This window comes from Psychrobacter sp. van23A, from assembly GCF_030845275.1.
Lineage (GTDB): Bacteria > Pseudomonadota > Gammaproteobacteria > Pseudomonadales > Moraxellaceae > Psychrobacter > Psychrobacter faecalis.
In genome coordinates this window covers 346,029-403,699 of record NZ_CP132595.1, presented here as the reverse complement: position 1 = coordinate 403,699, position 57,671 = coordinate 346,029, and the positions used below count along the sequence as shown (strand labels likewise).

Below are 57,671 nucleotides of genomic sequence, written 5' to 3'. Positions count from 1 at the left end.
TTGTCGTTAGAAGCAAAGAACGCATGATTTTCCCTTTGAATATAATAAGAGAACACTGCTATCTAGCAGTATTCTCTTGGTTTACGTGATTAAATTCAGATTTTGGCTACCATAGTTTGGTTTGCGGTAGGCTAGCGCATTGATTCACACTATTCATTACAGGTAACGCCATTAATGCCTTACCGATACACTCTTTATGTTAGTAATTCTAATGTAACATATCTATAAAATTTAACAGCGTGAAGTAAGTTAAAATCGGTATTTTTTACTGCTCGGGGTCTTAAAATATGAAAAACTTAACTGCTGCTACTCTACTTGCGCTTCCTATTCTAGTAGTAAGCCCTACAGTTATGGCCGCATCTTCAGATGCAGTGGCTAAAACTGTTGATGTTCAATTTAAAAAAGGTGCAAATTCAGCTAACTATTATGGGAAATTAAAGGGTGTTAAGTACGATTCCTATACATTTTATGCTAAAAAAAACCAAAAGCTTTCTGTTAAAACAACGGGAGGGAACGTAGATACTTATTTATTTAATAAGAATCTATCAGATTCTGTCGACGTAGGAGAGTATTCCTCTAAACTAGATAACCAAGGTTATTATATGCTTCCATATTCAGGTAAATATGAATTGCGTATTCTTCAGCCACGCTCTCAAGCTTCTAGAGGGAAAACACCTGCGTATTGGCTAGAAGTCTCTATTTTATAGTTATATAAGCTTAATATTATAATGCTGACCTACGCTATCACATACACAGACTGTAATACTCATGCTGAGTATTACAGTCTGTGTAGCGCACCGATCACAAATAAAATTTGTATGGTAAGTACACTGGGACTATTTCTTAGCCCACAGCCAAAGATTCAAGTCCTCACTAGGGAACCGAACCAGTGAAATTGGTTTGTCATAGGCATACTTACAATAGATTATAGTGCAATGGGAAGATAGAACTAAGACAATTAAAGAGCTGATTAAAGAACTCCAAAGTTTTGAGGATCAAAACTTGATTGTTATGATAACTAATGATGAAGGTGAAACATTTAACTCGGTAAAGTTGGTTAGCAAAGGGTTTGTAGCTAATAAAGATGATCCTGATAAATATGAGAAAGTTTATTGTGCTTTACACTTCTAAGCTTTAAGACCATCTAAGACAGTTAGTTGGTTCTTTAATCCCTAAACCCATGAAAATCGGTTGGGGGGTGATTTTTTTGCCGTGTGCAGAGAAAAGCAAGTCAAAGATTTTTTTACTAGCTGCTTTAGCGATAACCATTATTTAAGATAATCTCGTTAAAGCAGCTATGACCTAACCTTTAAATGTTAAAAGTTAAGGGTAAATTTGAAAAATTAAGGAGTTAAAATGACTTTACGACATTCTTCTTCACGCTTTTCGAAAATTTCATAACCTTTAGCAGCGTCAGACAAATTCATACGGTGAGTAATAATAGCTTCAGGTGATAAATCACCATTTTCAATATACTCTAATAATTGTGGTAAATACTTGTGTACATGGGTTTGGCCCATTTTGAAAGTAAGCCCTTTATCAAAAGCGTCACCAAATAAGAAACCATGAATGGGTCCTGCATACACACCAGGAACACTAACGACCCCGCCACGACGCACAGCTGCAATACATTGACGTAAAGCTGCGCCACTTGATCCTTCAATTTTCAAATTGGTCATTATTGTTTCTAGCATACTGCCTTTGGCTTCAAAGCCAATCGCATCAATAACGCTGTCAACGCCGCGATGCCCTTTGGTCTGTTCAATGATGAATTCAGCAGCATCTACCTTATCGAAATTAACCGGAATAGCCCCGTACGTATCTTTGGCATACTGCAAACGGTAGTCATTATGATCTACCACGAAGATCTGCTCAGCGCCTAACATTTTGGCACAAGCTGCTGATAATAACCCCACAGGACCCGCACCATAAATAGCTACGGTTGAACCTTTAGTAATATTGGCATTAGTCACGGCCTGCCAAGCAGTCGGTAAAATATCTGATAAAAATAAAACCTTCTCATCTGACAGTGAGCCAGGTACTTTGAACGGATTAAAATTACCTTTAGGAACCCGTACAAATTCTGCTTGTCCACCAGGAATCCCACCATATAAATGGCTAAAACCAAATAAAGCAGCCGGTGGCGGAATTATTTTTTTATTAAGAGCAGCGCCTGGGCCTGTATTTGTAGTCTCACAAGCAGACATTAGGTCATGCTGACAGAAAAAGCAGTTACCACATGCGATAACAAAAGGAATAACAACTCTATCGCCTTTTTTAACAGCAGTGACTTCAGAGCCTACTTCTTCAACCACACCCATAAACTCATGACCGAAGATATCGCCTTCCTCGGTTGCAGGCATTTTGCCACGATACAGGTGTAAATCTGAGCCACAAATTGCAGTCGCAGTCACACGTAAAATAACATCATCTTTTTCTTGCAGTTTAGGCTCTGGGACATTGTCCACTCGCACATCTTTAGCACCGTGGTAAGTTAAAGCACGCATAATTTCTCCCATTAAGTAAAGATTGCAAAATCGCGATAAACCAATAATCTGTGATAATACAAGATGAAAGTTATTAGAATCAGTGGTTTATGTTATCTAAGTTAAGTATTACTCAATTATATTAGCACCTTGAAAATCGAGATTTATAATCAACGTGTGTTAAAAAGGTTGCGTGTTGTAAGTAAAAAATTGTAGTGGTCAACTAATTTAGGACACTAATAAAATTCAAACCTACATCGCCATTCCTTATAACCCTGAGTCGAGAACGGATAATAATTATAAGCGTTGGGGCAACTTTTATGACCGCCAAGATCTGTTAGTAGGTGACGAATTATGGCAGCTTGTGTCAGGTGGTCAATTTTCACTCAATGATATGGTTGATATTTTTAGAGAGGTCAGTGCTGAGTCTAAAGAAGATATCGAGAAGGCTTTAAATACAGATCATTTTTGAATCAACAGCTTAGTTATATTAAATCAGTAAATGAATCCGTCACTCTGCTCGTCTACAATGAAAGCTTCATAATCTCATTAAAAAACTATTGTTTCTCTAGGAAATTTAGAACATATAAAAAATGCCCCCCCCTACTACTTGACGTAATAGGGGGGGTATCGAGCCTTTCCTAAAAAGTGTGTAACTATCATTTAGATTGTAGAAATGCTTACACGAAATTTAGGAAAGGCTCTATGATTCCTATACATTTTACGCTAAAAAAAACCAAAGGCTTTATGTCAAAACAGCGGGAGGGAATGTAGATTCTTATTTATTCCATAAGAATCTAGCAGACTCTGTTAACGTAGGAGAGTATGCACCTGAAGTGGACGATCAAGGTTACTATATACTTCCATATTCAGGTAAATATGAATTGCGTATTCTTCAGCCACGTTCTCAAGCTTCTAGAGGGAAAACACCTGCGTATTGGCTAGAAGTATCTATTTTATAGTTATATAAGCTTAATATTATAATGCTGACCTACGCTATCACATACACAGACTGTAATACTCATGCTGAGTATTACAGTCTGTGTAGCGCACCGATCACAAATAAAATTTGTATGGTAAGTACACTGGGACTATTTCTTAGCCCACAGCCAAAGATTCAAGTCCTCACTAGAGAACTATTACCAGTAAAGAAGCCTGATCTATTTCACTAGGATTTGAGCAAAGGGCTTTAAGTTGATATCTTTTACATATTTTCAGACTTGTTCTTGGTTGGTGGTACTGAGTAGGTTCCCACAACATGGGCAACTAATTCGTCAGATCCATCTGAGTATAAAGAAACCTCACCTACGACTAGACTTCTTCCAATTTTTAGCAGTTTGCACTCAGCAATAATGAGTGATTTTGCAGTTGGTTTACGTAAAAAGTTGATAGTTAGACTCGTGGTTACTGCTAATGGTACTATGCCAATTCTACCTAAGATAGCCACATAAAGAGCCACATCAGCAATTCCCATCATTACAGGTCCCGATACAGTACCTCCAGGTCTTAAATCATCTAAACTGATATCATGGGATAAAATTGACCCACTGCTATTTACTGCCTCAATCTTGTACTTTGCTTGAGGGAACTCAGACTTCATGAACTCAGCTATCTCTTCCTTGGTTGCTGACATAGGGCTTCCTTTAATCTAACTGTTATTGGCACCTCTATTCTATCCTAATTTTCCACCTTACTACGATAAAAAGTTATAGAGCCGTTTTAGTTCAGAGCACTAGTTTTAAAGTCCTTGACGGTTTGCTGAGAGGTATAGGCTAATGATAGGTTATCAGGTCCTTTCACTGGTTCAGTCCCACTGTAAGAATTGAAAAAAGACAATTAGTTTGAACCGCCCCGACTATATCGTAGAGTGATTTAGTTGAGTCAGGCGGCAATGCCTGACAGGATTAAATTATCATAGTACCGCTTTTCAAACTCAAAGGGTGACACATATCCAATCATGCTATGCAATCGTGTTTTATTAAACCAGTCCACCCACTCAAGGGTTGCCAGTTCAACATCGTTTACGCCAGTCCAGCTCTCCTTTAGATATTCAATTACCTCAGACTTATAGAGTCCATTGACCGTTTCAGCCAATGCATTGTCGTATGAGTCGCCTGTTGTACCGACAGAAGCAATCACACCGCAGTCTGTCATCTTATCGGTATAGCGAATAGATAAGTACTGAACCCCTCGATCGCTGTGATGAATGACATCTTTGGGATGGTTCCTATCTGTTATCGCTTGATTGAGCGCTGCCATCACCATATCCGTGTTCATCCGATTAGAGACTTTCCAGCCCACAATATCGCGGGCAAACACATCAATGATAAAAGCAGTATAGACCCAGCCACTCGTTGTCTTGATATAAGTAAAATCTGCAACCCACAGCTGATTAGGACGATGGGCATTAAAGTTGCGATTGACCAAGTCATCAGCACGCTTTTGATCGTCACGGCTGTTAGTGGTCATCTTACCCTTACCGCGCCAAACCCCCTGCAGACCATACTGCTTCATTAACCGCTCTATAGTGCAGCGAGCCACCTTTAACCCATCCGCTTTCATCTGCTGCCATACTTTACGAGCGCCATAGCGGCATTTGCTGTCCTGCCAGATGCGTTTAATCTCACTAATGTAAAAGTCGTCATGCTGACTGCGTAATGAGCGCTTCTCAGGGCAGTCCTCTAAGTCTTTAGCACGGTAGTAGGTTGATGGGGCAATCGGCAGAACTCTACAAATTGACTCGATCCCGTATTGATATTTATGCTCATCTATAAACCTAACCATTGTCTTAGTCAGCGGTCGAGCTCCGCCTGGGCGAAAAAAGCAGCCGCCTTCCTTATGATTTCATTGGCTTGCTTAAGCTCTCTATTTTCGCGTTCAAGATCTTTAATACGCTGTTCCTGACTTTGCGCTTGCACTGAGGCAGGAATAGTTTGATCGATGTGCTTTTTATGCCAGGATCGCAGGGTCTCAGGTGTGTAGCCAATCTTAGGGGCAATGGCTTGAATCGCTGACCAGGTAGAGGGGTAGTCGCCTGCCGCTTCAATGAGCATGCGAACGGCGCGTTCTTTAATCTCAGGAGTGTAGGTTTGTCTTTTCATTGTCGTATTCTCTCAGAATGTTAAGTCTCCGACAATACCGGGGCGGTTCGGTTCAAGTTGGCATTTGAGAATGATTAGTGTGTATATTGATTGATTAACTATAAAAACTAAGGGGGCAGGATTGGATAATAATAGATTTCTCATACGAGCAATTGGAACTGCTGGTTAAATTTTTATGTTGTCTGCGTTGGTTGCCGCTAGATTTTTTTAAACATGCTCTAGTTTGACTTCTATCCTAGAACACAAACTGTCGGTTATACGTCCAGTTTTTACGGGCTTTCTTATTATTTATTTTTCTCAATATCAACACCCGCGCCAACAATCAGTTTTTGTTCCGCCTAATTACTGTCTTTTTAGGGTCCGTCATTATAATGAAGGTGTGCTGATTTTTAGCAGACCATCAAAAATTTAAATCATCGAGCGACTCAATGCCAATGACTTTACCTGCTATCAATCCCCTAACAAATCCTTTTGTCAGCTGCTCGTTCTCTGCTTTGGTTATTTTCTTGCTGTCGGTATCAATCGTAACCGCGTCTAACCAGTCAGTGTTAACAGTAGGGTCTTGATGATAAATTACTTGTCTTGCTTGCTCTGATTTATACAAAGTTATTTTTCCTTTAAATCGTGATTATTGCGCTGTAAAGGCATTGAACTCTTAGTCGTTTCCCAAGTGTTTTAGTGGTCTGTAGACTTCTCTGATTGTATTTTAACATCATTTGCGTATTGCTATCTTGGTTTGAATATCAGGTTCTAAGTTGTCCGAAAATAACTAAAAACAAGTATCGTTATACGATAGAAAATACTATCACTATTAAGAATAGGTTGTTAAGAGCTGATCATAGTGTCATAAGCCAGTAACACGACGCGCTAAAGCTGCTCGTTCTAATTGCAGACTGTCTCGATTAGCTGTATTATATAGACTGTAATCTATATATTGGTCTTTATATGTGGACTGTCATCACAACAGAGCTGTTCAACCAATGGCTTGATCAGCAAGATGAATCAACGCAAGAAAAAGTACTGGCAGCTTTGATGGTTTTAGAACAACAAGGCCCAAGCTTAGGTCGCCCTTTAGTGGATACGGTGTATGATTCGAAATTTACCAACATGAAAGAGTTACGTGTTCAGCACAAAGGTAAGCCACTCAGAGCCTTTTTTGCCTTTGACCCAAAGCGGCAAGCTATTGTGCTTTGTATTGGTGATAAGGGTAATAGAAAGCGTTTTTATAAAGAAATGCTAGCCACTGCAGACCAACAGTATGAGTGTCACCTCAGAACTTTAGGAGATTGATGATATGACTAAGACATTACAAGAGATGTTAGCTGAGCGCTCTTTAGACAGCCGAGCGCGTATTAAACAACTGGCAGAGCAACTGCTTTTAGAAAACCAGCTGTCTCGTATCCGTGAAGAGTTAGAGATCTCTCAAAAAGAGCTGGCTCAAACCATGGGTATTAAGCAGCCTTCATTGTCTGCTATAGAAAATCGCGGCAATGATCTTAAAATATCGACCATGAAAAAATATGTTGAAGCTATGGGTGGCAAGCTTCGTATCGACGTTGAGCTGCCAACAGGGAAGCACATAGGTTTTAATGTGTAATAATGAATTCGAGTGATTCAAACGCTAATAAGCCACCCTCTTATGGTTGGCTTTTTTTTATTAAAAATATGCTAATAATAGTACGCTTGAAGTGGTTTTACTGCTTTAGCCCATTTTAAATGGTCTATCAATGGGTTTGAAGGGTGAGTTAGCCGGTTCCGCTCGGGTATACCCCAACTGAACCAGTAATTTAATTCCAGATTGAAAAGCTTTTCCTAAAAATTGTGCAACTGCTTATAATTCAATAACAGGAGAATAAGCAATGACTACTCAATCCGATATTAAAAAACTGGCTGAGCAAATGGCCAGCATCATGAGCAGCTTAAAAAATTTCAGAAAAAGGTGTGATATTTAAGTATTATTTACTACAGCTCCATAGCTATACTGGAAGTTATTTAACCTGCGCTGTTTCTAATAAACTGCCATCTTTATCGAATAAGCAGTCGACGATAATGAGCGGGGCCGCATCCAAGTTATCTTCAGCATAGTAATGTGTTATGACTTCAAAGTTACCATTATTTAATCGTCTGTAGTCTGTGTTTTTTCGTTTAATGTCCATAGATTTAAAACCTTTAAGCATGGGCTGTACTGCTTTCTGGCACTTCGTTAGCAATGCAATCTTTGATGTTTTTTGAGCTTGTTCGAGTTCAGTGTTTCTTTTTTTATCAGATGGGTTACTGCCATTTTGAATCCAAATATAAAATGCTGCAAATGTAATAATAGACAGTCCTGTCAGTGTCTCTTTTTTCATAATATGACTCATTTAGCGAAAATATAATAAGATATTTACCAAAATACAAGCATACCTCAGTTATTCTTAAGGAGTATGTTAAAACAATAATTAACCGTTGAAAGCAATGGGTAAATGTTACTCCCGTTCTGGTTAAAACAGCTTAGTATTATAAAATAGGGCTTAATGAAACATGGATACCTTAAATATCGTGTATCTCGTAGGAGCAGTATTAATTTTCGCCAGTATCATGGCAAGTACGTTATCGGCGCGTTTGGGTGTTCCACTTTTGCTATTGTTTTTAGTCGTCGGGATGCTCGCTGGTGAAGAAGGTATCTTGGGTATTGAATTTTCTCAATATGCGATAGCCAATTTTGTCGGACAAGCAGCCCTAGCCTGTATTTTGTTAGATGGTGGGTTGCGCACCTCTGTTAAATCATTCCGAGTTGGCTTAAAACCAGCCATCACACTGGCCACTTGGGGCGTACTTGCGACAGTCATGATACTGGGTGTATTCGTCACATGGCTGCTGGATGTCGATTGGCGCTTTGGCTTATTACTGGCAGCAATCGTGGGTTCAACCGATGCGGCAGCGGTATTTTCACTGTTGCGTAATGGCGGTGTTAAATTAAATGATCGTGTCCAAGCCACGCTTGAATTAGAGTCGGGCGCCAACGACCCTTTAGCGATTCTGTTAGTAACTGGGTTGATTGCTTTAAATGTTGATCCTGCCGGACAGACAGCGTTAGGCTTCTTAGGCCTACTATTACAACAGCTTAGTTTTGGTTTAGGAATGGGCTTGTTCTTTGGTTATTTCCTATCTCGATTATTACCCAAGATACATTTGGCAGAAGGTATGTATGCCATTTTAATAATGTCGGCGGGTTTAGCAGTGTTTTCTGCCACTAACTTACTGGGCGGTAGTGGGTTTCTCGCGGTCTTTATCGCTGGTATTATGATTGGCAACCATAAGGTACGCTCAACTGAGCATGTCATGCGCGTGATGGACAGCTTTGCGTGGTTGTCGCAAGCGGTGTTATTCGTGGTATTGGGCCTATTGGTCACGCCATCGAACGTTCTTGAAGTTTGGCCTTATTCAGTGGCCATTGCTGCCTTTATGATTTTAGTGGCTCGTCCTATTGCAGTCTATACCAGTGTTTTACCGTTTAAATTTAAAAATAGAGAGATCGGCTTTATCTCTTGGGTCGGCTTACGTGGTGCAGTGCCCATTACCCTTGCCATGTTGCCAGTGATTGCAGGGGTAGACAATGCCTTTATGCTGTTTGATATCGCTTTTGGGGTGGTGGTCTTATCGTTGGTGTTACAAGGGACGACCATTCCTTTTATGGCCAATCTGTTTAAGGTGCGTATTCCTAACAATAAGGGCCCAAAAGAAGAGCATGAAGTGTGGGTGTCAGATAGAGCAAGTATTACGTTGTATGAATTTGAGGTAAAGTTAGGGGCGTTTGCAATTGGTCGTCATCCGAGGGATATATCTACGCGTATCAGCCCTGAAGGAATCCATGTTTTTGCCTTGGTACGTGGTCAGCAAATCTTGGCAATTAATGAAAAGACTAAGCTCAAATTTGGCGATAGCGTATGGTATGCCATGAGTGGCGATTATGCCGATCAGATTGCGACTGTTTTTAATGACACTACGTTAGACCGTAGAGCCATCGATGATTTTTATGGCGATTGGATGCTATCGCCGAGTGTCAAACTTAAAGATGTGCCTTTCTTTACCGATAGTATGAAATTCGAATCTCTAGAAGATACCCTGAACACGAAAAATATGTGGGAACAAACGGTTGCTGAATATATTAAGGATAGCTTAAAGATGGCACCCGTAGCAGGCGATACGGTTGTGATTAATAAGGAGTGGTTATTAGTCATTAAAGAAGTTGATGACCAAGGAAGACTGAGAACGATTGGCCTAAAACAACTAGAGGGGTCAGCGGTGGCATAGTTTCTATCACTATTAGACAATTAATAGTCCTGCTAACATTGTCCATTCTAGGTAACTCATTAGCTCAAATTATAGTCTGTTTTACTGGTCTCGCTAGGGTATACCCAAAATAGCAAAATTTTATTTGTGAGAGGAATTCGCATTTTTCTAAGTAAGGCTAATACAGAAGCTAAACTACGTAGCATAATTCTATTTAATCAGTATCTTATGCTTAGGATTATTATTAAAATATAAGGTGTTTTTAATCGCCAAAGCATAAAAGATACAGTGACAATTCTACATAGAAGATTTTTCAAAAATACTTTATATTCTATTAAAAATCACATAGGAAAGTGGCTTACGATAGCCACTTTTTTTATGCCTCATACTTTTAGTAGATACACTTAGCGTTACGCAACCAGACAGGATGTGTCATGAGACATTTTTATTTAGACTTTATCTTTACCGCCATTGCATTAGCGATCGCGGCATGGTGGGGATATTCACATGGCGGGATGGGCGGTTTGATCGCAACCTTATCTATTACCGCTATTTTGGCCGTCATGGAAATCTCATTATCATTCGATAATGCGGTGGTTAATGCCTCAGTTCTGAAAGGCTGGGATGAATTTTGGAAAAAGATATTTTTAACCGTTGGTATTTTGATTGCTGTATTTGGGATGCGCTTGGTATTCCCTATTGTCATTGTCGCGGTAACTGCTGAGCTTGCTATGGTAGAGGTCATCAAACTGGCTTTGTATCAACCAGAAGAATACTCTGCCCGTTTAATGGCACACCATGCTGAAATCTCAGCCTTTGGTGGTATTTTCTTATTATTGGTGTTCTTAAACTTTATCTTTGACGATAAAGAAGTGCACTGGTTTAACTGGCTTGAAAGCCGTTTGGCAAAGCTTGGCAAAGTAGATGCCATGAGCGTCTTTGTGGCGCTTATCGTGTTGATGATTGCCGTATCATTTGCTGATCCTGAGCAATCCACTGCGGTCCTAATCGCTGGCGTTTGGGGTATCTTGGTATACCTTGGCGTACAAGTGGTCTCGGGTATGCTTGAAGGTGACCTCGAAGAAGATTTAGAAAACAAAGAAAATGGCTCGGGCGCAGCAGCGACCAGTGCGATTATGAAAGGCGGTATTATCGGCTTCTTATACCTAGAAGTCCTCGATGCCTCATTCAGTTTCGATGGCGTGATTGGCGCCTTTGCGATTACCAATGACGTTATCGTGATTATGCTTGGTCTGGCAATCGGTGCGATGTTCGTGCGTTCGATGACTATTTTCTTAGTCGATAAAGGCACGCTTGATGAGTTTGTCTATCTTGAACACGGCGCGCATTATGCCATCGGCGCTTTAGCCATTATCATGCTATTGTCGGTGAAATTCCATGTGCCAGAGCTTATTACGGGGCTGATCGGTATTGCCTTTATTGGTTGGGCGCTGCTTGCTTCACTGAAACATCGTAAGCAACAGGCAAAACTCACTGCTTAGAGTGTAAACAATGTAAAGCAAAAAATTATTATTTTAGAATATCGTTAATAACAGGTTATGCCAAATAATTGGTATAACCTTTTTTCTAACATGCATTGCTTTTTATTACCTAATAATAGACATCATATTCAAACATTTATATTGCCAACAACAAGAGACACAAATGCTGAACAAAGCTGAACAAAGATTAGAAAAAACCATATTTAATAGTCGTTGGCTGCTAGCCCCTTTCTATTTGGGATTGGTGCTCGGTATCATTTTATTATTTATTAAGTTTTTTCAAGAGCTGTGGCATATGATTACCCATGTGTTCAGTGCATCTGAAGCCGATGTCATCGTTGGTACGTTGGCGCTTATCGACATGTCATTAGTCGCAAGTTTATTGCTCATCATCATATTTAGTGGTTATGAGATTTTTGTCTCAAAAATTGATACCGGAGATCATGAGGACCGCCCTGAATGGATGGGGAAAATCAATTTCTCTGGGCTAAAACTCAAAGTGATTGGTGCCATCGTTGCCATTTCTGCGATTGATCTTCTTAAATCATTTATGGATATACCTAAAGAGATGAGCGAAGGTGATGCTGATAGATTGATGTGGAAAGTGATTATCCATATGACGTTTGTACTGTCAGGCCTGTTATTTGCTTTGATGGATAAGATTGTCGGTGACACCAAAAAACATTAGAAAGACTTTAATAAAAAACCTATCAATTAATTTATATAAATAGACGCAAAGGAGCACACATGGCAGGGGCCAGTTTATTAACCTTGCTTGATGACATCAGTGTGATATTAGATGATGTGTCACTTATGACCAAGGTTGCCGTTAAAAAAACGGCGGGTGTATTGGGCGATGATCTAGCCCTTAATGCAGAGCAAGTTTCAGGTGTTAAAGCAGACCGTGAGCTGCCAGTAGTTTGGGCCGTTACCAAAGGCTCATTCGTTAACAAGCTTATATTAGTGCCGTTAGCGTTGCTGATTAGTGCCATCTATCCGCCATTAGTCACGTTTTTATTGATGTGCGGAGGTGTCTATTTGGCTTATGAGGGTGCTGAAAAAATCATTCATAAGTTCTGGCCACATATCTTACCTCACGATGAAGAACAAATAGCCCGTCTACGTGCCAATGCTGATGAGACGATTGATTTGGTTGCTTTTGAAAAGGACAAAATCAAAGGTGCGGTGCGCACCGACTTTATTCTATCGGCTGAAATTATCGTAATTGCACTCGGCTCAGCAGTTGGAGCGACGCTTTTAGAGAAGAGCGTGATGCTGTCTATTATTGCCATTGGCATTACAGTAGGCGTTTATGGCTTAGTAGCGGGTATCGTTAAAATGGATGATTTAGGTCTTTACCTAATGAAACAGACGAACGGTGCAAAGCAGAAAATAGGTAGAATTTTATTATCTATGGCCCCTAAGCTGATGAAGTTTTTATCCATTGCTGGGACATTAGCAATGTTTCTAGTGGGCGGCGGTATTTTAGTGCATGGGATTGATTTTTTGCACCATGAAGTGGAAGACTTAGCGCACCTAACTGGCATATTTGAAAGTGTGACAACCATGCTCTTAAATGCGTTGGTAGGTTTATTCGTCGGTGTTATTGTCGTGGCTATCGTTACCATGATTGGTAAATTACGCAGTAATAAGTCATCTTCGACGCATTAAAAATATCGATAATTATCCTTGTTCATTTAACTTTCTTTTAAAGAGCGTAATAAGACATGTTTGAATTTGATTTGAGCTTAAAACTAATGGTGTATCACCTGATTCAATTAGGAATTGCTTTCATACTCTCCTTACCGATTGCGCTTAATCGTGAGATGAAAGATAAGGGTGCAGGACTTAGAACCTTTCCATTAGTCAGTATTGCCTCCTGTGCTTTCATGCTAGTAGCTGTCGATATTTATCATGGCTCCCAACCTGAAGCAAGGATAATGTATGCGATTATTACAGGTATGGGTTTCATCGGTGGTGGGGCGATTTTTAAAGGTGATAATACCGTAAAAGGCACGGCGACGGCTGCGAGTCTATGGAATACTGCTGCTATTGGTATCTCTGTTGCTTATGGACGTTATGAGATAGCGATCATCTTGTCAGTCGTTAATTTCTTAATTCTACAATTCTCAGAACCTTTCAAAGTGAAAGATAAGCTTGAATAATTATTATTCGTCTCGGTTTGTATACTCAACCTTACATTTTATAAGTTACACTGCTATGCACACTGATTTTATCTAAATAGATTTAGAATACTAATAGCAATATCTCACAGTCTAAGGTTCAAGTCCTCACTAGGGAACCGGACACATTTCAAAAATAACAATTATATAAGGTTTGTTAGACTAAATAGTAGTTTTGAGGTACCAAAATAACGTCCCACTAATTAATAGTGAGGCGTTATTTGTTTACAATTTACCAACTTATTTGACAGACTTACTTAGGAATAGCTTTAAAGCTAGCGACTTGATAGGCATTAGTAATGGTCAAGACAGGATAATTGTTGGCAATTATGCTTATGCTGTATTTACCTTTTACGGTGTCCACGACCGCTTTATCAAAACTTGCTTGTGGTTCTGGGCAAGGCATTCTGGTACTTCTTATATTGCCTACCTGTACGTTGCCATTCACAACTTTATAACCAGCAGCCATGTTATTACAAGTATTCAATAGGCTAACAAAATTATTACCGTTCTCATTCGTAAATTCTAGAATTAGTGGGTTGTTTAGATCAAAGAATAGCTGAGGAACTTTAACGTTATTAGTCCCTTTGGCATCAACCAACTGCCAATTATAGGATTGTAAGAGATTTGGTGTGATTGTCTGTTCAACTGGCGCTGTCACGCTAGGAGTGGTCTGGCAACCAGCAGTTAACGTACCTACCGCTAAAACACTTGCCATCATTACTTTAGTCATGTTTTTCGTATAAATGCCTGTAGTAGTTATTTAGAAATAGCTTTGAAATGAGCAACTTGATTAGCATTGGTAATGGTTAGAACAGGTAGATTTTTGCCAATTTCGCTTAAGCTATATTTACCTTGTACTGTTGCTAGTGTAGCAGTATCAAAACTAGCTTGTGGCTCAGGACATGCCATTAAGGTGCTGATACCATTTTGAATTTGGACGTTACCATCCACAATGCTGTATCCAGCGCTCATATTGTTACAGGTATTCATAAAAGCAACGCGGTTATCACCGTCAGCAGTCATGAAGTTTAAAATTAAAGGTTTCGCTGGATTGAAGAATAACTGAGTAACTTTGTCACCATCGCTACGATTGGCATCAATCAACTGCCAGTTATAGGCTTGTAGGGCATTTGATGTTACTGTTTGAGTAGTTGGAGTAGTCGTGCTAGGAGCATTTTGGCAACCAGCAGCCAACGTGCCTACTGCTAAAACACCCGCTATCATTATCTTAGTCATGTTCTTCATATAAGGCGCCTCTAATATACGAATTTGATACATTAGACGTCAGCATTATTGCAGAGGATAAGGATCGATAAAAGTAGAGATAACGATTTCAATACTATTTTTCTAAGGCGTTACATATGCATGATGTTTAACGAGATTTCTTCAAAGGTGTTTTTCATCCAGGTTGCAGCAGTATCGATATATAGTTCACAAAAAAATTAGAGTTTGGGTGAACCGCCGCGACTATATCAGAGGTTGATTTACTTGAGTCAGGCAGCGATGCCTGACAGGGTTAAATTATCATAATACCGCTTTTCAAACTCAAAGGGTGACACATAACCGATAGTGCTATGTAGACGCTTCATGTTGAACCAATCCACCCACTCAAGGGTTGCCAGTTCAACATCGTTCACACCAGTCCAGTTCTGCTTTAAATAATGAATCACCTCAGACTTGTACAGTCCATTGACCGTTTCAGCCAATGCATTGTCGTATAAATCGCCTGTTGTACCAACAGAAGCAATCACACCAGAGACCGTCATCTTATCGGTATAGCGAATAGATAAGTACTGAACCCCTCGATCACTGTGATGAATGACATCTTTGGGACTGTTTCTATCTGCTATTGCTTGGTTTAATGCCGCCATCACCATATCGGTATTCATCCGATTCGATACTTTCCAGTCCACAATAGCGCGAGCAAACACATCAATAATAAAAGCGGTATATACCCAATCGCTCAATGTCTTGATATAAGTAAAGTCTGCCACCCAGAGCTGGTTAGGGCGATGAGCGCTAAAGTTACGATTAACCAAGTCATCAGCACGCTTTTGATCATCACAGCTGTGAGTTGTTATTTTACCCTTACCGCGCTAGATATCTTGTAGGCCGTGCTGACTCATTAAACGCTCGACGGTACACCGAGCAACCTTTAACCCGTCAGCTTTCATCTGCTGCCATACTTTACACGCACCGTAACGGCATTTGCTGTCCTGCCAGATACGTTTAATCTTGCTGATGTAAAAGTCGTCATGCTGCTTCGATCAGCTTACGAACGGCGCGTTCTTTAATTTCAGGAGTGTAGGTTTGTCTTTTCATTGTCGTATTCTCTCAGAATGTTGAGCCTCCGAAAATCACGGGGCGGTTCAAGCCCAAGTTTTTATTATTAATAACCCCAGTTCGGGATAAGGGCTCAAAAAAAGATAAAAAAAGAAGTCCAAAGTTGCTAAAGTAAGTTTACCAAGACCACTTAAGCAAAAAGGACTTCTTACATGGACAACCTAACCGAACTATACTGCCATATTGACGACTTTTATCAGCAATTCAAACCTGAGTTTGAGGCTCACTTAATCGCAACGGGCCGTCAACGGCTAAGAGCATGCCAGATAAGTGTAGCAGAGATTATGACTGTCTTGGTACTGTTTTATCAACTGCGGTATCGACAGTTTAAGTCTTTTTACTACCATCACATGCTTGGCATGATGAAGCGGGAGTTTCCAAACTTGCCCTGTTATTCACGGTTTATAGAGCTGATACCACGCAGTATCATGCCATTATGTGCCTACTTGCAAAGCATGATGGGCGACTGTACAGGTATCAGCTATATTGATTCAACCAAGATAGCAGTTTGTCATAACAAGCGTATCTACCGTCATAAAGTCTTTGAAAGAATGGCAACCCGAGGCAAAAGCAGCATGGGCTGGTTTTACGGCTTTAAGCTGCACGCCATTATCAATCATAAGGGCGAGCTTTTATCTGTTAAAGTCACTGCGGGTAATACGGATGACAGAGTGCCTGTTAAGGATATGGCAACGTCTGTGTTTGGCAAGGTGTTTGGGGATAGAGGCTATATCAGTAAAGCACTAAACGAGTGGCTCACAAAACACAGTGATACCATGTTGATCACCAAACTTCGGCGTAATATGAAACCCCAATTACTTGAGCCTATGGATGAGGCACTACTCAATCATCGCTCTTTGGTTGAAACGGTGTTTGGAGAGCTTAAAAACTTGTGCCAAATCGAACACTCACGCCATCGTAGTGTCACGGGGTTTATCACAAACTTGCTGTCAGGTTTGATTGCTTATTGCTGGTTTCCCTATAAACCCACCATCAAAAACATGCCTCAGCAGGGACAGGTAGCCATATTGTAAATAGTATCAATGAGTTACAATGTGGCTTATCCCGAACTGGGGTTATTAATAATTATTTTAGAATTAGATTGATACATCTAAGAAATTTTATGCTTTCTAAAAGCCGAAACTCTTTTAAAAATACAGTGTCAACTATAGGGTCTATCCTATATTACTATCGTTAAAAGCACTTTCTGATTGAAAGTCATTTATATTATTTTATTAAATATTTGGTGGTGTTCTAAAAAGTATGCTGGCATCAGACATAGCCATAATTGACATAGAAGAATACCAAATCAAACACCTTAAAGTGGTTATCAAACTTCTTTGAGAAGCAACAGGTCTTTCGAACGGCTCGTCGCAATCGGTGTCTAAGGCGACAGTTATTACCTTCTATGCCTACCGTATGCTGCTTGCCGATTTGTTTCTTGTCAGGCTTGAATGCGGTTATAAAGCTATCCCAGTTATCCATGCTAATAGAACCATAGCTGACTTTCAGTTGTTTAAGACGGGCTCTTAGCTTCTTAGCTGTTTTCAGGTCACGTTTGCCCCAGACATAAGCGACAATCTCATTAGTAGCGCGGTCATAAGCATAAATAAGCCAAACTTTACGCTTCTTGCGATATACGTAAGTCCAGAACTCATCAACCTCTAAGCGTTCATAATAGCGCTTTTTAGGTGTAATCTTATAGACCGATGAGCCTATGGTGCTAAGGACTTTACCAATACTAATAGAGGCTATAACGGCTATGTCTCTGACGCCGCAACCTCTAACCGTCATTAGCCGTATGATGTCTTCTATTTTAGAGTGACAGCCATGATAAGTTAAGGCATGGTCGTCAATGAATTGACGTTTGCAGTCCTTGCACTGGTAGTTCTGCTTGCCATAGCTTTTTTTGCCGTGTATCGAAAAACTGGGACTGTGACAGTCGGGGCAATTGATCTGTATTTGTGTCTTCATAACCTCCAAATATATCATCTTGCTTCGGCTGTCACCCTCCTTTCATCTCCTCAGCATACTTTCTGACACACCACCCTTTTTTTTAAAATTTCAACAAACGTAAAACTGGATAAATATCACCGATTAATGATTTATTTTTGGTAAATATTTATTCTGTCGTTAAACGTTACGGTCAGTATACGAAGCATTACTTAGTTGCCTGTTACGCTGTAATATTATTCAATATAAACGATTATTAAAGCATAATTTTGTCGTCTATTGGTTTTTTGCCTTAGCATCACTGTTATTACTGTTATTACTGTTATTACTGTTGGTGTAAGCCTTAGCTATTTTCAGCACCCATATTTAGTTATTTTTTATCCAACTTATTTGGTCTTTAAGCACTACGCTCTATAACACTGCCCCCTATCAGGCTCGGCCTAAGGACTCTCCTTTGTTCAACCACACGACGCTTATTATCATTATTACGGTTATTGTCAGTTTATTGGCGTGGCAAAACAAAACCCTGTTTAATCGGCTGATTTTTTATCCGCCGGCGGTGAATAACGGTCAATGGGATCGTTTTGTGACCCACGGCTTTATTCACGCCGATGCGATGCACTTGCTGTTTAATATGTTCACCCTGTACTTTTTTGGCCGGGCTATTGAAGGCTTATATCAGCCGTTTTTATTCGGTTATGGTTTTGTGGTTTTTTATGTGCTGGCTATCGTGTTTGCCATGGTGCCAAGCTATCTTAAAAATAAAAAAAGCGCCAGTTATTTGAGCCTTGGTGCTTCGGGTGGGGTTTCAGCGGTGCTATTTGCATTTATTTTGCTGGCTCCGTGGGAAAAAATTTATCTATTCGCCATTATTCCTATTCCAGCGATAGTTTTTGCTGTCGCTTACGTCGCTTATAGTATTCACGCCGATAAACGCGGCGGCTCCAATATCAATCACATGGCGCATATGTGGGGCGGCGCATTTGGAGTGATTGCGACCATTATTTTAGAACCTCGCGTCTTGCCACACTTTTTAAATGCGCTATTGTCGCCTGGCCTTTAGAGCGGTTAGTTTTAGAATCTTTAGTTTTAAATTTGCTAATTGATAACGTTTGATGTTTTGCCCTAATTTGTATTTAACAACATGTTTAAGAATTTGATAAAGAATTATGATTATAGATATTATTGGTGATATTCACGGTTATGCAGACAAGTTGATTGGGCTGCTAAAACAATTGGGTTATGTGCATAATGGCAGCCACTTTGTACCGCCGTTAGGGCATCGGGCGCTCTTTATTGGTGACCTGATTGACCGTGGTTCGCAGCAGGTAGCTACTCTTGAAATTGTTTTTGCGATGCTAGATGCAGGCGTGGCCGATGCGGTGATGGGCAATCATGAATACAACGCCTTGGCTTTTGCGATGCTTGACCCAAAGCAGCCCGAGCGCTATTTACGCTCGCATAGCGATGTTCATGTACGCCAACATGAAGCGTTTTTAGCCGAAGTGTCCTTTGGCTCAGAAGCGCATCAATACTGGTTGCAGCGCTTTTATGAGATACCGCTTTGGCTTGAGACCGATTATGCCTGTTTTGTCCACGCTTGCTGGGATGTCGATAGCATGGCGGTATTAAAACCTTTATTAACTACTGATAATTGCCTAACCCCCGAAGCGGTCATTGCCAGCTCACAAAAACATAGCCCCGCCTATGAGGCGCTTGAGCGTGTGTTAAAAGGTGTGGAAACTGCGTTACCTGAAGGTTTGGTTATGGTCGATAAAGACGGTGCAGCGCGCTCACAAGTACGCGTGCGCTGGTGGCTTGATGAGCTAAATAAGCGGCCTATACATGAAATCGCCCGTGCGCCAAAATCGGGCTTGGCGCAGATTCCAAACGATGCCATGGCAGAGAACATTGAATTTGCCCTTAAAACGCACAAACCCGTGTTTGTTGGGCATTATTGGCTCACTGGCAATCCTGAACCATTGAGCAACCAAGTGGTTTGCACCGATTATTCAGCAGCCATAGATAGCGGTTATATGACCTGTTATCAGCTGGATACTGAGCTGCCATTACCATTGAAAGCCAGTAACTTTGTGCAATATCGCCATGATGAAGGCCCATTATAAATCGATAAAACCGCGACATAAAAAACTGCTATTTAGTCAGCTTTGACATTAAACGACAAACTTGGCTTTACGAAGGCAGCAAAACTTTTGTATGATGGTCTTTTTGAGGATATCAAAGCATGTGCACCACCTCCGCTACTGTGAACCCTACTACACAAAACGCTGCTATTGAGCAAAACGGCCCCATTACCTCCCCTGCTGGTCAACCAAAAGTTGGCATTATCATGGGCTCGCAGTCGGATTGGGCGACCATGAGTGCAGCGGCGCAGTTGCTTGCTGACTTTGATATTGCCTTTGAATGTGAAGTGGTGTCAGCCCATCGTACGCCAGATAGATTGTTCGATTATGCCAAAAGCGCGAAAAATAACGGTTTGCAGGTGATTATCGCTGGAGCGGGCGGCGCCGCGCATCTGCCCGGTATGTGTGCCAGTCAAACGCCGCTGCCTGTGTTTGGTGTGCCTGTTAAATCATCGATGCTTAGCGGTTGGGACAGTCTGCTTTCTATCGTGCAAATGCCAAAGGGCGTGGCTGTTGGCACCTTAGCCATTGGTACTGCTGGTGCCTATAATGCGGCCCTCCTTGCCATTCAGGTGCTGGCCTTGCATGATGAATCGCTTGCCACTAAGCTTGATAACATGCGTCAAGCGCAAACAGAGACCATTCTTGCAAGTCCAACACCCGGTATTATTAATCAATAAAGTAAGCAAGATGAGTTAACCTTTTAGCAAAAACTGCTGTTATCAATACTCTTGCTAGTAATATTTGATACTTACCATGCGCTAAACTTGATATTTATAGCCAAATGAGTTTTACTAAAGATAAGGTGCATACGGTGCACCTTTTCCTATTTCTAACCTTAATTTTTAGCCAATCATTTACTAAAAATCCTTATTCATTTTAAATGTAAAGAGCCTGCCATGACTACCACCAATGCTTATCCTGTTACCCAAACCATCCGTACCATCGGTATTTTAGGCGGCGGTCAGCTTGGTATGATGCTCGCCCAAGCTGCCCTGCCGCTCGGTTATCAGTGCGTGTTTTTAGAAGACAACGCCGACTGCCCTGCCAGCCTTTACGGAAAAGTTTTTACTAGCGAGCAATTAGATGAATTTATCGCGGCAGCTGACGTCTTTACTTTAGAGTTTGAAAACACGCCAACGGCGACTGTCGAGCAGTTAGCGCATCTATCAAAATCAGGCAGCAAACAAGGCATGTTTCCGCCACCGCTTGCCCTTGATATCGCCCAAGATCGCTTAAAAGAAAAAGGCATGTTTAATGAGCTTGATATCGCCACCGTACCATTTATGGCGGTCAATTCTGAAGCTGAATTGAAGCAAGCTTGCGCTGAGCTAGGATTGCCGATAGTGCTCAAGACCAGCCGCGGCGGTTATGATGGTAAGGGTCAGTTTGTCATCAAAGAAGACAGCGATATCAAAGCCGCTTGGCATGAGCTAAAAGACGCGGTTAACGGTAAAGGTTCATTAACCCCAACGCCTGCGCCATTAATTGCAGAGGGCTTTATTAACTTTAGCCGTGAAGTGTCTATCATTGCCGTACGCGCGCAAAATGGTCAGGTGCGCTGCTATGATTTGGTCGAAAATCACCATCATCATGGTATCTTAGCCAAAACTCGCGCCCCAGCCGTTGGTACCAGCCATTTATTTCAGCAAGCAACCGATGCCATTACCACGGTGATGAATCACTTGGGTTATGTCGGTGTGATGGCGCTTGAGCTGTTTGTGAGTAAAGATGCGCGCGGTAACGATTATCTGCTAGCCAACGAGATTGCTCCGCGCGTCCATAACTCTGGACACTGGAGTATCGAAGGTGCGATTACCAGTCAATTTGAAAACCATATCCGCGCGGTGGTCAATCTGCCCTTAGGCGATACCGACAACGTCCATCCAGCAATTATGCTCAACGTCTTAGGTCAATATCCTGATATCAGCGCGGTGCTCAATATCGATGGCGCCCATTATCATAGCTACCATAAGGCTGAGCGCGAAGACCGTAAAATTGCCCATATCACCTTGATGCCAAATGACGTGGCGGATTTAGAACCTGCGCTAGCAAAACTGGTTGCCGTCTTACCAAATAAAGTGGGGCTTGATAAAAAACTGGCGCCAACCATGACCGATAAGCAAGCACTTGTATCTGTACCAGAGCAATCTACCAATGCCGAAACTGAGCGTACTTTAGAAAATACTAAAAGTGACGTGAAAGGTAGTCAAAAAGATGCCTTAGCAGAGGCATTATTAAAGACCGATAAGGCTGAGAAATAATGCAGATTTGGGTAGATGCCGATTCGGTGCCATTGATTGCTAAAGACTTAATCATCAAAACGGCTGAACGTACCCAAACGATGGCGATATTTGTTGCCAATCAGCCGATTAAATTGCGCAAATCACCGCTGCTTGTCATGACCGTGGTGCCGTCAGGGTTTGATAAAGCTGATGATTATATCGTCGAGCAAATCCAGCCAGGCGATTTGGCCATTACTAGCGACATTCCTTTGGCCAATGACATTTTGGATAAAGGCGGTATGGTTTTGACCACCCGCGGTGTGGTTTATGATAAAAACAATATCAAGCAAAAGCTCAATATGCGCGACTTTATGGATACCATGCGCGGTACAGGCGTGCTTGAATTGCAAGAAATGAGCGGGCAGAAACCTTACGGCGACCGCGACAAGAAAGCCTTTGCCGATGGTCTTAATCGCTTGGTTCGTTAATTGGTGCAGTCATTTCTTTTACTTATCAATTTGAAAACCCTACTTTTTAAAACTTCTTAAAAAATTTCTTATCTCTCTAAATATTAACCTTCACAAAGTCCATTCTTGCAAACCCTATACACTCCATAACCAAACACTATGCAATCAGCACGCTTCATAACGAAGTGTGCTCGTCATTATTGTTAGGCTATATGCAGCTCTTAAAACAAATTATTTTAAAAAAATAGTTTTTGATTAAACGGTTCTTGAATAATCAGTTTTAAAACATAAATCTTTAAATAAAGATAAAGCATATAAAATTCATATAATAATAGGAATGATAATGAAAATATTAGTAATTGGCGCTAGCGGTCGAGTGGGTTCTGATTTGGTTAAACAACTATTAGCGGATAACCATCAAGTGATTGGCACAACCCGTCAAGATGAAAAATTATTTAGCGATAACAATTATAGTCAGTTAGATTTAGATATTACTGCTGAGAAAGACGCCATTCAACAGCAAATTAAATCAGATATCGATGCGGTTTATTTTGTTGCCGGCTCTGGTGGGAAAGATGTCTTAGAAGTCGATTTGCATGGCGCGGTTAAGACGATGCAAGCGGTTCAAGATAAAGGTATCAAACGCTATATCATGCTAAGCACGGTATTTTCCTTAGATACCAGTAAATGGAACCAGCCTGGTATTGCCGATTTAAAAGAATACTATATCTCTAAGCATTACGCCGATCAGTGGTTGGTTAAGAATAGCAGTCTTGATTACACCATTGTACAAGCAGGTGCGCTAAAAGAACGCGCTGGTACGGGTAAAATCATTATTAATGATGATAATGCGGGCGAAAACGCTATTGAAGATGTGGCCATGACGTTAGCAGCGGTACTTAATGCTGATAATACGATTAAAAAAGTCTTTAGTATGCATAATGGTGAGACTGCCATCGATGCAGCGCTGGCTAAACTTTAGTAAGTAAAAGCTATAACAAATAATAAGTAGTTTGTAGTGTAATAAAAAGTACAAAAATAAAAAAACACGTAAGCCCTGGTTTACGCGCTTTTTTCTTATGGGTTTTTTAATCATTGGCGACTATGTCAAAATCTACTAGCAAGCAACTAAGCTAGGCCACTTGGAAATGGAATGACGTCTTCTAAGCTGCTAGCGCCTGTGATGACCATCAGTAATCTATCAATACCGACAGCGATACCGCTACAAGGTATTAAGTCATCAGATGCTGCTAATAAATGCTCATCGATTGGCATTTGCGGCAGATTATGCTGCTTGCGCAATTGATTATCACGCTCAAATCGCGCTCTTAACGCCTGCCCGTCCGCCAGCTCATCATAAGCATTGGCAATTTCAATACCGTTAATATACAGCTCAAAGCGCTTGGCAACTGTATTACCGTCTTTATCGATGGCCGTCTTTGCTAGTGCTGCCGTCGCAGGCGGATATTCTATAATCAATGTCGGCAAATCGTGCCCCAAATTTGGCTCGACGGCATGACTAAACAATAAATCTAACCAACTTTGGCGAATATCTTCTTCACTATTGCTGGCACCATTTTCTGCACTATTAAAATCAAACCCTGTTAAACCTTTGTCTTCTGCCACCGCTTGTAGCGCGGCAAGATTCGCCGTTAAGGGATGAATACCCACAAAATCCATAAAGGCATCGACGTAACGATAATGGCTTAGCACAATCGGATAACCGTAAAGCGCTTCCAATAGCTCGCCCAATTCAGTGCCCATGTCCTCTAGACTATAGTTCGGCTGATACCACTCAAGCATAGTAAATTCAATATTGTGGCGCACGCCTATCTCGTTATCACGAAATACCGGACAAATCTGATAAATGGGCATCTGCCAGCTGGCAAGTAGGCGCTTCATGGCAAACTCAGGCGACGTATGCAGATAATAGGTACAAGGTTTATCTTGATACGTGACCTGCGCCGCTACCGACTGTAAAAAGGTATCGGTATTACCCGCTTGTGAGAGCAACGGCGTCTGCACTTCAAGCATGTGGCGACTGGCAAAAAACTGCCGAATAGCATTGATAAATTGCGCGCGCCTTTGTGCCATCGCTAATGTCATCGTTGGCGCATAACTGGGTTTAGAGGAAAGGTTATTTGCTTGGGTCATTACTCTCTACTGTAGTTTTCGAATAAAAAATCAAATAATTAAAATAGGCTTTGAAATTGAGTTTTAATCTTTAAAGCTGGTTGTCTTCTAAAACTGCCATTCGCGACGTAAATGATAATCTCGGCGCAATTGATCAAAGTCAGTACCCTTTATTTGTCCGTCTATTAATTTATCTCGCAGTGCCGCATCATCTGCCATGATGTCATAAAATTTCACCAATCTATCTGGATGCGCCTTTAATTCAGACCATAAAAACATATTGAGTGGCAGCAATTTATGCATGGTTTGCACAGGGGTCACTGTTAATTTTTCACACAGCGCATCATAAATCATTTGCGTACCGCGGAGCTTACCCTCCAAGGTATAGCCAGCAATATGTGCTGTGGCAATCGCAAGTTTCGATAGCAAACTTTCCGCTATCTCAGGCTCATGCTCAAACACATCAAGCACCACTTGGCGTCCAGTACGGGCAATATCTGCCTGCAAATCACCGGCATTAATCACTGGTCCACGCGCGCTATTAATCAACAAAGTATCTACTGGCATCGCAGCCAATGCTTCTTTATCAATTAAATGACGAGTTGGATAGTCGCTACCATTAGGATTAGTGGCATCTTTTTTATCGGTTAACGGCACATGCAAGCTAATTACATTACTTTGGCTCAATACTTGCTCAAAGCTGGCGTTATTGATGTTCGATGCAGGCAGTAGCGGATCGTAACCCAATACTTGCCAGCCTAAATCATGGGCATATTGCGCAAGAGTACTACCAATATTACCCAGTCCGATAATGCCCAAGGTCGCGGGCGGCGTCGATTGCTGCCAATATTGCGGACGTAAAGTTAAGATAGCGGTCAATACGTACTGCGCAACCGAGTGCTTACTGCAACCTGCGGCATTGGCAAAGGTGATATTGCGCGCTGCCAAATAGGCTTGATCGACATGGTCGGTTCCAATCGTCGCCGAACCAACAAATTGAACGCTATTATTGTTTGCCAATAGCGGCTCGCCTACTGGCGTCACCGAGCGTATCAACAGCACATCAGGTTGACACTCTGCAAGCAAATCGGCATTGATCGCGCGCCCAGCAACGCTAATAATATTTACTGGTCGTTTATTATGTTGCCCAAGCGTCGACGCATTAAAAAACTCATCAAGGCTAGCGATATTGCTATCAGCAACGATAGTTAGAGGACGCATATTTTCATTATTTGAAGCGCTCGCATGTGGCATTTTTAAACATCCCTATTTCTAAAGGTTTATTATCAATGATTGCTGGATTAGCAAGGTGTATTTTTTATAGGTTGGTTTTAATAGTTTTTAAATTGCTGTTTAAATTAAGCACATACCCTAATCCGTAGAAACAATATTTTCGTCTTTATTATTTTGTGCCGTAACTTTTGGTTGCAGCTGGGCGTCAGCAAGCATATCTTCGTGCTGCGCAAATAAATCATTCTTATGCTGCGATATCCATTCACGCCATACTGCAAGGCCGATTGCCAATACCACAGGACCAATAAACAAGCCGACAAAACCAAACGCCGTCAGACCGCCCAATACTCCGATGAAAATAATAATAAAAGGAATTTTGGTCGCACCGCTGATGACGATAGGACGTATAAGATTATCAACCCAGCTGATAACCAGTATACCCCAAAGCGCCAAACCAATCCCTTCTACGGTATGACCTTGGCTTAATAACCAAATCGATACCCCGCCCCAAACAAATGGCGTACCAAATGGGATTAAAGCGATAATAAAAGTGACAATGGTCAGTAGAATAGGACTTGGTGCACCAGCGAAATAATAACCAATACCAGCGAGCAAAGCCTGAGCCAATGCGGTCAAACCAATGCCATAGACTACCGCGCGCGTGGTCGTACCGACCGAATCAATATAACCATCGATGCGATTGCCAATGATATTGCGTAAGGCTTGGCGGATTTGACGTACCAAACTGGTACCATCGCGATAAAAGAAAAACAGCGTCATCAGCGCCATCCCCATTTTGGCAAGACCACTGAAAACGACATCGAACGCGACTTTGCCATAATATAGATGCGACTGTACCCACAGACGAAAGGCCTCTAGCGTGCCTTCTGGGTTTTTATTAATTCTCCACAACACATCTTTGACTTGCTGTCCGATGACGGGTAAGTCCTTGATAGAGTCTGGCACATCCAAATAGCCAACCTTGATACGATAAATTAAGTTGCTAATCAGGCTTAAGGCTTCTTGCTGCAAAATAAAGATACCAGCAACGAGCGGCAGACCTATCATCAATGTGATGCTCACCGTCATAATAGCGGCGCTAAAGTTTGAGCTAAAGCGAACGCGCTGATGAAAAAAATTATAAATAGGAAAGGTGACGTACGCCAAAATCGCTGCCCACAGTGCCGGTACAATAAAAAACTGTACGACTTGAAAGCACAATACAATCAGCACCACCAGCAAAGTAATAGCCAATAAGCGCTGAATAATAAATTCTTTTGTCCAGTTTTCGATCATAGCGTATAAACCAAGAGCGGGCAGCAGACAGCCAATTTGGCGCTGCTGTAACGTTTATAAATAGGTGGATAAAAATCACAGACCGTGTCCATTATTTATATCCCTTAGCGAGTGTGTTGCGTTATAAATTCTACGTTGTCAGCTTTGCGAGATATTTGCTTCATAAATTAGGCGAAATCATTGCGGAAAATAAGTCTAATAATAGCGCTACCGTACCATAGCGCGCTTTTATAAACATGTTATTTGGTTATAAAAAACAGTATTCATCTATAAAAATAATTGTGATTCATAAAATCGCTCTTAACTTGCCATTTCTCTATATTTAGAAGAGTAAGCCCAAACATAATAACGGCTTATTATGCCTCAAAGCCTGCCAAATAAATAAGGCTATGTTGTAATCTTTACTTACAATTACCTGCACGCTATCGGCACCAATATTATTAAGTATTAATAGGTACTTTCAAAAATACCTTATTAGAATCATTGCTTTAAAACAATAGTTATTTATCTGCTTTTTAATTACTTGTACGCTGACAACTTGCGCGCTAAATCACTGTGCAGTTCTATTTGTGCAGACAATTGATGTTATACTAAAGGGATTAATTTGCACATTTAAACGCTGTTAAGCAGGTTTGCTGTTATTGGTTTATAGCAAAATCAGCCCTAGCGTTATTAACACTATTTCTGAAAACCTTTATTGATTGCCCTATTCTAAGCGGTTTTAAGCACTACCATTTAGAGCAGCGCCGCATATTTTAGTAATACCGATATTCATTGTATTAATGGCTATCCAAGTGCCGCGCTCAGCATAGGCTCACGATTTATGAGCCTTGATATGGGGGCATAAGTGCATACTCATATTTTGCATTACTTTCATAACCTATTTTGCTTTGGTTTTATTTAAAACCCAGCTAGATTCAATACATTTACACAACCTATTGATAGGAACAATAACAATGTCAAAAGACACCACCAAAGATACTGACAATCCCAACTTTAATTCGTCAAACGAGGCCAATACAGGCTCTAAATCGCAAGACAGCGTTACTTTTGCGTTAGCACAATCGCATTTTTTGGTCGGCGATATCACCGCCAATGCTGAAAAAATGCGCGCCCTTGCCCTACAAGCCCGTGAGCAAGGCGCTGATGTCATCATTTTCCCAGAGCTTGCTTTATTAGGCTATCCTCCGCAAGATTTGCTGCTACGTCCTAGCCTATCTGGCCGTGTCAAAAGCGCGCTGTCTAGCCTGAGTGATATCGATGATATCGTGATGATCGTGGGCTATCCGCATGTCGATCATCATGGTACCTTTAACTCGGCTGCGATTTTGCATAACGGTCATCAAAAAGGCTTTTATCATAAGCAAATCTTACCAAATTATGGCGTTTTTGATGAGCGTCGTTATTTTGATAAAGGTCGCAATCAAGTCTTATTTGACTATAAAGGCATCACCATTGGTCTGCTAATCTGCGAAGATTTGTGGGAAAAAGGTCCGATTGCCGAGCTTAAAAAACAAGGTGCTGACCTTGTGGCCTGCTTAAATGCCTCACCGTTTGAAATTGAAAAACAAGACAATCGTAAAACCATGCTCGCCAAACGTAGCCGCGAAAATAACTTGCCGATTATTTATCTTAATGCCGTTGGCGGGCAGGATGATTTGGTATTTGACGGCGGCTCTATGGCCATCCAATCTGACGGCAGCGTTGCTCATGAAGCGTCGCGCTTTATGAATCAGCTTATGCTGACGACGTTTGACGTAAAAACCGCAAAATTCGATACGCAAACAAAAGCGCCGTTGTCATTGAGCCGCGAGTCGGAGATGTACCAAGCGTTGGTCGTCGGTTTGCGTGATTATGTCAACCTATCCGGCTTTACTGGTATTATCGTTGGCTTGTCGGGCGGTATTGATTCTGCGTTAACCTTGTGTATCGCTGTCGATGCGCTGGGCGCTGATAAAGTTTATGCGGTAATGATGCCGTACGAATATACTTCTCAAATCAGTTTAGAGGACGCGCAAGCGCAAGCGCGCCGCTTAAACGTTTCTTATACGGTTTGCCCGATTTTTGATGCCGTTGAAGGCATCCGTCATACTTTAGCGCCATTATTTAACAAATCGCCTGCTGATACCACCGAAGAAAATATCCAAGCGCGCGCTCGCGGTGTGGTACTAATGGCCTTGTCTAATAAATTTGGGCATTTAGTCATCACTACGGGTAATAAATCAGAGCTAGCAGTTGGTTACTCGACTTTATACGGCGATATGGCAGGTGGTTTTGACGTACTAAAAGACGTTTATAAAACGCAAGTTTATAAGCTTGCCAGCTACCGCAACCGTTTAGAAGACACGCCAGTTATTCCTGAGCGCGTCATCATACGTCCGCCATCGGCTGAGCTACGTCCTGATCAAGAAGACCAAGACAGCTTGCCAGACTATGACGTGCTAGATGGTATTTTGATGTCGTATATCGACGAAGATATGGGCTATCAAGATATTGTCGATAAAGGATTTGATGCCGATTTGGTCGCTAAGGTGATTAAGATGGTTGATAATAGCGAATTCAAACGTGCTCAAGCGCCGATTGGGACTAAAATCAGCCATAAAGCCTTTGGCCGTGAACGCCGTTTTCCTTTAGTCAATAAATGGTCGATAAAAGGCTAAGCGTCAACGACTAAAGTTGCTATTTCAATCTTTTAGATGTCTCTGTAGTCTGAATACACTATCCTTTAGATAAAGGCTAAAAGGTTGAATAACTTTACGTTTCTATATAATTTGATATAATATAATCAGAATGTTTTATAATAAGCTGGGTACTTACCCAGCTTTTTTAGTTTTTATTGATAAAGTTTTCTTTATATAAAACTCTTTGAATAAATAATTAAACCCAGTTCTCTACTTTTCTATATTTCAACTACTTTCAATTTAACTACCCTACCTATCGTTATCCGAGTCCGTCATGAGTTTGCTAACCGCTAGTATTTTTCTTTTATTATTACTGGCTTTGAGTGCCTTTGTTTCTGGGGCAGAAATTGCTATCGCTGCTGGTCGCAAGATTAAGCTGCAAATCATGGCAAAAGAAGGTGAAGTCCGCGCCCTTGATGTCCTGCATATGCAAGAAAATCCTGGTGGATTTATTACGGTAGTGCAAGTCGTGCTTAATGCTGTCGCCATTTCAGCTGGTGCGGTTGGTGAGTCGGCGATTAGCCCGTATTTACAGCTGTTAGTCAAGAATGAAGCGGTGTCATCGGTTATCTCTTTCGTCGTGATTACCAGCTTATTTTCCCTACTTGCCGATTTGATGCCCAGACGTTTGGCGATGTCTAATGCAGAAGTTTTTGCAGTGCGGCTGGTACGCCCTATGATGGCGCTGACATTTATTTTTAAGCCCGTTATTTGGGTCTTTGATGGCGCAGCAAACCTGATTTTTGAGTTTTTTAGTATCTCAACCACACGCCAAGATGATATGACGCCAGAAGACATCTATGCGGTGATGGACGCGGGCGCCGAAGCTGGGGTAATTAAAAAACAAGAACATCATTTGATTGAAAATATCTTTGAGATGCAAGAACGTACCGTTACTTCGGTCATGAATCCGCGTGAGCATATCGTCTATTTTGATAGCAAAACCAGCACCGAAGAAGTGGTTGAGGTAATGATTGCCCAGCCACATAATAAGTTTTTAGTCTGCGAGGAAGACGATTTAGAGCAAATTATCGGCTATGTAGAGTCGCGCAGCTTTCTAGCTTTGGTGCTCAATCAGCAAGAAGTTAGCCTAACCGATAAAGCGCTATTAAAACCGGCGTTATTTGTACCTGACACCTTGTCTTTGTTTGAAGTGTTGGAGATGTTTAAATCGACCGGCGCTGACTTTGCCGTGATCGTCAATGAATATGGCTTGGTAGTTGGTGTCATTACCCTACGCGATGTGATGAGTATTGTCATGGGTGAGCTAGTCACGGTTGAGGAGCAGCCTATCGTGCAACGTACTGATAATTCTTGGCTCATCGATGGTATGACGCCCATTGAAGATGTGGTTCGCGCGCTCGATATCGTTAATTTACCGCGCAGTCAAAACTATGAAACCATTAGCGGCTTTATGATGTATATGCTGCGTAAAATCCCTAAAAAAACCGATACCATCGAATACGCCAACTATCGCTTTGAGATAATCGCGACTGACAATCTGAAAATTACCCAGCTACTCGTCACTAAACTTGAAGAAAAAGTTTTGTAAAAGCTGCATTTTAAAGTGCACTTCACGATAAATAACCGTATAAATTTAGAGAGTTTGAACCCCACTCTCAACTTATTTTTCTAAGGTATTGGTTTACTTAGTTTTTAAAATTTCAGTTAAAACAATTAAAATTTTAAATTCTATAAAAATCAAAGGCCTACGATAAGTTGAGATTGGCGTAGTTTGACCCTCAATTAATGGATTTAATGACATTAGAATAATCAGCCACGCGCGCCAAATATGGCTGTGCCAACGCGTACCATCGTAGAACCATTGGCAATCGCGGCGCTCATATCATCACTCATGCCCATACTCAGCGTATCCCACTGCTTTAATTCCGGATATTCTCGCTTGATACTGTCAAATAATTGTTTGGTTCGAGCAAAGGCGTCGGTATTAGCTTTCGCTGGAATAATCATCAGCCCGCGCAATTGCAAGCGCTCGTAATCTTTAATCGTGCTTATCAAGTTTGGCAGCTCAGCTGGCAAACATCCTGACTTACTGTCCTCGTTATCAATATTGACTTGTATCAACACATTAAGCGCTGGCAGCTCGGCTGGGCGCTGCTCATGTAAACGTTTGGCGATAATCTCACGCTCAAGCGTTTGCACCCAATCAAAATTCTCAGCAATATCACGGGTTTTATTACGCTGGATACTGCCAATATAGTGCCAAACGATGTGTTCGCATTGTGGCTGTTGTCGTAAAGCTTGTATTTTCTCAATAGCCTCTTGCAAGTAGTTTTCACCAAAATCTCGTTGCCCTTGACGCGCCAACGTCGCAATCATCTCAGCAGGTTTGGTTTTAGACACTGCTAATAAAGTGATCTCGTCTTTCTGCCTTTGCGCCTGTACAGATGCTTGCGCCACCTGCTCGCTTACTTGCTGCCAATTTGCAATCAATTCTGCCGCATCAAAATCATCTTCATTGTTTTTTTTATCAGCTAAACTCGTAGCGTTGTTTTGTGGTGTAGAGGTAGTGTTCATAAAAAACTCACAGAAATATTAGGTGATTATTTTATTAATTATAAATAGAAGGAGCTATGAAATTAAGCAGTTAAAATTTTGATAAAAAACAGACATAAACTTATATTAACAAACCAAAGTATATTTGGATTATTTTTACATTTTATGCATATAGTAGATGGTTAAATAGTGGCATAGAATCGTAAAGTATCATAATTTCTAAGCGTTTCTTTGTCCATTCTTGTTTGGCTCATTTTTGTCTATCAATAGGGATATTCCACTATGGCTGAAAAGCATCGTTTAAACATCGAAGACTTGTTGCGCTTTACCGTTAAGCACAAAGCGTCGGATTTACATATTTCAGCCGGTATGCCAGCGATGATTCGTGTCGATGGTGAGATGACCCGTATTAATATGCCTGAAATGACGCATCAAGTGGTGCATCAGCTTATTTATGACATCATAAATGATAAGCAACGCGCTGACTTTGAAGAGTTCTTTGAGACCGACTTCTCTTTTGAGATTCCAAATCTAGCACGTTTTCGTGTCAACGCCTTTAATCAAAACCGCGGCGCTGGCGCTGTTTTTCGAACCATTCCTTCTAAAGTTCTCACTATGGAAGACTTAGGTATGGGTGACGTCTTTAAACGAGTATCCGACTTTAAACGCGGTGTGGTACTGGTCACGGGGCCAACGGGTTCAGGGAAATCTACCACGCTTGCTGCCATGATCGATTATATCAATGAAACCCGTAAAGAGCATATTTTAACCATCGAAGACCCGATTGAATTTGTTCATGAGTCTAAAAAGAGCTTGATTAACCAACGTGAAGTCCACCGCGATACTTTGGGTTTCGAGCCAGCATTGCGCTCGGCTCTACGTGAAGATCCAGACGTTATCCTCGTTGGTGAGTTACGTGACCTTGAGACCATTCGCTTGGCATTGACCGCCGCTGAAACAGGGCATTTGGTCTTTGGCACCTTGCACACCAGCTCTGCTGCCAAAACCATTGATCGCGTGATTGACGTCTTCCCTGCAGCCGAAAAAGATATGATACGGGCGATGCTCTCAGAGTCGCTACAAGCGGTCATCTCACAAACGCTACTACGCCGCCAAACCGGCGGACGTATTGCTGCTCATGAAATCATGCTGGGCACGCCTGCGATTCGTAACTTGATACGTGAGAATAAAATCGCGCAGATGTATTCTGCTATCCAAACTGGTGCTGGTGAAGGCATGATTACTCTTGATCAAACGCTTAAAAACTTGGTTTCAAAAGGCACAATCAGTAAAGATGTCGCTCGCCCTTATGCCAAGCAGCCTGAAGCCTTTATTTAGTATGGGTTTACATAGTATTAAAAGTTTTAATATAAATTTTTGTTAAAGTTATAGGTAAACGATGAAAAACTCTTACTCAGCTTTAGTTATTTTAACGGTTGTTGTTATTGCCCGCTTTAAAAGTTTATTGCAGCAGTTTTAAACTATATATTCCAAATGTAGGTACGTTATGGACATTGATAAGCTTTTACAATTAATGATTAATAAAAACGGCTCTGACCTTTTTATTACTGCTGATGTCGCGCCGTCCATGAAAATCAATGGCAAAATCTTGCCGGTGGGTAAAACGCCGTTAACCGCTGAGCAAACCATGAGATTGGTCAAAGGGGTGATGACCCCAAGCCAGCAAAAAGAATTTGACGAAACCAACGAGTGTCAATTTGCGATTTCAGATCAAGCGCAGCAAGCGCGCTTTCGGGTAAGTGCTTTTATTCAGCGCGACATGGCAGGGATGATTTTACGGAAAATCGAAAATAAAATCCCGACCGTTGAAGAGCTACGCCTGCCCCCAGCGCTAAAAGAGCTGGCCATGAAAAAGCGCGGTATTATTTTGTTGGTTGGGGCTACAGGTACGGGTAAATCAACTACCCTTGCGGCGATGATTGGCCATCGTAACCAGAATTCACACGGTCATATTATTACCATCGAAGATCCGATTGAGTTTGTGCATAAGCACCGCGGTTGTATCATTACCCAGCGCGAAGTTGGTATCGACACCCATTCTTTTGAGGCAGGTCTTAAAAACACCTTGCGCCAAGCGCCTGATGTGATTTTGATTGGTGAGATTCGTAACCGCGAAGTCATGAGCTACGCGATTCAATACGCTGAAACGGGGCATTTGGTCTTTGCAACTTTACACGCCAATAACGCCAACCAAGCGATTGACCGTATCATTCACTTTTTTGAAACCAGTCGCCATAATCAGTTGTTTATGGATTTATCATTAAACTTGCAAGCTATTATCGCTCAGCAATTGATTCCAACGCCTGATGGTAAAGGACGCCGCGCCGCTATTGAGATTTTATTAAACTCACAGCTGATCAGCGACTACATCCGTAAAGGCGAGGTGCACGAAATCAAAGATGTCATGACGCGCTCACGTGATAGCGGCATGCAAACCTTTGACCAAGCGCTGTTTGATTTATATAAAAATGGTGAAATCACTTATAAAGAAGCCATTCTGCACGCTGACTCCCCTAACGATTTACGCTTAAAGATTAAGTTAAGTGGTAAAAATGGCAACGTCAACTTAGATGAAGGCGCCGATAGTTTATCGTTAGATATCACTTGATATGGCACTACTTACCTAGAATTTCCCATAAAAAAGCCCTCATCAAATGTGAGGGCTTTTTTGGCGTTTAAGTTAATACTTGAATAGTAATAGACTATAAATTATCAATATCAGATAATTTTTTTTCTAAAACGCTTACTTAGCGTTGTCTCTACAGGCTTGATTATCACAAATACCGTACAGCACCAAAGAATGACCAGATAGCTTAAAGCCATGCTCTGCCGCTACTTTGGTCTGCTCTTCTTCAATGGTTTTGTTATGGAACTCGACGATTTTGCCGCAGACATCACAAACCAAATGGTCATGATGCTCTTCTTGAGTAATCTCAAACACTGATAAATTGTTTTCAAAGTTGTGGCGCTCAACGATACCCGCTTGCTCAAACTGGGTTAATACGCGATAAACGGTTGCCAGCCCCACATCTTCACCTTGGTCAATCAGTGCTTTATATACCTCTTCAGCACTCATATGATGCAGCTCCGCACTTTCGAGCAGCTCTAAAATTTTGATACGTGGTAACGTTACCTTTAAACCCGCTTTACGTAAATCTTGATTGGTAAAAGAAGCCATAATATCCCTTCTGACTATGAAAGTCTTAGCAAATGAATTCAAAAAACAGGAGTTAAATAAACATCAATAGTTAATAATAAGTGCTGATAAAATATAAAAACAATAAAAAATGAACGATTATGCAGAGCATTTTTTGCGAAAAATCGCTGCCAAGTGTTTGAATTTAAAATATAAATAATAAAGGCGGTAAAATAGCACTTGGTAAATAATGTCGTAAGTGGTAGGCAATTGCAAGTAAATGACGTATCATTTGTGCAAGATTGCCTGCAAGACCCACATTATCGGTTTTTAGCGGCGCCTAACCCATTTTTTATGAGTCATTTTACCATGATAAAGACCTTTAATTTTCGTTCGTTAAGCTCTGCAAACGCATTACGTAAGATTGCCATGACGACTATGCTCGGTGCTACTGTGGCTATGTCTGGCTGCTCGTTACTGAGTGTCTATAAGATTGACTTGCCCCAAGGCACTGCCATTACCCAAGCGCAAGCGCAAAAAGTGCAAGTGGGTATGAATCAAAATCAGGTGCTTTATATTCTTGGTAGCCCAGCAATCAGAGACACGCTCGCGCCAAAACGCTGGGACTACATTTACGACTATAAAGCCGGAACAGAAGGTCGCCGTAAAGGTATCGCCGATGTCAAAAATGCCAGCCAGCATTTGATTGTTTATTTCGATGATAACGGTATAGTGACCCGCATTGAAGGTATCGATAGCCTGCCTGCATCATAAGTCTGATAGAAATTTCTAAAAACTAACCGCGAGATTTATTTTTGCGCTGAGACATGGGATCAGCGCTTAAGCTGCGATATACCTCTACCCGATCAGACGGCTGCAATATATAATTGAGTGGCTGCTTTTGCGCGTATACCCCAACATGCCAGCGCTTAGCCGTTGGCGTCATCGTATTGGCAACCTGCTCGCACCAGCTTGCTAGCTCTTCAAACTGTTTTAGCCAACCTGCCTGAGCCAAGGCCTCATACAAAGTTGTGCCCTGCCTAACTTGAACAGTTTGATAATGCTGACGCGTCGCCTCTTCTGCATACGCCAGAAATACTGTTATCAAATCACTCTGCTCAGCCTGAGTTAGGTTAACGTTAACCTCATCTTTATCAGCTGTACTATGGTTAGCAGCAGTCCTCAGCTTAACCACTGCATCACCCAACCGATTAACGCTAACAGTAATGCCAGCGGCACAATAAGGCGTATCGCCACCCGCCACAAGTTATAAAAAGCTTCATTGCCAAAGTTTAAAGACTTACGCAAGTGGCTAATTTTCATCTGCCAACCAGCAAAGACGGACAATAACAGCACGGCGATACTACTGATAATCACCAAAATACCGACTAGCCAATTGGTCGGTATGGCGACAACTAACAATAGCGCTAGCACAAACGTTAACACCACACTGACTAGCAAACCAAATTTATGCGCCAATTGCTGCGTACTATAATGGAGCAAATAGCTGACCACAAACAGCACCCCAACCCAATAAAGTAACTGCCCAATCGGTGGTAGCGCCATGCCACTGATAAATAAAGCGACCACACCAACCACTAGCTGTAATATCCAAATCGGTAATACCAGCTTGGTTGCGCGATATGCTTGCGCGGCACTATTACGAGTGGTTTGCGCATTGTGATTATCAGCCCTTACCGCCGTGACCGTTTGCTTGCTCACTAGGTGTTGACCAAACCAGTATAAACCTGTACCCGCACCGACGCTCACTAATGCCAACGCCACGGCGCGCGCCCACTCGCTCAAGCTGACATCGGTCATGGCAAAAGCGATATTTGGCAGACCGTTGGCCACACCCAATAATAAACCGACCAGCATTAAACCCAAGCCTATTGGTAACGGTGCCACGCCTAGTAAGCTTAATAAGACGGCGATAACCATCAATCCTGCAGCAATGGCGAAGCTTGGTATATTAGGTACGCTATTGAGCTCCGTCAAGGCGGCTAAAATGCCGGTGCTTGCTCCCGATATGACAAGCGCCGCAATGAGGATAGAAACCAGTGCCGCGAGCCAACCAAAACTGCGCCAAAAGGTGCTGGCATCGGCTTCACGCGTAAGCTTTTGCATACCCGCTAAAGGTGCTTCAGCGCTACGATAAGCCAACGCAATTTCCGCATACACAACGGGCAGCGAAACCAATACCATCGCCACAAGCCACAGCAACCAAAAGTCAATCTCGCCTATGGATGCGGGCGCAAACCAGCGAAATAACAATAGCGGTAGCAACGCGGCGATAAAGTAAGAAGCATAGCGAATCATCATAATCTAAATCCAAGCGATTCAAAGTGAATAATAGTTAAGGCTATAAAGTACTGATAGACATCTATATTTTCTATGATAGCGTCATATGAAAGCGCTTAATTCTTATAAGGGTTATCAAAGCTTATGCAAATTATATAAGGACTAACAGTTATAAAAAAACCCCGAAATCGGGGTTTAAGAGCTAAATCATAACGGCGGCAGCAAATTGCTTCACTTATTATATAATCTCACTAAGCGCGTCAAAGTGCGAGCCGCTACATAGGTAGCAGATTAGTGAATCGCGCTCACATAATCTGACAAGATACGAATATCGCGATCAGACAGTTTTGCCGCAACCATCTGCATCATACCCATCTCGCCTTCTTTTTCCGCATCGTTAACACGTTTTTGCTCATCGCTATCGATATCATCAACACGACCAGCAGCACGGAAAAGCTTTAGCTGAGTGGCAATATATTCAGCGTGCTGTCCGCCTAAACGCGGAAATGCAGCCCAAACGTTACCCGCAGCATCTGGACCATGACAGCCTGCACAACCGATCACGCCACGGGATTTGTCACCACCTAAAAACAGCTTAGTCGCTTCTTGCGTCGTCGCAGGATTACCAAATGCGACGCCCCAAGGTTTTTGGCTGGCATAATAGCCTGCGACGTTGGCTAAATCTTGCTGAGATAAATTGGCAACTTGTGACTGCATGATACCGTTTTTACGGTAGCCTGATTTAAAATTGACCAATTGCTTATATAAGTACTTTACGTTTTGACCGCCAAGATTCGGCTGGGCTGGCACAGGACTGACACCATCAACACCATGACAAGCCGCACAAACGGTTTCTGCAATTTGCTTACCTGCATTGACGTCATGTTCAGGAACAATAATAGCAGCTTGTACGCTGAAACTTGCAACACATAAGCTGGCGGCAGCGATTAACTTTTTCATTGATACAAATCCTACTAACTCGACGTAAGCATTATTTAGAGTGATTGCATTATCAAAAGCCGCACCCACTACAAAGATAGCATCTAATCAGCTACGCTATGTATTACGCGGTCTTTATCACAAGCAGCCCGAAAGTACTTACTAATATCAGGGTTTATTTTGGATTATTATAGCAAGACTTTTTACTATTTGCCTACTTAATCGTAGCATTGGTTATTTTTTCTGGCTGTTCGATATTTATTCACTTAATAAAAAAACAAAAAGCGCAATAGGTTTACTCACCCTGCGCCTCGTATCATTTATCATTACATTTATTTAGCCATACAAAACTACTTACTGCTTGGCTATTTATTATTCATTTACTACTTGCTCATATACTCGATAAGCTTACGGTAATCGTCATCGCTACAGTCTTGGCATAAGCCGCCCGCTGGCATTTGAATCATGCCATTTTTGACAGACTTAACCAGCGCTGGCATACCTTTTTGTTTGATAAGCTGTTGCCATTTGGCACTATCGCCTTTTTTAATCGCATTAAGTGCGCCACTATCGTGACAGGCGGCACATGAGTTATTATAGGATGTTGCAATATCGGCGGCGCCTGCACTACTGATCGTCGCCATACCAATGATTAAAGCAGCACTACTGGCAGCTAAGAAACGATAGCTTTTGGCAAAAATGTCGGTGATTGAAAACATAAGACACCTCGTATCTTTTTCGTTTGCTTAATCCATGATTTTATTAAGCGTTTATTGTGCAATTGTCATTCACTTTATCTGACTAAATATTGTAACAATATATGTCATATTAATATATATAAATATGGTTTAGCTTTGTTAACAATGTTTATTGGAATAAAAATCGGGGCTCAAACACGATTTTATTTACGGTTATGTTGTCATTAATATGAGGGTAATTGCCTTTATTTCAATAACTAAGCGCTATAATAGTATAGAATAGGCGTTATCCTAAAATGCTCATGTTATTAACGGCCTACTTTTGCCGCTCACCTATTTTTGGCTTTGCTTACTGCCCTATTTTATTCACAAACTTTTCACTACTGTATCTAATTTTTTAAGATTAATGAGTCATTTATGAGTACCCCGTTTAAAGATGTCGCCGCCGAACATGCGGATTTTAATACCAAAGCCCGTCAGCGCATTCAGCAAACTGAATTTATGACGTCCGCGCCGACTTTTCGTCTTTGTCCGCCCGATGTAGGGCTCGAAGTCGCTTTTGCTGGTCGCTCGAACGCGGGAAAGTCGTCCGCTATCAACGCCCTAACCAATCAACGTCAACTGGCGCGCTCGTCTAAAACGCCTGGGCGGACGCAAATGATTAACTTCTTTAGTATCGGCGATACCTATACGCGTTTGGTTGACTTGCCGGGCTATGGTTATGCGGCCGTGCCCCTTGAGATGAAAAAAGAATGGCAAGTTGAGCTTGAAGAATATCTGGTATCGCGTTCAAGCCTAGCAGGTTTGGTACTGATGACCGATATCCGTCATCCGCTTAAATTCTTTGATGAGCAAATGCTGCATTGGGCAAAAGATGGCGAGCTGCCGGTGCATATTTTGCTCACCAAAGCCGATAAGCTTAAATATGGCGCGTCTAAAACTGCGCTGCTTAATACCCGTAAAAGACTTAAGCAGTTGGGTTTAGACTGCACGATACAGTTGTTTTCCGCATTAAGAAAAGAAGGTCTTGATGAGCTGGCAGGCGTCATGGGTAATTGGTATCAATATCAGGCCAAGGAGGATAAAAATGCTGAAGCGTCTGTTATTGAAAACCAAGAAAATAGAATAGAAACTAACGACCAAAGCGCTGATAAGTAAAAAAGTGCTAAATAGACTACTCAGTTTATTCAGTAGAAATCTCAAAAGGGTTTATCGTTGATAACGATAAACCCTTTTTTATGGAAATTTACTTTTCAATAATTCTATTTACTAGGGCGTGTCCTCATTTTAAAAATGGTGATAAAAATGAGATAAATTGCCGTCAAACGAGGAAAATAGCGCAAATAATATCGAGATATTAGTCAGCTATTTGACGATGTTTGATAAAATTTAGCCATTTTTAGCCCATTTAGATACAAGCGCTTGAATTGAGGACACGCCCTAGGTTTAAATGACGTTTTATTTACATACATAATTTACACGCACGATTTATGCACATAATAATGCCACTAATTCTTGCGGGGTATCCACTTGATAAGTTGGCTGCTCGGCAGCAAGCTCGCTGCTTGACGCTGTGCCATAATTGACCGCAATACTGGTCATGCCTAAACGATTGGCCATTTGAATATCGTAAATACTGTCACCGATAAATACTGCCTGCGAGATTGGCTGGTTGGTGTAATCTAAAATATCGCGCAGCATTTGCGGATCAGGTTTGGAGCCGGATTCATCAGCACAGCGCGTGATGGTAAAATAGTGATGGCTAGCAGAAGCCTCTAATACTCGATCTAACCCCTTTCTTTTTTTGCCGGTAGCGACCGCAAGCTGCTTATCTTGCTGCTTTAACGTCAGGAGCATATTTTCAATAGGCGTAAAAAACGGCGTACGATGGCTGTTCGGAATATAGTATTCTGCATAGCTTTGCTGAATGGCGAGCTTTTGCGTATCGCTTGCTTGCGGATATAAAATCTCAATGCCGTACATTAAGCTCAGCCCGATAATGTCTTTGACGGCCTGATCGGTAGTCCTAAAGCCATGCGCCTCGCCCGCTATATGCATAGACTCAACGATTAGGCCAATCGAATCCATCAAGGTGCCATCCCAATCAAAAATGATCAGCTTTTTACCCGCTAAATGATGCTCGGCTGCTAACTCAGAAATATTGGTTGGCGCTGTTTTACTAGCGATAGATGCTGTCATGGTCTAACCCTTTAAAAATAACAAATGGCAAATATGAAAACGTCACAGGTACTTATTTGGCGAATGTATGCGCAAATAAGCAACTGTGACGATTGTGTTAAATAGTCATTTAAAAACTGCATTGACTATCAGTCTTTAAAAAGAAATTTTTAAAACTTATTCAGGCAGCTGAATATCTGCTGGTAACCAATCCATCATCTCATCTGGTAATGGCGCGGTAATGGCTTCATAGCCAGGAATATCTAAACGCCACGCATGTAAACACAAACGATGCACGCCCGATTTGTCATGCACATTGTATTTATCGTCACCTAATATAGCATGGCCGATATGCGCCAAATGTACGCGAATTTGATGGGTGCGACCGGTCAAAGGTTTTGCTTCAAGCAGGCTCACTGGCTGTTCATTTAAGGTAAAGCGACCATGCACAATGATATCTGTCTGGCTTTCTTTCGCCTGTGGGTCTTGCGCATCTACTTTTACGCGGCGCTCACCGCTAGCCAACGTATAGCGCAGTAATGGCGCGTCGATACGCTGCTCATTGAGCGCAGGTTGACCTTTTGCTAGGCAAAGATAATGCTTTTGAATGGTTCTATCGACAAGATGCTGCTGGAGCACTTTCAACGCTGAGCGCTTTTTAGAAATCATCAGCAGACCTGAAGTATCTTTATCGATACGATGAATCAGCTCGAGATACTTTTTACCTGTCACTTCGCGCATGGCCTCGATAACGCCAAAATCTAAACCACTACCGCCATGCACAGCAATACCAGCAGGCTTATTAAGTACGATTAGACCCTCATCTTCGTAGACTACCCGCGCCAATAAGCTATTGGCAAATTCAGCGCTGATAATCGGTTTGTCACGAGTCGCGAGCTGTACAGGCGCAATACGCACCACGTCTTCACGCTGCAATCTGTCATGCGCTTTACAGCGTTTATTATTAACGCGCACTTCATCTGAGCGAATCATCTTGTAGATGTGGGATTTTGGCAGACCCTTTAGGCGATTAAGCAAAAAGTTATCCAAACGTTGGTCGTGCTGATGGCGCGTGACTTCAAGGTAATTGACCTTTTCAAAGTTACTGATTTCGTCATCGGCACTTTGCGGGCGCGTTTTACTATTAAAGATAGCGGGCGCTTCGTGGATAGGCTGTTCGGTTGGCATTTTTGAGTTTGTCATTTTTAGTTAGGTATTTACACAAAGATTTGCTATAGTTTAGCATGTTGAGCGCCAATTAAGCAGAGGCTGCGACAATAATTCCTTGTTGTTACAGACAATATTGCGCCGTTGCTACTACTGGTTAGTCAGGCGATGGCCGTTATAAAGGTTGCCAAACTTGTGCGTTTCATCTGATTTTAAGGGTGTTATATCCCTTGATATACCCTATAATGCCCCATAAATTGTAAGAACAACGCTGATAATTATCTATATATAGGATGTATCAGTACCCAAAATTTTTAGTACAACGTTTTTTAGTAATATAGTTTTTTATCAAGACAAAACACGCTGATATTAAACGACATCGCTTTGATAAATTGGCTAACAACCATTTTATCGCGCGATAACAACATAACATTTACTCACTACCGCCTAACCACGACTTATTTTGATAATTATTTATCACGCATAACTAATTATCAGCCAGTCCTTTAGCGCACAGTTGAGCAAGTTTGGGTCGCTTAAAGCCAGAATCGAGCATCATTGATTGATTATCGATAGCTGCCTGAGTATTGGTGGTCAAACAGAGCACGCGAAGTAGGATAGACAAGAGACACCGCGCCGATAAGCCGGTCATTTATTCTGTTTGCCAAGTACGCCCCGCTGATGATTAGAGCAGCGCCACCTAGCTTTGAGTTACCCCAGATATTTTTGACGTGATAGCCAAAAGAACGATAAATAAAGAATGACCAATTGCTTTACCTAAAAGGATAACCGCTGCACGGTACTGTTTTATGCACTAGCACTTACCGATAAAACAGTTCTTTATTAACAGCGCTATGATTGCTAGACCTTGATTGATTAATTGTGACAACACGATGCTTTTTTGGTAATTGTGACCTCTTAAATCTCAGTCCTTATCCATCGCCGCCCTTACAAGGTGTGCGGATTAAACTTGGATAAATGACTGTCAAAAAGACCACAAACCCGCACGTGCCTTAATCGTTAGACCAAGCCTACTCATAATATGATATAGATAGTAGCTTTACACCCTACCTTATCTATACGAACGTTACCGACATTAGCAGGATAAATGGCTAATACATTTTAGGTTAACAGCAGTGACGAAAAGCTCATGTGCTTGCCGATATTTCTGCTTTACGTTCTCCCGCTCATTAACATCTACTCAGGTTAATTTACCCTTAACCGCACTTGCTCCCTTGCCCGAAAGCCTGCCCCGTCGTTGTTATGCGTACTCATAGGATTCAAACATGAAACGCATTTTAATCAACGCTACTCAAAACGAAGAAATTCGCGTTGCCCTTTGTAAAGGTAATCATCTTTACGATTTCGATTTAGAAAACCGTACCCGCGAGCAAAAAAAATCCAACATTTATAAAGGTCACGTCACCCGTGTCGAGCCATCGCTTGAAGCGGTATTTGTCGAATATGGCTCACAGCGCCAAGGCTTTTTGCCGATTCGTGAAATCTCTGCTGAATATCTAAGCGGCAATCCACGCGATGAAAACATCAAAAAACTAATCAAAGAGGGTGACGAGCTGATCGTCCAAGTCGAAAAAGAAGAGCGCGGCAATAAAGGTGCAGCTTTATCAACGTATGTATCTTTGGCAGGGCGTTATTTGGTATTGATGCCAAATAACCCTCGTGGCGGCGGTATTTCGCGTCAAATCTCGGGCAAATTGCGCGAAGATATGAAGCGCATGCTTGGTAATCTTGATTTGCCAAAAGGCATGAGCGTCATCATTCGTACTGCTGGTATTGGCAAGACCCAAGAAGATTTGCAACACGATTTAAATCACTTGCTTAATATCTGGCAAGCCATCCAAGAACAAAATCAAAAATATCCGTCACCGCGTTTGGTGCACCAAGAAGCAGGCGTCGTCACCCGTGCCGTGCGTGATTATCTACGCGATGATATTAGCGAGATTTGGATTGATAACGAAAACGCTTATATCGAAGCGGCCGGTTTTATCGATGCCGTGATGCCAAAACAAGCAGAAAAATTGCGTAAATATACCGATTATGAGCCGATGTTTTCGCGCTTTAATATCGAAAAGCAGATTGAAACAGCTTATCAGCGTGAAGTTCGCTTGCCATCAGGTGGCTCAATCGTTATTGACCAAACGGAAGCCTTAGTATCTATCGATATCAACTCAGCAAAATCAACCAAAGGCTCAGATGTTGCTGAAACTGCCTATCATACCAACCTAGAAGCTGCCGATGAGATTGCACGCCAGTTACGTCTGCGTGATATGGGCGGTTTGATTGTCATTGATTTCATCGATATGAATGACAATAAGCATCAAAAAGAAGTGGAAAAACGTCTGGTTGACGCGACCAAATACGACCGCGCGCGTGTACAGTTTGGTGATATTTCTAAATTTGGTTTGATGGAAATGAGCCGTCAGCGCCTGCGCCCATCGCTAGAAGAGTCGACCGGCTATATTTGCCCGCGTTGCCATGGCAATGGCATGATTCGTGATTTGCGCTCGCTATCATTGTCGATTATGCGTCAGATTGAACAAATCGCCTTAAAAGAACGTCAAGGCGAAGTACAGGCCGAAGTGCCAACCGATATCGCGGCTTTCTTATTAAACGAAAAGCGCGATAGCTTGGTTTATTTGGAGCAAGACAGCGGTACGCGTATCACGATTTTACCGCACGCGCATTTAGAATCGCCAAACTTTAAGCTACATTTTAATCGTGATGGCTTTGCGCCATCGAGCTATGAGCGTATCACCGATACCCAGCAGCAAGAGCATAGCGATTTAGGTTATAACGTCGACTGGCAGACCGCTGATTCAGTGCGCCCTGAGCAGCAGCCAACGCGCCAGCCTCGTCAAGTAGCTGATAATGGTAGCAATAAAAACAGTCAAGCGACTCCTCGAGCCAGTAGTCAGCAGCAAAACACGACCAGTCATAGTAATGACCATCGTAGCAATGCCAATACTAACGCTAGCAATGCAACAACACGTGCGCCCCAACCCCAAACTCAGTCACAAAACACCCCAACTGTTGCGACTACCGCGGCGCCAGTAGCTTCACAAAACAATAACGCGACTGCTGCCCAACCGCAAGCAGTCGCTTGGTTATCCAACCTATTTGCCCAAGCGCCGCAAGCATCGACGACGCCTAAGGTCAGTAGTCGTGATGCTGCCAAAGCCATTGAAGCACTGGTAAACACGGGCGCTCAAAGCCTTGGCTCATTTGGACAAATCGATAACAGCGCCCTAGACGCCAACACTCAAGCCGCAGCAGCGCCGCAAACGGCAAGCAATCAGCAGAACACTGAGCAACAGCCGAACACTAATCGTCAGCAAGCCGCTAATAGTAATACTGATGATAACAACGACGCTGAAGACAGAAGAAGACGTAAATCGCGTAAATCAAGACCTTCTAAAACGCGTCAAAGAAAAGAGCAGTCAGATGAGTCCAATGGTAATGCTGCTAGCAACAACGTAGACGACAGCCGCTCAACCGGCACTGACGACAAGCAGGCTGATAGCCAAGATAAACGTCAGCATGATAATCGACGCACCAACGACCGTAATCGTAACAACCGCCAAGACAGCGGTCGTAATGGACATGACAATAGCAATACCGAGCACAATGACGCTGCTAGGAAAGACGCTAATACAATAGATGAGCAAACGCGTGCCAAGCGTAAATCAAACAGTCAGCGCTCCTCACGCGGCAAAATTGAGCGCGGTGAGACGTTAAGTGCGAATAACGAGCATAGCAATAAAGAAACTAGTAACGGTAATGACAAAAGCCAATCAAGCGCGCGCCGCAACCAAGACCCTAATGAAGTGGTATTACAGGTCAATGAAGCGTCTACAGAGCTCAAGTCGCCAGAAGTTGTGCACTTGTCTTTAGATGATAGTAAATCTGTAGCAGCCACTCGCCAAGCGCCTGAAAAGCAAAGCGCTGAGAAAGCTATCAATGAAGCTGATAAGCAGAAAGCAAGTCAGGAAGACAGCACTGCGAAAAATGCAGATAAGCAGGAAGCCGTTGAGCAAATTACTGATAGTCAAGCTGCTAAAAACCGCCGTGACTCGGTTGATAGTAGTCAAAAAACCAGTACGCAAACTGTGACTGCCGACGCTGCTAAAAGTGACAATCCTGCAAGTGGCGATGCAGTGATACCTGCAGCAAAAACGGATGAAACCAAGCTAAGCTCTACTGATGATAAAGTGCAAAAGTCTGACGCTAACTCTGTAGACGAGCGTAATGTCGAGGCTACACAACCAGCAGCAGAAAAATCATCAATGTCTAAAAGTCGTGATGCTGTCGAAACTAGCGGCAAAGATGACGATGTAGCACCTACTGAGAAAGCGCAGAAAACTGGTTCTAATGTTGATTTTAATACGGATGATACTGACAGTAGCAATCAAGCAGCGTTTGAACTTGACCATCAAGCTTTATTTGCCAAGCGTTATGTAACGGCTGAAAAGTTCGGTCAAGCCAGCAATGATCCACGCGTGGTTCGTCGTCAGCATGCTCAAGCCTCGACAACCACAGCATCGGATAACCAATCGCCTGTGGTAAATGAGCAACGCGCTGTGAACGCTCCAGCTATCCGCGGCACGGTTGGCGAGTTTATCCGCGCAACCTTGCCAGAGGCGCCAGCGCGTTTAGCCGCTGAAGGCGTGATTAATTGCTTTAATGCGGCTATCGCTTTGCACCTAGAGCAAGCTAACGCTGTTAACGAAAAAGTAGATAGTAACAACGAGTCTAAAGTCGAGACTGGCGAAGCTGCCAAGCAAGATTTTGACTTTAGTAACTATGGCTACGAGCCTTTAGCAGCGGATTATCTCGCAAGCTTTGAGGCGATGACGCAAGCCGTCAGTCAGTTTGCTGCGGCGCAAGGTAAAACAGCCGTTGAGCCCCGCCCTATTAGCAAGCGGGCGAGCAACGATCCACGTGGTCAGCATCCTGACTATCAGGAGCCAGCTGCAACCACAGTCGCCGAAGCGCCTAAAAATGGCTCTCTAGCAGCTGACAGCGACGTTGACGTTGACGCTCAGAATGTAGATGCGACTGCACTGGCCAATCAAGCTCAGACAGACGATGTCAGCGCTGATAGTGAAGAACTGCTAAAAGTAGAGCAAGCACTAGAAGCAGAGAACGCTGAGCAACCTGAGGTTAATGCTGTAGAAGCGGACAAAGTTCAGACAGTAGATACTGAAGCTAAAGATGCTGATGGTGACTCTGATGTTGTGCAAAACGAAAACGAGCAAGCGTCTGAGTCAACTGAACAGCTATCTGAGCAAGCGACAAAAGAGGAAATTCAGGCGGCGAAGTCAAAAACGACCATCGCCAGTTATAAAAACATGATCGAAAATGTGGCTGAGCAATTACTACCACAAAAAGGCATGTTTAATTTAACCACGCCAAAAGTCCCAAAAGCGCGGACGCGTAAGCCGAAAGCGGAGCATAAAAAGCCGACGCAAGCGGAAAAATCAGAGAATGACGATTCTGATAGCGAAAGCTAATAGCTATCATTAATACTCTTTTATAAAATATCAAAGCCCCAAAGTTGTTAGCAACTTTGGGGCTTTTTCATTAATAGAGCTTTATATCAATGCCAAGCTTTGATAAACAGAACTTTTGAGCAACAAGATCAATGGGCAGTAGGCTCGTCTTTATGACGTATCTTATTGATAACCGTAAATAGCGCAACGATAGCAGCGCCAATAATAAAACCGATAACGCCATTTAATAAGGCAGTGGTAAAGCTTTCAAACACGCCTGTCAAATGCGCAATATCTTCAACCTCATGATGCAAAAAGTTAATACCGTGCACCAAAATACCGCCACCGACTAAAAACATCGCCAAAGTCCCAGCGATAGATAAAAACTTCATTAATTTAGGCGCTGCCGTAAATAAAACCTTACCGACTTTTTGAGTAAAATCACCGTCTTTCTCCATCATATGCAAGCCTAAGTCATCAATTTTAACGATGCCCGCGACCAAACCATAAATACCAACAGTAATACCGATGGCTAAAATAGAGAGCACCAAACTACGCTGCAACAACGTAGCAGTTGCCGTCGCACCTAGCGCAATCACAATAATTTCTGCCGATAAAATAAAATCAGTACGCACCGCCCCTTTGATTTTTTCTTTTTCAAAGGCGACCAAATCAACGTTTTGATCTGCGTTGGCTTGCCGACGGGCATTTTGCTCTTCATCATCTGGCAAGGCATGCGGCCAAAAGCGATGAATCACTTTTTCAGCGCCTTCATAAACCAAAAACAGGCCACCACACATCAGTAAAAAGGTGATTAAAGGCGGATAAATGGCGCTAATAAGTATAGCTGCTGGCACCAAAATAAGCTTATTAATAAACGAGCCTTTGGCGACCGCCCAAACGACTGGCAGTTCACGATTTGCTGTGACGCCGGTGACCTGCTCGGCATTCAACGCCAAATCATCACCCAATACCCCCGCGGTTTTTTTGGCGGCGACCTTCGTCATGACCGAAACGTCATCGAGTATCACACTGATATCATCAAGTAGGGTTAATAAACTGGCACCAGCCATAGGGTCTCCTTAGAAAGTTAGAAAGAAATTAGAAAGAAAATTTATTTTAATGGATAATTTAGGGTGTGTATAGAATTCAAATGAGTGGCAACCAAATAAAGACACAAGCAAGCATTATCGCTGCTGCATAGCTATCTTTGAGCTTATCATATCGCGTGGCAATGCCCCTAAAATGTTTCAACCTAGCAAAAGCGTTTTCTACCAAGTGACGGCAACGATACAAATACCAGTCTAGTGTGTCATTGTTGCTGTTTTTAGAGTTCGACTTAACGGGTATGACTGACTCAGCACAGTGCTTGAAGATACACTCTCTAATATCACTACTATCGTAGCCCCTGTCTGCAATCACCGCTTTAGTCTGGTTATTAATCGTGCTATCTATCAACGTCTTTGCCATCTTAGCGTCATGTACTTGCCCACCTGTCAGCTCAACATGTATAGGGTTACCACAAGCATCGACCACTAAGTGCAGATTGCTGCTATTACCTGCAACACTTTTACCAATGGCCTCATCAAGATGACTGGCTGCATCTGAACTATGCTGATGAGCTTTGACCACGCTACCGTCTATGAATAACCATTCACTATCATAGTTTGCTGTGATTATTTTCATGAGCTTTTGCCATTTACCGGTTTTACGCCAATAACGGTATTGATGATATATGCGAGACCAATGACCGAAATAAGAAGGTAAGTCTCGCCATGGACAGCCTACTCTTATGCGGTACAGCATGCCTTCAACGGTACGTCTTAGATTGGGCTTGTTATATACGTTAATTTGTCGCAATATAATAAATAGCTTGTGCCAAAGTTCATCGTTGAGCTTGGTGCGAGTCATAAGTGATGCCTTATTTCTTTGTTGTGGTAAACAGTAGAGTAAGGCGTTGCTTATGTTTTTCAATGGTTCCTCAATTCTATACAGCCCCTAATGTTTATGACAGTAGCCTACCTAGACTTGACTTCCTCCCCGACCTAAAGGAACGGGGATTCCTACTAAAGACGGCCAAGCCCGACCGCGAGAATGTTTTTTGCTCCATTAACGTCACGTTGATGGGTCGTTTTACAAGAACGACAAAACCATTTTCTTATACCAAGACCTTCTCTACCTTTCGGACTGTCTTGGCGAGAGCCGCAACACGAGCAGGTTTGGGTGGTGTACGCTTCATTTACTTCGATATAGTGGCAACCTGCGTTCGCGCATTTGTAGTCCAGTTGTCGCTTTATCTCAAACCAACCCGCATCATAGACGGATTTGGCGAGTTTGCTTGAAGTAAATGATTTTGACTTGATTTTACCAACTACGATTAGGCTGTTGGCTTTAACAAGCTTTGATGTAAATTTATGAATCAAGTCTAATCTAGTATTTTTAATCTTGGCGTGAATGGCCTTAACTCGTTTTTTGTTTTTGGCTCTTTGAGCAATGGCCAGTTTTTCTGCGTATTGAGTCGTCAGCTTAGTAGTTAGAACCTTGCCATCACTACTGACTGCGGCATCTTTACAGCCCAAATCAATACCGACTTGACCGTCACCACAGGCTGTTTCTGAAAACTCTTTAACAGTGATACAGGCGTACCAGTGGCCGCGAGAATCTTGTACCAACTCGCACGTATTGATGCTGTAGAGCGAGAGGTTATAGCTGTCCCACACATCAATAATCAGCTTTTGACCCTTAGCCAAACTGAATTGTAGAGTTGTTTTTAGAGATTTTTTGCCACTTTGTTTAGTGCTTAGATGCTTGATAGCAGTTTTTTTAAAAGGAATCCAGCCCAAACTTCTTTTCTTGGCTTTAGGATTGTTTGTGCGCCAGTTTAGTTTGGCTTTTTTAAACTGTTTACGGCTTTTGGCGTGAACCTCACTAATCGCTTGCAAGGTTTGGCTGTGCAGGTTCAGGTACTCACCAGCGCCTTTGGTGTAAGCGGCCAAGTCGTAGGCTGAAAAGAATTTGCCTGTGCGCTTAAGATGTTTAAAACTTAGCTCATTAACGTAATTCCAGACAAAGTTGACCGCACCAGCTAAGATATTTAGCTGAGTGGCATGTTTGTCTTTGATGCGTAGCTTGAGCGTCTTCATGGGTTTAGTATGATCCCAATGCGTTTGGTTAACAAGGTTCTTTTAATCTTAGGTGACAACGGCTGACGCCTGATATCCACGCCCTAGAAGGATGTGGTTTTACGGCGCTGGATGATAAATTTGGCGATGCCAATAAAACATCAACAAATAGCCTTTGGTGGTTATTTCTAAAAATATGTTAATATAACCAGTATTGCTACTTATCTTTTATTATCAATAAATTGCCCCTCGTCCTTGAAATATATCGCTCTGATAACAAAATCTAGTGGATACGGGATAAGCGTTCATACACTATCTATGTCCCTGTTTTTATATCTATATCTTGCTTAGGCACCACCGCCTAAAGGAAATACCTATGTTTTTACCTTCTTTCTCTAAAGCCACTTCTGCTCGCGCTCTATTTTCTCGCAAACCTTTATCGAGGATGATGATGGGCGCGTTGCTGGTCGTGGTTGCAGCAGGCTGCTCGAATAATGCGGCAGATGCGACCAGCAATACAGGTATCGTCAATAGCGCTAATGCCAAAGTCAGCACCGCACAAGTCGCCGATAATGATGCAGCAGTGGTCAAAGCCTTACAAACAAATCTAAAAGCCTCAGGGATTGAAGAAGAAATCATTTCAGCCGTACCAACGGATATGGACGATATTTACTGGGTAACGGCATCGGGCTTACCATCGTTTTTTACCGATAAATCTGGCAAACATATTATCCAAGGACAAATCATCGCAGTTGGGCAAGAGGCGCCAGTTGATATCAGTGGCGCTTTGGTTGCCAAAGCCGCGCAAGACGCTCTAAAAACGGTCGATAAAAAAGACATGGTTATTTATCCAGCAAAAGGCGCCACTAAATCAGTTGTTTATGCCTTTACTGATGCCGACTGCCCTTACTGCACCAAGCTTCATGAAGAAATGAGCGATATCAATGCACGCGGTATTGAAGTGCGTTATTTGGCATGGCCACGCAGCGAAGGCAGTATCCCAAAAATGGAAGCTATTTGGTGTAGCGAAGATCGCAAGGCGGCGATGGACCAGGCAAAAATGGGCGCTAATGTCCAAGCGCCTAGCTGTAATAACCCAGTAAAAGAGCAAATCGAGCTTGGAATGTCGTTAGGAGTACGCGGCACGCCTGCTATCTTTACCGAGTCTGGCCAACAAATCGGCGGCTATCTACCCGCGGCGCAATTGGCGCAAACAGCGATCGATGCCAGCTAGTCCTCTCCCCTCATATTGTTGACTTTACCGACAGTGAGATTGGGTAGACGCCACAAGCGCTTATCGGTATGATACGATGAAGCGCTAGGTAAAATTAGCGGTGTATTTTTATACTTTTCTTCTTTATATCAGCCTCATTTATAAGCACTTTTATATAAGTCTTTTTATGTAAGCGCTGTCATAGAAGCATTTTTATCCAACTCTATAATCTCTTGAGGATACTGTGAGCAAATCCATCAAACTAGCGATACTTGGTCTGGGCACCGTCGGAACGGGCGTGATCAATCTAATCAATGACAATTTAGATGAGTTAAAACGCCGTAGCGGACGCGACATTGTGATTACCGAAGTCGGTACCCGTCGTCAGCGCGATGATATCGACGCTACCATCGTACAAAATAGTGACTTGATGGCAACCGCTGCCAGTGACAATGTCGATATTGTCATCGAAGTGATTGGCGGTACGACCTTGGCTAAAGATGTGATTATGCATGCCATTAAACACGGCAAACATGTGGTCACTGCCAATAAAGCCTTGCTCGCCGAACACGGCAATGAGATTTTCGCCTTTGCCGAAGCCCATAATGTACACGTTGCTTATGAAGCGGCGGTGGCAGGTGGTATTCCAATTATCAAAGTCATGCGTGAAGGCCTTGCTGCCAATAAGATTGAGTGGTTAGCTGGTATTATCAATGGCACTGGCAACTTTATCATGACTGAAATGCGTGATAAAGGTCGCCCGTTCGCCGATGTTTTAAGCGAAGCACAAGCACTTGGTTACGCCGAAGCCGATCCAACCTTTGATGTCGAAGGCATTGATGCGGCGCATAAGCTTGCGCTCCTCGCCTCTATCGCCTTTGGGATTCCGCTACAGTTTGACAAAGTTTACTGCGAAGGTATCACCGGTATTACCTTGCAAGACGTCAACTACGCCGAAGAGCTTGGTTACCGTATCAAACATCTAGGCTTTGCGGTACGCCGCGAAGACAACGGTTCAGGTGATGGCCAAGGAAATAACGGCGCGGCTGGTATCGAGCTGCGTGTTCATCCAACCCTCATTCCACAGAACGCCCTACTTGCCAACGTTAATGGCGTAAAAAATGCGGTATTAGTCAACTCGCACCCACTTGGTCAGACGCTATATTGCGGTGATGGCGCTGGTGCTGGAGCAACGGCTTCTGCAGTCATGGCGGATGTCATGGATTTGGTTCGCGTTCTTGGTAGTAAAGATAACAACAATGAAAGCACGAACGGTCACCATGTGCCGCATCTAGCGTTTATCCCAGAGCAATTATCAGACACACCCATCTTGCGTGCTGAGCAAATGATTACCGGTTATTATCTGCGCGTGCATGCGCATGACAATCCGGGCGTTTTAGCGGATATTACCCGTATTTTGAGTGACGCGGGTATCAATATCGATGCCATTTTACAAAAACCTGCGCATAAGCTTGGTCAAGTACCAGTGATTATTTTGACGCTGCCTGTGATTGAAAGTCAGATGAATCTGGCGATTGAAAAAATCGAGAAGCTCGATACCATTACAGATAAAGTCGTCCGTATTCGCTTAGATGAGTTGGCGTAATTTATCCAGCGATTCATCTATAAACCTGTGACCTTAGCTAAAAACTTTTTTTAATGACTAAAAAACTTTCGTTTCAAATACCGAAAAAGGAAAAATAACGATGTCAAATGATGCAATTGTAATTTTAAATGGCGCCCGTACTCCGATGGGTGGTTTTCAAGGCGCTTTAAAGGACGTCAGCGCAACTGAACTTGGCGCAACCGCTATCAAAGCAGCCGTTGAGCGTTCAGGCGTGAGCGTTGATAATATTGATGAAGTCATCATGGGCTGTATCTTGACTGCTGGTCTTGGTCAAGGCCCTGCCCGTCAGGCGATGCGTAAAGCAGGTCTTAACGATGCTACTGGTGCCGTTACCATTAATAAACTTTGTGGTTCTGGTCTAAAAGCAGTTATGCAAGCGCACGATGGTATCAAAGCGGGCAGCTTTAACGTCGCAGTGGCTGGCGGTATGGAATCAATGACCAATGCGCCTTACATCATGCCAGGGTCACGCAGCGGCTACCGCATGGGACATAAAGAAGTCAAAGACCATATGTTCTTAGACGGTCTAGAAGATGCCGAAACCGGCAAATTAATGGGGCAGTTCGCGCAAGAAATGGCCGATGAAAAAGGCTATAGCCGTGAGCAAATGGACGAGTTTGCTATTGAATCGCTAAACCGTGCTTTGACAGCGATTAAAGACGACCATTTTAAAGATGAAATCGAGCCTGTCACTTTCAAATCGCGTAAAGGCGAGCAAACGGTTGATACCGACGAGCAGCCTGCCCTTGCCAATGCTGAGCGCATTCCTACCCTGCGCCCTGCTTTTGCAAAAGAAGGGACGATTACAGCGGCAAACGCCAGCTCAATCTCAGACGGCGCGGCGGCGGTTGTGATGATGAAAGAGTCGCAAGCAAAAGCCGAAGGTTTAGATTATCAAGCACGTATTGTTGCCACCGCCTCTAACTCGCGCCACCCAAGCGAGTTTACCATTGCTCCGATTGGCGCGATTGAAAAAGTTCTGGACAAGGCGGGTTGGTCAATTGCAGACGTCGATTTATGGGAAATCAACGAAGCTTTTGCGATGGTGACCATGGCAGCGATGGATAAGTTAAAAATCGACCACGCTAAAGTCAACGTCGAAGGCGGCGCTTGTGCACTTGGCCATCCAGTTGGCTGCTCTGGCGCGCGTATCTTAGTTACCCTTATCAACTCGCTTAAACGTACTGGTGGTAAAAAAGGCGTTGCAACCTTATGTATCGGTGGCGGTGAAGCTGTTGCCGTTGCCATTGAACTGGCTTAATTTTAAGCCAATTCAACGTTTGAGCTTTTAAATTCGAAGTTCTGATTTAAAATATCGACTGATTTTCTTAAAATTTTAAGACCGCATAGCTACTAGCTGTGCGGTTTTTTTATACCTAAAAATGACAAATACCGCAAAGCGGTGAACACGCTGTAAGAAAGCCTTAACTTAATTTTATATAGTAACGGCGTCATTTACAGCCTATTACACGCAATTACCTCAAGCGCACACTTTGCTACCTTGCTCATATATCGTATCGAAAAACCTGCTGCTACGATAATAACAAGTTGATGGAGAGGCTGCTTATTAACGATAGCTAGTCCTTAATGATAGCGAGATTCTATTAATAACCACGGTAATATCTTCTTCATCTAATCTTGTTGATTTATAAAATCTAAGTTTAAACAAGTTCAAAAGAAATAGCCGACATTTTTTTAGCAACGCAAATTTTTACTGTATTGCTATTTTATAAAAAATAATTATTAATCCAAACAAATAAATTTACTCATAAAAAAGGAAGACAATAATGAGCCAACTAATTCGTTTAAGAGATATCCAAGCAACTCACCGTGACCTAATTGGTGATGACTATTATGACCCAACAGGTAAAACTGCTTATGGCGTCAATGAAGAAAAAATCGGTAAAATCGAAGGTGCGCTAGTAGAAGATACTACTGGTCGTATTCGTTATTTAATCGTTGATGCAGGCGGTTGGTTCAGCTCAAAAGAAGTTCTAGTGCCAGCAGGTCTCGCTCGTATCGTCGGTGATGACGTTTTCTTTGATAGTTTAACGCAAGCACAAGTAGAAGCGATGGAAGTATACGATCACGATTATCAGTACAGCTATAAAGAGCAGTACGAAAAAGATCGTCAATCATTCGCTGCTGATACTGTACCAGAAGCAGAGCGTATGGAGATTGCCGACCATGCGTATAATGCGCCAAACACGCTAGAGCTACTAGAAGAGCGTTTGACAGTCAATAAAGACCGCATCGTTGCAGGCTTAGTAAAAGTTGGTAAGCATGTCGTTACTGAAGAGCGCAACATAGATGTTGACCTTGAAGAAGAGCATGCCAATATCCAACGTACCAATGTAGATCGTCCAACAGACCGCCGCATTGGTGATGTAGATGGCAATCAAACGGTCGAAGTTGAACTAGAAGCAGAACGTGCACGTGTGAATAAAGAAACCTATGTCGCTGAAGAAGTAAACGTTGGTAAAACTACCGAACGTCATACTGAAACTATTGCTGAAACCATTCAACGTGAAGAATTAGATATCGATGGTGATGGTAATGTGGTTGACCGCGAAGGTAACCTTTTTGACCGCGATGATATCACTGCCGAAGATGTCCGCCGCGCTCGTGGTATGTAATACGCAATACTTGCGCACCTTGCATAATTCTTAAGGAAGATTTCTTAGCAATTGATAATAAGAAATAATCATTAGAAAAATAATCGTTAAATGTGCATCGCGCGATAGTAATGAGCAGCTGAGTTTCAAGCTCAGTGACTAAGACCAGAGCTTGCCTCTGGTCTTTTTTTATACCTCTTTTTAAGCTACCTCACCATTTAAGGAACACTACCATGATTAACGACGACAAAAAAATTGACCCACAACAAACGCATCCACGCTCATCTTTGGCAAATGCCCCTAATCCTACTTCGCATTTAGAGCAAATTGCCAATCATAGCGGTGAGAACAAATTGCCTGCGCCAGATTTGTCCGCTACGGATTTATCCAATACTAATCAGCAGCAAACTGTGTCAAGCAGTACACAACAAGGCTTAGCAAATAATTTATCTACTAATTTAGCAAACCATCAAACCGATACAGGCAATGGTGGCTATTTAGAATTATTAGAAGAGCGTCCTGTCATTAACAAAGAACGCTTGGATGTTGGCAAGGTCACAGTAACCAAGCACAGACGCACCAAAACCATTGAGGTGCCTATTGAG

General features: G+C 42.4%; 52 protein-coding genes, 2 pseudogenes and 1 other annotated feature (2 of these 55 cut by a window edge). Of the genes and pseudogenes, 30 read left to right on the top strand and 24 right to left on the bottom strand.

The genetic code is table 11. From position 1 onward, the window contains the following. Nucleotides 1-25 carry the start of a hypothetical protein gene (locus RAH45_RS01790; RefSeq protein WP_198329090.1) on the bottom strand. 404 nt of this gene lie to the left of the window's left edge, so 25 of the gene's 429 nt are visible here — the first part of the coding sequence; it begins with the start codon at nt 23-25; the stop codon falls past the left edge of the window. Nucleotides 26-287: 262 nt separating this feature from the next. On the opposite strand from RAH45_RS01790, the gene RAH45_RS01785 reads away from it, so the two are divergent. Together RAH45_RS01785 and RAH45_RS01780 are read left to right on the top strand one after the other, a co-directional pair. Continuing rightward, nucleotides 288-707 carry a PPC domain-containing protein gene (locus RAH45_RS01785; protein ID WP_198329211.1) on the top strand — a complete coding sequence of 140 codons (420 nt, stop codon included), beginning with the start codon at nt 288-290 and terminating at the stop codon, nt 705-707. 223 nt (nt 708-930) lie between these two features. Further along, nucleotides 931-1,131: a hypothetical protein gene (locus tag RAH45_RS01780; protein ID WP_306495429.1), complete on the top strand. Its 201-nt coding sequence runs from the start codon at nt 931-933 to the stop codon at nt 1,129-1,131. A gap of 212 nt (nt 1,132-1,343) precedes the next feature. Here the strand turns inward: RAH45_RS01780 and RAH45_RS01775 are convergent, their stop codons facing one another. Next, nucleotides 1,344-2,507, bottom strand: a complete 1,164-nt coding sequence (locus RAH45_RS01775; RefSeq protein WP_305935734.1) for a zinc-dependent alcohol dehydrogenase — start codon at nt 2,505-2,507, stop codon at nt 1,344-1,346. A 223-nt stretch (nt 2,508-2,730) separates the two neighbouring features. Here RAH45_RS01775 and RAH45_RS13735 point away from each other — a divergent pair, with 223 nt between their 5' ends. Both RAH45_RS13735 and RAH45_RS01770 read left to right on the top strand, forming a co-directional pair. After that, the gene (locus RAH45_RS13735; protein ID WP_373429178.1) at nt 2,731-2,958 is read left to right on the top strand and encodes a TdeIII family type II restriction endonuclease; all 228 of its coding nucleotides are present in this window, start codon (nt 2,731-2,733) and stop codon (nt 2,956-2,958) included. Between the two features lie 232 nt (nt 2,959-3,190). Continuing rightward, a pseudogene (locus tag RAH45_RS01770) lies at nt 3,191-3,448 on the top strand (hypothetical protein); the annotation flags it as partial. 242 nt (nt 3,449-3,690) lie between these two features. On the opposite strand, the gene RAH45_RS01765 reads toward RAH45_RS01770, so the two are convergent. The 3 genes from RAH45_RS01765 to RAH45_RS01755 all read right to left on the bottom strand — a co-directional run bounded on the left by RAH45_RS01765 (nt 3,691) and on the right by RAH45_RS01755 (nt 6,191). Next, complete coding sequence (locus tag RAH45_RS01765; RefSeq protein ID WP_102077604.1) at nt 3,691-4,119, bottom strand: PaaI family thioesterase; 429 nt, start codon at nt 4,117-4,119, stop codon at nt 3,691-3,693. 248 nt (nt 4,120-4,367) lie between these two features. After that, nucleotides 4,368-5,587 (bottom strand): IS3 family transposase gene (locus RAH45_RS01760; RefSeq protein WP_306495428.1). Its coding sequence is split into 2 segments (ribosomal slippage): nt 4,368-5,302 and nt 5,302-5,587, totalling 1,221 coding nucleotides; the frame shifts between segments, so codons are not numbered across the junction. Beyond that, nucleotides 5,196-5,312: a sequence feature (AL1L pseudoknot), on the bottom strand. Its footprint overlaps the gene before it by 117 nt. A gap of 400 nt (nt 5,588-5,987) precedes the next feature. After that, nucleotides 5,988-6,191 carry a hypothetical protein gene (locus RAH45_RS01755; protein ID WP_193030879.1) on the bottom strand — a complete coding sequence of 68 codons (204 nt, stop codon included), beginning with the start codon at nt 6,189-6,191 and terminating at the stop codon, nt 5,988-5,990. Nucleotides 6,192-6,532: 341 nt separating this feature from the next. Here RAH45_RS01755 and RAH45_RS01750 point away from each other — a divergent pair, with 341 nt between their 5' ends. Both RAH45_RS01750 and RAH45_RS01745 read left to right on the top strand, forming a co-directional pair. Continuing rightward, a complete protein-coding gene (locus tag RAH45_RS01750; protein WP_198329209.1) occupies nt 6,533-6,877 on the top strand; it encodes a type II toxin-antitoxin system RelE/ParE family toxin in 345 nt (114 codons plus the stop codon). A 4-nt stretch (nt 6,878-6,881) separates the two neighbouring features. Then, nucleotides 6,882-7,184 (top strand): type II toxin-antitoxin system RelB family anti-toxin, encoded by a 303-nt coding sequence (locus RAH45_RS01745; RefSeq protein WP_068408813.1) that lies wholly within the window; start codon nt 6,882-6,884, stop codon nt 7,182-7,184. 391 nt (nt 7,185-7,575) lie between these two features. On the opposite strand, the gene RAH45_RS01740 is transcribed toward RAH45_RS01745, so the two are convergent. Beyond that, nucleotides 7,576-7,935, bottom strand: coding sequence for a hypothetical protein (locus RAH45_RS01740; protein ID WP_227678333.1), 360 nt, complete (start codon nt 7,933-7,935; stop codon nt 7,576-7,578). A 172-nt stretch (nt 7,936-8,107) separates the two neighbouring features. Here RAH45_RS01740 and RAH45_RS01735 point away from each other — a divergent pair, with 172 nt between their 5' ends. The 5 genes from RAH45_RS01735 (at nt 8,108) to RAH45_RS01715 (ending at nt 13,526) form a co-directional block, all read left to right on the top strand. Then, nucleotides 8,108-9,880, top strand: a complete 1,773-nt coding sequence (locus RAH45_RS01735; RefSeq protein ID WP_306495427.1) for a potassium/proton antiporter — start codon at nt 8,108-8,110, stop codon at nt 9,878-9,880. A gap of 413 nt (nt 9,881-10,293) precedes the next feature. Further along, nucleotides 10,294-11,361 carry a DUF475 domain-containing protein gene (locus RAH45_RS01730; RefSeq protein ID WP_068408284.1) on the top strand — a complete coding sequence of 356 codons (1,068 nt, stop codon included), beginning with the start codon at nt 10,294-10,296 and terminating at the stop codon, nt 11,359-11,361. Nucleotides 11,362-11,524: 163 nt separating this feature from the next. Next, nucleotides 11,525-12,049, top strand: coding sequence for a TIGR00645 family protein (locus tag RAH45_RS01725; protein ID WP_306495426.1), 525 nt, complete (start codon nt 11,525-11,527; stop codon nt 12,047-12,049). A gap of 59 nt (nt 12,050-12,108) precedes the next feature. Next, nucleotides 12,109-13,032: a DUF808 domain-containing protein gene (locus RAH45_RS01720; protein WP_306495425.1), complete on the top strand. Its 924-nt coding sequence runs from the start codon at nt 12,109-12,111 to the stop codon at nt 13,030-13,032. Between the two features lie 56 nt (nt 13,033-13,088). Continuing rightward, nucleotides 13,089-13,526 carry an MgtC/SapB family protein gene (locus tag RAH45_RS01715; RefSeq protein WP_193030764.1) on the top strand — a complete coding sequence of 146 codons (438 nt, stop codon included), beginning with the start codon at nt 13,089-13,091 and terminating at the stop codon, nt 13,524-13,526. Between the two features lie 271 nt (nt 13,527-13,797). Here RAH45_RS01715 and RAH45_RS01710 read toward each other — a convergent pair whose 3' ends face one another. From RAH45_RS01710 to RAH45_RS01700, 3 genes and pseudogenes are all read right to left on the bottom strand, one after another. Next, nucleotides 13,798-14,277: an META domain-containing protein gene (locus RAH45_RS01710; RefSeq protein WP_102076412.1), complete on the bottom strand. Its 480-nt coding sequence runs from the start codon at nt 14,275-14,277 to the stop codon at nt 13,798-13,800. A 26-nt stretch (nt 14,278-14,303) separates the two neighbouring features. Then, nucleotides 14,304-14,792, bottom strand: coding sequence for an META domain-containing protein (locus RAH45_RS01705; RefSeq protein ID WP_068408276.1), 489 nt, complete (start codon nt 14,790-14,792; stop codon nt 14,304-14,306). 248 nt (nt 14,793-15,040) lie between these two features. Then, nucleotides 15,041-15,805, bottom strand: a pseudogene (locus RAH45_RS01700) (IS3 family transposase); the annotation flags it as partial. A gap of 237 nt (nt 15,806-16,042) precedes the next feature. Between RAH45_RS01700 and RAH45_RS01695 the strand changes: the two are divergent. Next, a complete protein-coding gene (locus RAH45_RS01695) occupies nt 16,043-16,924 on the top strand; it encodes an IS982 family transposase (protein WP_306495424.1) in 882 nt (293 codons plus the stop codon). Between the two features lie 238 nt (nt 16,925-17,162). Here RAH45_RS01695 and RAH45_RS01690 read toward each other — a convergent pair whose 3' ends face one another. After that, nucleotides 17,163-17,864: an IS1 family transposase gene (locus RAH45_RS01690; RefSeq protein WP_306495423.1), complete on the bottom strand. Its 702-nt coding sequence runs from the start codon at nt 17,862-17,864 to the stop codon at nt 17,163-17,165. 433 nt (nt 17,865-18,297) lie between these two features. Here RAH45_RS01690 and RAH45_RS01685 point away from each other — a divergent pair, with 433 nt between their 5' ends. The 6 genes from RAH45_RS01685 to RAH45_RS01660 all read left to right on the top strand — a co-directional run bounded on the left by RAH45_RS01685 (nt 18,298) and on the right by RAH45_RS01660 (nt 23,661). After that, nucleotides 18,298-18,906, top strand: coding sequence for a rhomboid family intramembrane serine protease (locus RAH45_RS01685; RefSeq protein WP_306495422.1), 609 nt, complete (start codon nt 18,298-18,300; stop codon nt 18,904-18,906). Between the two features lie 106 nt (nt 18,907-19,012). Further along, nucleotides 19,013-19,969 carry a metallophosphoesterase gene (locus RAH45_RS01680; protein ID WP_068406431.1) on the top strand — a complete coding sequence of 319 codons (957 nt, stop codon included), beginning with the start codon at nt 19,013-19,015 and terminating at the stop codon, nt 19,967-19,969. A 119-nt stretch (nt 19,970-20,088) separates the two neighbouring features. Continuing rightward, complete coding sequence (gene purE, locus RAH45_RS01675; RefSeq protein WP_082894341.1) at nt 20,089-20,667, top strand: 5-(carboxyamino)imidazole ribonucleotide mutase; 579 nt, start codon at nt 20,089-20,091, stop codon at nt 20,665-20,667. Nucleotides 20,668-20,886: 219 nt separating this feature from the next. After that, on the top strand, nt 20,887-22,251 hold the full coding sequence (locus RAH45_RS01670) for a 5-(carboxyamino)imidazole ribonucleotide synthase (protein ID WP_306495421.1): 1,365 nt from the start codon (nt 20,887-20,889) through the stop codon (nt 22,249-22,251). Continuing rightward, nucleotides 22,251-22,700: a YaiI/YqxD family protein gene (locus RAH45_RS01665; RefSeq protein WP_144297416.1), complete on the top strand. Its 450-nt coding sequence runs from the start codon at nt 22,251-22,253 to the stop codon at nt 22,698-22,700. The genes RAH45_RS01670 and RAH45_RS01665 overlap by 1 nt, the downstream gene beginning before the upstream one ends. Before the next feature lie 322 nt (nt 22,701-23,022). Next, entirely contained in the window at nt 23,023-23,661 is a 639-nt protein-coding gene (locus RAH45_RS01660; protein WP_068406419.1) for an NAD(P)H-binding protein, read from the top strand. Nucleotides 23,662-23,807: 146 nt separating this feature from the next. Here RAH45_RS01660 and epmA read toward each other — a convergent pair whose 3' ends face one another. The 3 genes from epmA to RAH45_RS01645 form a co-directional block, all read right to left on the bottom strand. Then, nucleotides 23,808-24,833, bottom strand: coding sequence for an EF-P lysine aminoacylase EpmA (gene epmA, locus RAH45_RS01655; RefSeq protein ID WP_306495420.1), 1,026 nt, complete (start codon nt 24,831-24,833; stop codon nt 23,808-23,810). Between the two features lie 87 nt (nt 24,834-24,920). After that, on the bottom strand, nt 24,921-26,033 hold the full coding sequence (locus RAH45_RS01650) for a 4-phosphoerythronate dehydrogenase (protein ID WP_068406459.1): 1,113 nt from the start codon (nt 26,031-26,033) through the stop codon (nt 24,921-24,923). 150 nt (nt 26,034-26,183) lie between these two features. After that, nucleotides 26,184-27,341, bottom strand: a complete 1,158-nt coding sequence (locus RAH45_RS01645) for an AI-2E family transporter (protein WP_068406415.1) — start codon at nt 27,339-27,341, stop codon at nt 26,184-26,186. Nucleotides 27,342-28,297: 956 nt separating this feature from the next. Between RAH45_RS01645 and RAH45_RS01640 the strand changes: the two genes are divergently transcribed. Both RAH45_RS01640 and RAH45_RS01635 read left to right on the top strand, forming a co-directional pair. Then, a complete protein-coding gene (locus tag RAH45_RS01640; protein ID WP_102077573.1) occupies nt 28,298-30,001 on the top strand; it encodes an NAD+ synthase in 1,704 nt (567 codons plus the stop codon). A gap of 295 nt (nt 30,002-30,296) precedes the next feature. Next, nucleotides 30,297-31,574, top strand: a complete 1,278-nt coding sequence (locus tag RAH45_RS01635) for a polyamine export protein PaeA (protein ID WP_198328760.1) — start codon at nt 30,297-30,299, stop codon at nt 31,572-31,574. 221 nt (nt 31,575-31,795) lie between these two features. Here RAH45_RS01635 and RAH45_RS01630 read toward each other — a convergent pair whose 3' ends face one another. Then, on the bottom strand, nt 31,796-32,560 hold the full coding sequence (locus RAH45_RS01630) for a YggS family pyridoxal phosphate-dependent enzyme (protein ID WP_082894340.1): 765 nt from the start codon (nt 32,558-32,560) through the stop codon (nt 31,796-31,798). Nucleotides 32,561-32,821: 261 nt separating this feature from the next. On the opposite strand from RAH45_RS01630, the gene RAH45_RS01625 reads away from it, so the two are divergent. Together RAH45_RS01625 and RAH45_RS01620 are read left to right on the top strand one after the other, a co-directional pair. After that, on the top strand, nt 32,822-33,877 hold the full coding sequence (locus tag RAH45_RS01625) for a type IV pilus twitching motility protein PilT (RefSeq protein ID WP_068406410.1): 1,056 nt from the start codon (nt 32,822-32,824) through the stop codon (nt 33,875-33,877). Between the two features lie 169 nt (nt 33,878-34,046). Beyond that, complete coding sequence (locus RAH45_RS01620; RefSeq protein WP_068406407.1) at nt 34,047-35,168, top strand: PilT/PilU family type 4a pilus ATPase; 1,122 nt, start codon at nt 34,047-34,049, stop codon at nt 35,166-35,168. Nucleotides 35,169-35,303: 135 nt separating this feature from the next. Here RAH45_RS01620 and fur read toward each other — a convergent pair whose 3' ends face one another. Further along, complete coding sequence (gene fur, locus RAH45_RS01615; protein WP_068406404.1) at nt 35,304-35,738, bottom strand: ferric iron uptake transcriptional regulator; 435 nt, start codon at nt 35,736-35,738, stop codon at nt 35,304-35,306. Between the two features lie 312 nt (nt 35,739-36,050). Here fur and RAH45_RS01610 point away from each other — a divergent pair, with 312 nt between their 5' ends. Next, nucleotides 36,051-36,470 (top strand): outer membrane protein assembly factor BamE, encoded by a 420-nt coding sequence (locus RAH45_RS01610; RefSeq protein WP_068406454.1) that lies wholly within the window; start codon nt 36,051-36,053, stop codon nt 36,468-36,470. Between the two features lie 22 nt (nt 36,471-36,492). On the opposite strand, the gene RAH45_RS01605 is transcribed toward RAH45_RS01610, so the two are convergent. The 4 genes from RAH45_RS01605 to RAH45_RS01590 all read right to left on the bottom strand — a co-directional run bounded on the left by RAH45_RS01605 (nt 36,493) and on the right by RAH45_RS01590 (nt 39,655). After that, the gene (locus RAH45_RS01605) at nt 36,493-36,891 is read right to left on the bottom strand and encodes an RnfH family protein (RefSeq protein ID WP_227514961.1); all 399 of its coding nucleotides are present in this window, start codon (nt 36,889-36,891) and stop codon (nt 36,493-36,495) included. Then, nucleotides 36,879-38,018 (bottom strand): hypothetical protein, encoded by a 1,140-nt coding sequence (locus RAH45_RS01600; RefSeq protein WP_068406401.1) that lies wholly within the window; start codon nt 38,016-38,018, stop codon nt 36,879-36,881. The genes RAH45_RS01605 and RAH45_RS01600 overlap by 13 nt, the downstream gene beginning before the upstream one ends. Nucleotides 38,019-38,288: 270 nt before the next feature. Further along, nucleotides 38,289-38,957, bottom strand: a complete 669-nt coding sequence (locus tag RAH45_RS01595; RefSeq protein WP_068406399.1) for a c-type cytochrome — start codon at nt 38,955-38,957, stop codon at nt 38,289-38,291. 362 nt (nt 38,958-39,319) lie between these two features. Continuing rightward, nucleotides 39,320-39,655 carry a c-type cytochrome gene (locus tag RAH45_RS01590; protein WP_068406397.1) on the bottom strand — a complete coding sequence of 112 codons (336 nt, stop codon included), beginning with the start codon at nt 39,653-39,655 and terminating at the stop codon, nt 39,320-39,322. Nucleotides 39,656-40,051: 396 nt separating this feature from the next. On the opposite strand from RAH45_RS01590, the gene yihA reads away from it, so the two are divergent. After that, entirely contained in the window at nt 40,052-40,792 is a 741-nt protein-coding gene (gene yihA, locus RAH45_RS01585) for a ribosome biogenesis GTP-binding protein YihA/YsxC (RefSeq protein ID WP_225211681.1), read from the top strand. Nucleotides 40,793-41,122: 330 nt separating this feature from the next. On the opposite strand, the gene RAH45_RS01580 is transcribed toward yihA, so the two are convergent. Both RAH45_RS01580 and RAH45_RS01575 read right to left on the bottom strand, forming a co-directional pair. Then, a complete protein-coding gene (locus RAH45_RS01580) occupies nt 41,123-41,833 on the bottom strand; it encodes an HAD-IA family hydrolase (RefSeq protein WP_198328759.1) in 711 nt (236 codons plus the stop codon). A 156-nt stretch (nt 41,834-41,989) separates the two neighbouring features. Then, nucleotides 41,990-43,015, bottom strand: coding sequence for an RluA family pseudouridine synthase (locus RAH45_RS01575; protein WP_227678303.1), 1,026 nt, complete (start codon nt 43,013-43,015; stop codon nt 41,990-41,992). Between the two features lie 1,250 nt (nt 43,016-44,265). Between RAH45_RS01575 and RAH45_RS01570 the strand changes: the two genes are divergently transcribed. Continuing rightward, nucleotides 44,266-48,510, top strand: coding sequence for an Rne/Rng family ribonuclease (locus tag RAH45_RS01570; RefSeq protein WP_198328758.1), 4,245 nt, complete (start codon nt 44,266-44,268; stop codon nt 48,508-48,510). Between the two features lie 128 nt (nt 48,511-48,638). On the opposite strand, the gene RAH45_RS01565 is transcribed toward RAH45_RS01570, so the two are convergent. The 3 genes from RAH45_RS01565 to RAH45_RS01555 all read right to left on the bottom strand — a co-directional run bounded on the left by RAH45_RS01565 (nt 48,639) and on the right by RAH45_RS01555 (nt 51,632). Continuing rightward, nucleotides 48,639-49,562, bottom strand: coding sequence for a DUF808 domain-containing protein (locus tag RAH45_RS01565; protein ID WP_198328757.1), 924 nt, complete (start codon nt 49,560-49,562; stop codon nt 48,639-48,641). 76 nt (nt 49,563-49,638) lie between these two features. After that, complete coding sequence (locus RAH45_RS01560; protein WP_306495419.1) at nt 49,639-50,400, bottom strand: IS5 family transposase; 762 nt, start codon at nt 50,398-50,400, stop codon at nt 49,639-49,641. 155 nt (nt 50,401-50,555) lie between these two features. Further along, nucleotides 50,556-51,632 carry an RNA-guided endonuclease InsQ/TnpB family protein gene (locus RAH45_RS01555; protein WP_198328755.1) on the bottom strand — a complete coding sequence of 359 codons (1,077 nt, stop codon included), beginning with the start codon at nt 51,630-51,632 and terminating at the stop codon, nt 50,556-50,558. Between the two features lie 355 nt (nt 51,633-51,987). On the opposite strand from RAH45_RS01555, the gene RAH45_RS01550 reads away from it, so the two are divergent. From RAH45_RS01550 to RAH45_RS01530, 5 genes are all read left to right on the top strand, one after another. Next, nucleotides 51,988-52,845, top strand: coding sequence for a DsbC family protein (locus RAH45_RS01550; protein ID WP_144297399.1), 858 nt, complete (start codon nt 51,988-51,990; stop codon nt 52,843-52,845). A 223-nt stretch (nt 52,846-53,068) separates the two neighbouring features. Next, a complete protein-coding gene (locus RAH45_RS01545; protein ID WP_198328754.1) occupies nt 53,069-54,430 on the top strand; it encodes a homoserine dehydrogenase in 1,362 nt (453 codons plus the stop codon). Nucleotides 54,431-54,530: 100 nt separating this feature from the next. Further along, nucleotides 54,531-55,712 carry a thiolase family protein gene (locus RAH45_RS01540; protein ID WP_198328753.1) on the top strand — a complete coding sequence of 394 codons (1,182 nt, stop codon included), beginning with the start codon at nt 54,531-54,533 and terminating at the stop codon, nt 55,710-55,712. 526 nt (nt 55,713-56,238) lie between these two features. Beyond that, on the top strand, nt 56,239-57,087 hold the full coding sequence (locus RAH45_RS01535) for a DUF2382 domain-containing protein (RefSeq protein ID WP_198328752.1): 849 nt from the start codon (nt 56,239-56,241) through the stop codon (nt 57,085-57,087). A gap of 212 nt (nt 57,088-57,299) precedes the next feature. Further along, nucleotides 57,300-57,671, top strand: partial view of a YsnF/AvaK domain-containing protein gene (locus tag RAH45_RS01530; protein WP_198328751.1) — the 5' portion only. Its footprint extends 366 nt past the window's final position; 372 of the gene's 738 nt are visible here — the first part of the coding sequence; the start codon lies at nt 57,300-57,302; its stop codon lies off the right edge, out of view.

Excerpts from the sequence above, each read along its gene's own strand:
- RAH45_RS01575 (WP_227678303.1), bottom strand. The coding sequence starts at position 43,015 with ATGACAAACTCAAAAATGCCAACCGAACAGCCTATCCACGAAGCGCCC.
- RAH45_RS01735 (WP_306495427.1), top strand. The coding sequence starts at position 8,108 with ATGGATACCTTAAATATCGTGTATCTCGTAGGAGCAGTATTAATTTTC.
- RAH45_RS01690 (WP_306495423.1), bottom strand. The coding sequence starts at position 17,864 with ATGAAGACACAAATACAGATCAATTGCCCCGACTGTCACAGTCCCAGT.
- RAH45_RS01650 (WP_068406459.1), bottom strand. The coding sequence starts at position 26,033 with ATGCGTCCTCTAACTATCGTTGCTGATAGCAATATCGCTAGCCTTGAT.
- RAH45_RS01625 (WP_068406410.1), top strand. The coding sequence starts at position 32,822 with ATGGCTGAAAAGCATCGTTTAAACATCGAAGACTTGTTGCGCTTTACC.
- fur (WP_068406404.1), bottom strand. The coding sequence starts at position 35,738 with ATGGCTTCTTTTACCAATCAAGATTTACGTAAAGCGGGTTTAAAGGTA.
- RAH45_RS01695 (WP_306495424.1), top strand. The coding sequence starts at position 16,043 with ATGGACAACCTAACCGAACTATACTGCCATATTGACGACTTTTATCAG.
- RAH45_RS01665 (WP_144297416.1), top strand. The coding sequence starts at position 22,251 with ATGCAGATTTGGGTAGATGCCGATTCGGTGCCATTGATTGCTAAAGAC.
- RAH45_RS01730 (WP_068408284.1), top strand. The coding sequence starts at position 10,294 with ATGAGACATTTTTATTTAGACTTTATCTTTACCGCCATTGCATTAGCG.
- RAH45_RS01600 (WP_068406401.1), bottom strand. The coding sequence starts at position 38,018 with ATGATGATTCGCTATGCTTCTTACTTTATCGCCGCGTTGCTACCGCTA.
- RAH45_RS01570 (WP_198328758.1), top strand. The coding sequence starts at position 44,266 with ATGAAACGCATTTTAATCAACGCTACTCAAAACGAAGAAATTCGCGTT.
- RAH45_RS01670 (WP_306495421.1), top strand. The coding sequence starts at position 20,887 with ATGACTACCACCAATGCTTATCCTGTTACCCAAACCATCCGTACCATC.
- RAH45_RS01590 (WP_068406397.1), bottom strand. The coding sequence starts at position 39,655 with ATGTTTTCAATCACCGACATTTTTGCCAAAAGCTATCGTTTCTTAGCT.
- RAH45_RS01745 (WP_068408813.1), top strand. The coding sequence starts at position 6,882 with ATGACTAAGACATTACAAGAGATGTTAGCTGAGCGCTCTTTAGACAGC.
- RAH45_RS01785 (WP_198329211.1), top strand. The coding sequence starts at position 288 with ATGAAAAACTTAACTGCTGCTACTCTACTTGCGCTTCCTATTCTAGTA.
- RAH45_RS01560 (WP_306495419.1), bottom strand. The coding sequence starts at position 50,400 with ATGACTCGCACCAAGCTCAACGATGAACTTTGGCACAAGCTATTTATT.
- RAH45_RS01680 (WP_068406431.1), top strand. The coding sequence starts at position 19,013 with ATGATTATAGATATTATTGGTGATATTCACGGTTATGCAGACAAGTTG.
- RAH45_RS01725 (WP_306495426.1), top strand. The coding sequence starts at position 11,525 with ATGCTGAACAAAGCTGAACAAAGATTAGAAAAAACCATATTTAATAGT.
- RAH45_RS01630 (WP_082894340.1), bottom strand. The coding sequence starts at position 32,560 with ATGAACACTACCTCTACACCACAAAACAACGCTACGAGTTTAGCTGAT.
- epmA (WP_306495420.1), bottom strand. The coding sequence starts at position 24,833 with ATGACCCAAGCAAATAACCTTTCCTCTAAACCCAGTTATGCGCCAACG.
- RAH45_RS01555 (WP_198328755.1), bottom strand. The coding sequence starts at position 51,632 with ATGAAGACGCTCAAGCTACGCATCAAAGACAAACATGCCACTCAGCTA.
- RAH45_RS01765 (WP_102077604.1), bottom strand. The coding sequence starts at position 4,119 with ATGTCAGCAACCAAGGAAGAGATAGCTGAGTTCATGAAGTCTGAGTTC.
- RAH45_RS01775 (WP_305935734.1), bottom strand. The coding sequence starts at position 2,507 with ATGCGTGCTTTAACTTACCACGGTGCTAAAGATGTGCGAGTGGACAAT.
- RAH45_RS01705 (WP_068408276.1), bottom strand. The coding sequence starts at position 14,792 with ATGAAGAACATGACTAAGATAATGATAGCGGGTGTTTTAGCAGTAGGC.
- purE (WP_082894341.1), top strand. The coding sequence starts at position 20,089 with ATGTGCACCACCTCCGCTACTGTGAACCCTACTACACAAAACGCTGCT.
- RAH45_RS01550 (WP_144297399.1), top strand. The coding sequence starts at position 51,988 with ATGTTTTTACCTTCTTTCTCTAAAGCCACTTCTGCTCGCGCTCTATTT.
- RAH45_RS01565 (WP_198328757.1), bottom strand. The coding sequence starts at position 49,562 with ATGGCTGGTGCCAGTTTATTAACCCTACTTGATGATATCAGTGTGATA.
- RAH45_RS01710 (WP_102076412.1), bottom strand. The coding sequence starts at position 14,277 with ATGACTAAAGTAATGATGGCAAGTGTTTTAGCGGTAGGTACGTTAACT.
- RAH45_RS01595 (WP_068406399.1), bottom strand. The coding sequence starts at position 38,957 with ATGAAAAAGTTAATCGCTGCCGCCAGCTTATGTGTTGCAAGTTTCAGC.
- RAH45_RS01540 (WP_198328753.1), top strand. The coding sequence starts at position 54,531 with ATGTCAAATGATGCAATTGTAATTTTAAATGGCGCCCGTACTCCGATG.
- RAH45_RS01750 (WP_198329209.1), top strand. The coding sequence starts at position 6,533 with ATGTGGACTGTCATCACAACAGAGCTGTTCAACCAATGGCTTGATCAG.
- yihA (WP_225211681.1), top strand. The coding sequence starts at position 40,052 with ATGAGTACCCCGTTTAAAGATGTCGCCGCCGAACATGCGGATTTTAAT.
- RAH45_RS01635 (WP_198328760.1), top strand. The coding sequence starts at position 30,297 with ATGAGTTTGCTAACCGCTAGTATTTTTCTTTTATTATTACTGGCTTTG.
- RAH45_RS01660 (WP_068406419.1), top strand. The coding sequence starts at position 23,023 with ATGAAAATATTAGTAATTGGCGCTAGCGGTCGAGTGGGTTCTGATTTG.
- RAH45_RS01610 (WP_068406454.1), top strand. The coding sequence starts at position 36,051 with ATGAGTCATTTTACCATGATAAAGACCTTTAATTTTCGTTCGTTAAGC.
- RAH45_RS01535 (WP_198328752.1), top strand. The coding sequence starts at position 56,239 with ATGAGCCAACTAATTCGTTTAAGAGATATCCAAGCAACTCACCGTGAC.
- RAH45_RS01720 (WP_306495425.1), top strand. The coding sequence starts at position 12,109 with ATGGCAGGGGCCAGTTTATTAACCTTGCTTGATGACATCAGTGTGATA.
- RAH45_RS01620 (WP_068406407.1), top strand. The coding sequence starts at position 34,047 with ATGGACATTGATAAGCTTTTACAATTAATGATTAATAAAAACGGCTCT.
- RAH45_RS01645 (WP_068406415.1), bottom strand. The coding sequence starts at position 27,341 with ATGATCGAAAACTGGACAAAAGAATTTATTATTCAGCGCTTATTGGCT.
- RAH45_RS01640 (WP_102077573.1), top strand. The coding sequence starts at position 28,298 with ATGTCAAAAGACACCACCAAAGATACTGACAATCCCAACTTTAATTCG.
- RAH45_RS01715 (WP_193030764.1), top strand. The coding sequence starts at position 13,089 with ATGTTTGAATTTGATTTGAGCTTAAAACTAATGGTGTATCACCTGATT.
- RAH45_RS01740 (WP_227678333.1), bottom strand. The coding sequence starts at position 7,935 with ATGAAAAAAGAGACACTGACAGGACTGTCTATTATTACATTTGCAGCA.
- RAH45_RS01580 (WP_198328759.1), bottom strand. The coding sequence starts at position 41,833 with ATGACAGCATCTATCGCTAGTAAAACAGCGCCAACCAATATTTCTGAG.